Raw genomic sequence first — 55,445 nt, 5'->3', positions numbered from 1 at the left:
GCGGTCCGCCCCGGGAAGTGCCGCAGGTACGCGGCGAGCGTGCGCAGGTAGAGGTCCCAACCGACCTTCATCGCCTCGTACTCGGTCTCCCAGTTGTCGCCGAGCACGCCGCTCTGCACCATGCGCAGCACCGTGCTGCCATGGTCGCGGCCTTCGATGAGGTACTCGATCGCCATGAAGGATCCGTCGTCCGCAGTCGGGGTCCGGTCGGCGAAGCGCTTGCCCGGCTCCCAGCCGACGATGGTCGCCTCGTCGGTGTGCCCGGCGAGGGTGAGTCGCGTGGTGCCGCCCTCGCGTGGCTCGATCTCGCTGCGGCCCATGAACCAGGAGTCGAGTCCGGGGCCGGTGGCGATGGCGTCCCAGACCTGCTCCGGCGTTGCCGGCAGCTCGATCTCCTTGCGTACCTCGAACTCGTGTCCCATCGCGGGTCAGCCTTCCTGCGGTTCGTCGGTGCTGGTGCTGGTGCTGGGGTGCAGAGCGACGACCAGCCGGTGCGGCCGGCCGCCGGGGGTCGTCTCATCGTGGTATCTGCCGACGAGCGCGGTGACCGTGTTGGCCAACTCCTCGGCGAACGCGGCCCGGTCGGCAGCCGAGGCGAAGCGGATCTCGCCGTCGATCGCGAAGGTGGCGACCCGCTTGTCCACCCGGTCCGCGCCGGTGATCAGGGATCCGACGTCGCGGACCAGGCGGGCGGCGACGGCGAGCAGCCAGCGGGCGGAGAGCCGGTCCGGTGCGCGGGCCGGATCCGGTGCGACGGTGGCGAGGGCGGCCGGTGAGATCACGTACGAACCGGCGGTGGCCTGCATGACCCGCTCGGTGACGTTGCCCTTGCGCCGCTGCTCGACGAGCTCGATGAGGCCGTGCTGCTCCAACGCCTTCAGGTGGTAGTTGACCTTCTGCCGGGCCAGCCCGACCCGGCCGGCGAGCATGGTCGCCGAGGCGGGTTCGGCCAGCTCGGCGAGGAGCCGTGCCCGGATCGGGTCGAGTGAGGCCTCGGCGGCGGCCGGGTCTTCGATCACCGCTACGTCCAACATGCCGATCAACATCTCACCGACGATTATTTTTGTCAAGACAGATCTTATGTTCGGGTGGCTGCCGGACGACCTGGCAGCGTTGGGCCCTTCCAGTCCGGCAGGTTGCCGATCCCACCCGGACCGTCGCCGCTGCCGTTGGTCTGCGCCACCGGCCGGCGGCGCTCGCGCTCGTTGAGGTAGCGGTTGATTAGCGCTTCGGCGTGTCCGGCCGGGCCGGCGTCAGGGCCGAGGGCGTGCGCCACAGCGGCCCGCGCCGGTTCGGACAGGTCAGCCCGATCGAGTACGGCGAACAGGTCCCGGTTTCGCTGGGTCGGATCGAGGGTCGGGTCGGTCCAGCGTGCTGAACGGTTGTCGGTCACGGACACCTCCAGGGCAGTGGCGACGTCGTCATCCTGCCCTCAGCATGCGTCCACGTACACAAAAATACAACGTCGCAATGAACTTCCGTTCGAGAGATCTGTAGTACATACTTCGATCGAACTCACGTCGCCCCGCTGCCAGACCCGGATGCACCCGGAGGTGTTCTCGTGGCACAGGTTCCGAGCCCGACGATCCGCGCTCGCCGGTTACGCCGGGAGCTACGTCGGCTCCGCGACTCGGCCGGTCTGACCGCCGAGGAGGTCGCCCGCCGCTTGGGCTGGCACCGCACCAAGGTCATCCGGCTCGAACACGGCCACTCACGGATAACGCTCAAGGACACCGAGCAAATGCTGGGCCTTTACGAGGCGTCCGACGAGGACCGCGAGTCGTTGACCGCGCTCGCCAAGCAGGCCCGGCAGAAGGGCTGGTGGAGCGCGTACGGCGACGTACTGCCCGACGACTACGTCGGCTTCGAGGCGGAGGCCACCGCGATCAGCAGCTTCCAGAGCCTGTACGTGCCGGGACTGTTGCAGACCGAGGAGTACGCCCGCGCCATCATCCACGCCGGCCGCAGCACCGCCGACGCGGACGAGATCGACCGGCGGGTCGCCGCCCGGCTCGCCCGCAAGTCGCTGCTGTCGCGGGACGTGCCGCCGAGACTCTGGATCGTCCTCGACGAGGCGGCGATCCGCCGGGTCGTCGGTGGCCCGAAGGTGATGCGCACTCAGCTCACCCGGCTCATTGATGCCTGCGCCCAGCCGTCGATCGAGCTGCAGATCGTGCCGTTCGGGGCAGGCGCGCACGCCGCCATGGCCGGTCCGTTCACCATCCTCGGCTACGCCGACCCGATCCTCGACCCGCCCATCGTCTACATCGAGAACGATGCGAACACCCTGCTGCTGGAGGAGGACACCCACGTGGCGCGATATAAACTCATGTTCGATCATCTGTGCGCCAAGGCCATGGACCCGGACGAGTCCGGCAGGTTCCTGGCTCGGGCGGCAGAGGAGCTTCCCGACTGACCCCGACCGGCCAGAGGAGACGCGGGATGACCGCACCAGAACTGTCCCACGCTCACTGGCGCAAAAGCAGCCGCAGCAGCGCCAGCGGGTCAGACTGCGTCGAGGTGGCCACGCTGGCCGGCGGCACGATCGGCGTACGCGACTCCAAGGACCCACACGGCCCGGCGCTGCTCTTCCCGGCCGACGCATGGACGGCGTTCCTCACCACGGTGTCCAGCCGCTGACTCGGCCGGTCCGCCTTCCGCTACGACGCCCGTGCCCGCCGACCGCTCGTACGTCTTCCTCGACGTCGACGGAGTGCTGATTCCCTTCGCCGCCCGTGCCACGCACCACCCAGGCAAGGCCCTGTTGCACCGCGTCGACCCGCATCTCGGCCTCACCGACGCCGACTTCTCCACCGTCGGCCAGTGGCTCGCAGTCGACGGCGGCAAAGCCGCGTCGATGTGAGGCTGAGATACCTTACGACCGCGTCGTAAGGTATCTGAGCCTCACATCGCTGGGCAGCGGAACAAGGATGCCGGGAACGTCTCCGTCGGCGCGATCGTGGATCAACACGATCACCGGGTAGGCACGGCTGCAGGCGCTGGCGCTGGCGCTGACCACCCGAACACGAACTCGTCGGCTACTTAGGGTGTAGTCGACAACATCGCCGCGTGCAGGCGATCCTGCTGCAGCTACCGCGTGGCGTTGAACTCGGCGTACGCCGCAGCGTCCTCGCCGGCGAGGGTGGCGTGCCAGGCAGCAGCAGCATCGACGGCGCGCCGATCCAGGTACTCACGGATCGCCCATGCGATCGGAGCGAACCGGTTGCCCCCGGCAACAGCAGCGACCGGTCTCTCGCCGAGGTCATCGTCGGGCGTGATCGGAATGCTCACGGTCATGCCGCCGCCGCTATCAACGACCAAGGCCCGAGCACGGCCACACCGGCTACCGTAGGCGGATGAGCACTCGCCATCTGCCTGCCCAGATCGGTGACCTGCCGCCAATCGGACGACCCGCCAACAGTGCCCTGCTCGCGGCCGGCGTCACCACCCTCGCCCAGGTCGCCACCTACCGCCGCGACGACCTGCTGGCCATGCACGGCATCGGCCCGAAGGCCGTCGGCATCCTGGCCACCGCACTGGCCGAACGCGGCCTCACCTTCGCCGACTGACCAGAGGAGACACCGGATGACCTCGCCTGACGGTGTCGACCTTCCCCACCGCCAGCCCGCACCGGCCCACGTACGCAAGGCGACTCTCGCCGATGTCGATCAGCTGACCGAGGTGCACACGCTGGCCCGCACCGCCTACTACACGGCGGCAGGTGGGCTGGACCCGGCCGACCCGTCGCTGTCGTCGCCCGAGGCGTACGCCGAACGCCGTGCCGCCTGGGCGAACGCGGTCACCTCGCCGCAGCGGTTCACCGTCGCCGCTGTCCTCGATGGCCGGATCGTCGGCTGCGCCGCGATGGGACCCGCCGCCACCGGTCACGTCAACCCGGCCCACATTGGCCAACTGCACCAGATCCACGTGCTCCCCGACTGCTGGAGCCGAGGAATCGGCGGGCTGCTGCACGACGCCTTCGTCACGTACCTGCGGCGGACCGGTCGGTCCGGCGGGGTGCTGGAGGCGTGGGAACGTAACGATCGTGGCCAGCGCTTCTACGCCGCTCGGGGCTGGCAGGCCGACGGCCACAGCCGCCCCGGCCCGGGCGACACCCGATACCGCTATTTTCAGCTCACGCTGTGACGGTTGACGATGAACTCGGCCCAGTACTCCGGCGTCTCGTGGTAGACGATGTCGGAGCCGACGATCCACACCCGTGGTGAACGCTCCCCGGGTTCGGCCTCGGACCACTGCCGGTTGACCACTGCCACCGCCGCGTCCCGCGTCGACCCGTACCGGGAAACCATCAGGTTCGCGATCTCCTCGCAGAAGGCAAGAGCCTCCGCGTCACCGGCGCACGGGAACTCGCCATGCGGACGCAACACCGAATCGTGCACCAGATACTCGTCGTCGAATGTCTCGCCGTCGATCCAGGACCGCACCGGACGAGTACGGAGCCGATCGCCCAGGCCTGCCTCAGTCAGCCCGTACTCGCGCAGGAAACGGTCGAGATCCGGCCGAGGGCCGACCGCCGCCCAAGACGAATCCACCACCGCCCCATCCTCGCCCGGTCGAGCAACCCGGGTCCGCCGGGACATCACACGGCCAGGAGTAACGTGCCCGGCGTGAACGAGCTCGTCGAGCGGCACACCGTCCTCGCCGTCGTCGTCGGCTCCCGGGCGTACGGGCTGCACGAACCGGACTCCGACTACGACCGGCGCGGCGTGTACGTGGCCCCGACCCGAGCGTTCTGGCGGCTGGACAAGCCGCCCACCCACCTCGACGGGCCGGCGCCGGAGCAGTTCTCCTGGGAGTTCGAACGCTTCTGCGCCCTGGCGCTGCAGGGCAATCCGACCGTCCTGGAGGTGCTCTGGTCCCCGCTGGTCGAGACGCTGCGCGAAGACGGCGAGCAGTTGCTGGCCGCCCGGCAGGCGTTCCTGTCGACCCGGCTGGCCCAGACCTACGGCGGCTACGCCCGGGACCAGCTCGACCGGGTGGCGGCCCGCCGGGAACGTACCGGTGAGACCAACCACAAGCAGGCGATGCACATGATCCGGCTGCTGACCGCCGGTACGCATGTGCTGCGTACCGGGGAGATCCTGGTCGACGTGGGGCAGCTGCGGGGCCGGCTGCTCGCCCTCCGGCGCGGCGAGCTGCCGTGGGCGGTGGTCACCGCCTGGGCGGCGGACCTGCTGGCCGAGCTCGACGACGCGGCGGCCGGCACCGTACTGCCGGATCAACCTGACCGGGCCGCCGTGGACCGGCTGCTCGTCGCCGTCCGGAAAAGGAACCTGCGGTGACCGGCGCGCGGAGTCGTTGAAGTTTCGTGGAGAAACCTCGCGCCGGCATGTCGAGAACCCGGGAGCGGCTCCGTCCCAGGTGCGAACACGACCACAATGGGGCCGTACCTCACCAAGGAGACATGATGGCCAAGTACCTGCTGCTCAAGCACTACCGGGGCGCGCCGGCGGCGGTCAACGACGTACCGATGGACAAGTGGGAGCCGGCGGAGGTCACGGCCCACATCCAGTACATGAATGACTTCGCCGCCCGGCTGGAGGGCACCGGCGAGTTCGTCGATGGTCAGGCGCTCTCCCCGGAGGGCACCTTCGTCCGCTACGACGGCGAGGGCAGGCCACCGGTCACCGACGGCCCGTTCGCCGAGACCAAGGACCTGATCGCCGGCTGGATGGTGATTGACGTGGAGAACTACGAGCGCGCGATCGAGCTCGCCGGTGAACTGTCCGCGGCTCCCGGCTCGGGTGGCAAGCCGATCCACGAGTGGATCGAGGTGCGGCCGTTCTACGGCGAGCAGCCCACGGCCGCCGAGTGAACGAGTCCCTGCTGCGGGAGCTGGTGCCCGCGGTGACCGGCTTCCTCGTCCGTCGCGGAGCTGACTTCGCGGCGGCCGAGGACGCCGTGCAGGACGCCCTGGTCGAGGCGGTACGTGCGTGGCCGGACGACCCACCGCGCGATCCCAAGGGCTGGCTGGTGACGGTGGCCTGGCGCAGGTTCCTCGACGCCGTGCGCGCCGACACCTCCCGGCGGCGGCGGGAGGAACTGGCCGAAGCCGAACCCGTACCCGAGCAGGGCGCGACGGCAGCAGACGACACGTTGGCGCTGTACTTCCTGTGCGCGCATCCGGCCCTGCCCCCCGCCTCGGCGGTCGCGCTCACGCTACGCGCGGTCGGCGGCCTGACCACGCGGCAGATCGCGCAGGCATACCTGGTGCCGGAGGCGACCATGGCCCAGCGGATCAGCAGGGCCAAACGGACCGTCGCCGGCGTCCGGTTCGACCAGCCCGGTGACGTCGCCACCGTGCTTCGCGTGCTCTACCTGGTCTTCAACGAGGGCTACTCCGGCGACGTCGACCTCGCCGCCGAGGCGATCCGGCTCACCCGCCAGCTGGTGACCATGATCGACCACGAGGAGGTCGCCGGCCTGCTGGCGCTCATGCTGCTGCACCACGCCCGGCGTCCGGCACGGACCGGCCCCGACGGCCGGCTCGTGCCGCTCGCCGAGCAGGACCGCAGCCGGTGGGACAGCGGACTCATCGCTGAGGGCATCGACGTGCTCCAGACCGCCCTCACCCGCGACCGGCTGGGCGAGTTCCAGGCCCAGGCCGCCATCGCCGCGCTGCACGCCGACGCCCGGACCGTCGAGGAGACCGACTGGGTGCAGATCGTCGGGTGGTACGACGAACTGGTGCGCCGCACCGGCAGCCCGGTGGCCCGGCTCAACCGCGCCGTCGCGCTCGGCGAGGCCGACGGTGCGCGAGCTGGTCTGGCCGCCCTGGCGGACCTCGACCCGGCCCTGCCCCGGTACGCCGCCGTCGCGGCGCACCTGCACGAGCGCGACGGTGACCCGGTGACCGCAGCGCGGCTCTACGCCCAGGCTGCCCGGTCAGCGCCCAACCTGCCCGAGCGCGACCATCTCATGCGGCAGGCCGCCCGACTCAACACGCAGCTGCGAAGTTGACGATGATCCACGGTGGCTCCGACCTTCCGAACCGCCGCCGCAACTGGCAGAGTCTGCCCCGACATGACGATGCTCGACCTCTGCTACGACAGTCTTGACGGGCTTTCCGTCGGTGATGCCCTCGGCGCCCAGTTCTTCGTCCCCGGCACCAGCCTTGCCGCGTTGCTCGACGGGGATCCGCCGGCCGGGCCGTGGCCGTGGACCGACGACACCGAGATGGCCTGCTCGATCGTCGCCGAGCTGCGCGAGCGCGACGGCGTCGATCAGGACTGCCTGGCGGCCCGGTTCGCCGGGCACTTCGAGGCGTACCGTGGCTACGGTGCCGGCGCGGTGGTCCTGCTACGCCAGATCCGGCAGGGCGTTCCCTGGCGGAACGCGGCCGGTGCGGCGTTCGACGGCCAGGGTCGATGGGCAACGGCGCCGCGATGCGGGTCGCCCCGCTCGGCGCGTTCCACGCTGGCGATAACCGTACCGCCGCGCTACAGGCCTGGCGCTCGGCGGAGGTCACCCACGCCCACCCGGAAGCCATCCTGGGCGCGGTCGCCGTCGCCGTCGCGGCGGCGGAAGCCGGCTGGTCCCGGCTGACCCGGTCCCGGCCCGAGCCTGCCGAGCTGCTCGACGTGGTGCTGGCCCACCTGATCGACGGCCGACTACACGCGGGGATCGTCCGGTCCAGACGGTTGCTGGCAGTCGGCGTCGCCGAGGCGGCGTACGAGCTGGGCAACGGCTCACAGGTGCTGGCCTTCGACACCGTCCCGTTCGCACTGTGGGTCGCCGCGACCCGGCTCGACGACTACCCGGCGGCCATCCACGCCTGTGTCGAGGCCGGCGGCGACGTCGACACGACCGCGGCGATCGTCGGCGGCATCGTGGCCGCGTACACCGGATCCGGACCGGGCGGGATCCCGGCGCGGTGGCTGGCCCGCCGCGAACCGCTCCCCGACCGCGTACGCCGGTGACGGGCCTGCCTGCCACACGGCGAGCAGCGGATCCGGCCGCCACGGCGGTCAACGATCTCGTCCTCGTCACCGGCGAGGAGGGTGCCGGCAGATCGACGCGGCCAGGGGCCGGGTCCGTTGCCGCCGTCGCGTACAGGTTCGGGCCGTCGGCGTAGCGCTGTGGTGTACGGTCCCGTCGGGTCGAACGGGCTGATCCGGGCGGCCATGCGCACCGCAGTCGCTGGGAGGGCGTGTGTCGGGCCGGTTCGTGTACTGGATGAACGTGTCCCTGGATATGAAGATCGAGCACGCCCCGGGTGAGAACGGCGGCGGCGACTGGATGCGTATCGGGGAGTCGCTGCACCGGGAGTTCAACGCGCGGGCGCGGGCGCTGTCCCAGATGGTGCAGGGGCGGAAGGTCTACGAGATCATGGAGGCGTTCTGGCCGGGCGCGCGCGACGACGCGTCGCTGCCGGGTTTCCTGCGCGAGTACGGCGAAATCTGGACGTCGACCCCGAAGGTGCTGGTGTCGCGTACCCGCGTCGACGCCGGACACGACACCCGTGTCGTCGGCCGCGACGGTGACGCCGTGGCGGCGCTCGCCGAGCTACGGGCGCGGGCCGACGGTGACATCGGCGTCGGTGGGGCCACCGTCGCCACCCAGTTGCTGCGGGCCGGCCTGCTCGACGAGGTGATGATGTTCGTCCACCCGGTGGTCCTCGGCACCGGCCGGGCTCTGTTCGACGACCAGGATGCCCCGGTCGAACTCGACCTGCTGGAGAACCGTGCCTTCGAGCAGGGCGTCACCCTGCACCGGTACGCCGTTCGAGGCGCCCGCCAACTGGCATGACCTGCAGATTTACTGTGACAGCAGGTCGGCGACACCTCCGTGCCGAAACTTGAATGATTCCAGAAAACGGCCTATCGTGGCCCGGTGACATCCGACCTCGAGGCGCAGTTGAGGGCGGCCTCGTTGCGGGTGACCCGGCCGAGGCTGGCGGTCCTCGCGGCGCTACACGACCGCCCGCACGTCGACACCGACACGGTGCTCGACCTGGTGCGCGCCGACCACCCGACCGTGTCCCATCAGGCGGTCTACGATGTGCTGCGGGTCCTCACCGACGCCGGGCTGGTGCGGCGCATCCAGCCGGCCGGCGCGACCGCCCGCTACGAGCGGCGGGTCGGGGACAACCACCACCATGTCGTCTGCCGCTCCTGCGGTGTGATCGCCGACGTCGACTGCGCCACCGGATCCGCCCCCTGTCTCACCGCCTCCGATGACCACGGGTTCATGGTCGACGAGGCGGAGGTCGTCTACTGGGGCACCTGCCCCGGCTGCACGACCGACAACGCCACTACGTTATCGACCAATCCGGAAGGGAACAGATGAGCGACATGCAGGACAACGCTCCCACCAGCGCCCAGGGTGTGGAAAAGATGTCGGCGGCCGGCTGCCCGGTCGCCCACGACTCGGTCACCTCGCACGGCAGCGAGAGCGAGAACCCGGCGATCGACTCACCGACTCCCAAAACGGGCGGTCGACCGCGTACCAACCGGGACTGGTGGCCCAACCAACTCGACCTGTCGGTGCTGCACGCCCACTCGCCCAAGGGCAACCCGCTGGGCGCGGACTTCAGCTACGCCAAGGAGTTCGCCAAGCTCGACGTCGAGGCCCTCAAGCAGGACATCGTCCAGGTGCTCACCACCTCGCAGGACTGGTGGCCGGCCGACTTCGGCCACTACGGCGGGCTGATGATCCGACTGAGCTGGCACGCCGCCGGCACGTACCGGATCGAGGACGGCCGGGGCGGCGCCGGCGACGGCGGGCAGCGCTTCGCCCCGCTGAACAGCTGGCCGGACAACGCCAACCTGGACAAGGCCCGGCGGTTGCTGTGGCCGGTCAAGGCCAAGTACGGCCAGAAGGTCTCCTGGGCCGATTTGCTGGTGCTGGCCGGCAACGTCGCCCTGGAGTCGATGGGCTTCAAGACCTTCGGCTTCGCCTTCGGCCGGGAGGACGTCTGGGAGCCGGAGGAGATCTTCTGGGGCCCGGAGGACACCTGGCTGGGTGACGCCCGCTACCTCTCCGAGAAGGAGATGTCGGCTGGAGTCGGCGCGACCGAGATGGGCCTGATCTACGTCAACCCGGAGGGCCCGCGCGGCAACGCGGACCCCCTCGCGGCGGCCCACTTCATCCGGGAGACGTTCGCCCGGATGGCGATGAACGACGAGGAGACCGTCGCCCTCATCGCCGGTGGCCACACCTTCGGCAAGACCCACGGGGCCGGTGACGCAGACGCTCACGTCGGCCCGGAACCGGAGGGCGCGCCGATTGAGGCGCAGGGCCTGGGCTGGCTGAGCACGCACGGCAGCGGCAAGGGCGGCGACACCATCACCAGCGGCTTGGAGGTCACCTGGACCGACAAGCCGACGCAGTGGAGCAACCGCTTCTTCGAGATCCTGTTCGGGTACGAGTGGGAGCTGACCACTAGCCCTGGTGGGGCCAAGCAGTGGGTGGCCAAGGACGCCGAGGCGATCATCCCGGACGCGCACGACCCGGCGAAGAAGCACAAGCCGACGATGCTCACCACCGACCTGTCGCTGCGCTTCGACCCGACGTACGAGCAGATCTCCCGCCGGTTCCTGGCCAACCCGGACGAGTTCGCACTGGCCTTCGCCAAGGCCTGGTACAAGCTGCTGCACCGCGACATGGGCCCGGTCAGCCGGTTCCTCGGTCCGTGGGTGCCCGAGGCCCAGCTGTGGCAGGACCCGGTGCCGGCCGTCGACCACGAACTGGTCAGCGACGCAGACGTGGCCGCGCTCAAGGCGAAGGTCCTCGATTCCGGGCTGAGCACCGCGCAGCTGGTCAGCACCGCCTGGGCGTCGGCGGCGAGCTTCCGCTCCACCGACAAGCGTGGCGGCGCCAACGGGGCCCGGATCCGGCTCGAGCCGCAGCGCAGCTGGGAGGTCAACCAGCCGGAGCAGCTGGCGACCGTGCTGAGCACCCTGGAGGGCATCCAACAGGAGTTCAACGCGGCCGGCGGCGCGCAGATCTCGCTCGCAGACCTGATCGTGCTGGCCGGCTCGGCCGCCGTCGAGAAGGCAGCGCACGACGCCGGGGTCAAGGTGACCGTGCCGTTCCACCCGGGCCGCACCGACGCCAGCCAGGAGCAGACCGACGTCGAGTCGTTCGCGGTGATGGAGCCGCGCGCCGACGGGTTCCGTAACTACCTGCGGCCGGGCGAGAAGACCCAACCGGAGGTCCTGCTGGTCGACCGGGCGTACATGCTCGACCTGTCCGCCCCGGAGATGACCGTGCTCATCGGTGGTCTGCGGGCGCTCGGGGCGAACGTCGGCGGCGCGCAGCACGGCGTGCTCACCGACCGGCCCGGCGTACTCACCAACGACTTCTTCACCAACCTGCTCTCCCCGGGCACCCGGTGGAAGGCGGCGGAGTCAGGCGAGCACATCTACGAGATCCGCGACCTTGCCACCGACGAGGTGAAGTGGACCGCGACCGCGGTCGACCTGATCTTCGGCTCGAACTCGCAGCTGCGCGCCCTCTCCGAGGTGTACGCCAGCAGCGACGCCGGCGAGAAGTTCGTCGCCGACTTCGTCGCCGCCTGGGTCAAGGTCATGGAGCTGGACCGGTTCGACCTGTCCTGAGCCGGCATGTTCGACAGACGTGGCCCCGCTGGCCGGTACCGGCCAGCGGGGCCACGTCGGGTTCCGGTCCCAGGTCAGCGGGGACACCACTGGTTGGCGTAGCCGTCGACGGCGCCGCAGGACCCGATGCCCTGCGGGTAGGTGAAGAAGTCGGTCGGGTCGTACTTGCGCTTGACCTCGACCAGCCGCGGGTAGTTCCCGCCGTAGTAGGCGTGTCGCCAGTCGGCCAGGTGGGGATCCGGGAAGTTCTGGTACGCCCCCGCCGGAGGGTAGCCGGCGAACACCTCGTCGAAAAATTCGGTCAGCCAGAGTTCGTTGGCGACGGCGACCTCCGGCGGATCGTCGTCTGCCCAGGTCGCCTCGGCGGCCATGATGAAGGTGACGTCGCGGTGCACGAACGCGGTGGCGTCCGGCTGTACCTCGTTCACCTGCCCACCCAGGCAGAACAACGCGATCCCGGCCCCGTCCGGGTTGCGGCTGCCCGGCCACCGGTGCAGGCCGTCGAGCACTGCCTGCAGTTGCCGCCGGTTCAACGACTCGGGCAGCGCCGCCGACTTGACCGCGAACTGCTGCGCCGGGGTGTTCGCCGACAGCAACACGCTCGCCTCGGCCGGCGACACCGCCCGGACGCCGTCCCGGTTGGCTTCACGTTCGGCCGGCGTCCCGACGCGCAGCACCGGCTCGAGGATCTCGGTCAGCTCGTCGACGGTGCCGTAGAACTGGCCGAGCGCGTCGGCGTACACCTGCTGCTCGCCGGCGGCCAGCGTGGTGCCGGCACCGATGCGGCAGTCCAGACGCCGATCGCCGCGGTAGGCGGTCGCGACGTCCTGCAAGGCCAGCATGGCCGGGGTGACGCTGGCCGCCGACCAGCGGAACCGAAAGAACGACACCAGACCCTGCAGCTGTACGTAGCGGAAGGTAAACGAGGTGTTGACGCCGAAGTTGTTGCCGGCGCCGCCCCGGCAGGCCCAGAACAGGTCCGGGTCGTTGGTCTCGTCGCAGGCCGTCACCGTGCCGTCGGCCAGCACCACCTCGGTCGATACCAGCCGGTCACAGGTCAGGCCGAACATCTTGTCGCTGAAGCCGATCCCGCCACCGAGCACCAGCCCGGCCACACCGACCGTCGGGCACCGTCCGGCGGGGACGAAGACACCCTGGTCACGCAGGAGCGGCAGCAGGTCGGCGTTGACCACGCCGGCCTGCACGGTGATGGTGCCGGCATCGTCGGTGACCTCGACCGACCCGTACCGCCGCGGCGGTGCCGGCCAACGGTTCGGCGTGACCTTGATCCCCCGCAGCCGGCTCATCACCATCAGCAGGCCGGTCGTGGTGGAGTAGCCGGCGTAGTTGTGGCCGAGGCTGGACCGGGGCACCAGCGGCATCCCGACATCATGTGCCCAGCTGACCGCCACCGCGACGTCGTCGGGTGTGCCGGGTGTCAGGATCGCGGCTGGTTGCACGTTGGCGTACCGGTGGTTGTACGGGATGCTGAGTGCCTCGTAGCTCGCCCCGCCGGGGCGGTACAGGGTGGCATCCGCCGACAGCTGCCCCTGCAGCTCCACCCACTGCCGGTCCGGCAGATCCCGCCACGGACGATCGTCCCGGCCAGCACCGGGCCCGATGTCCGGGTCCTGGGGCCTGACCTGCGTCGGTTGTTCGGCCGGGGTCCGGGTCGGCTCGTCGGCCGGCGTCGGTACGGCCGTGGCTGGTCGCCCGATCAGTCCGACCGCTGGGACCAGCCCGGCGACCGCGCCTGCCCGCAACGCCGTACGTCTGCTCACCATCGTCCGTGCTCCCCCGCTGGCACCGTCCGGATCAGCCGGTCGGTTCCGCCCCGGCCACCGCACCGACCTTGCCACTGGTCAGGCGCCGCTCAGGTCCCTCAGGCACACGTCACCCGTCCGGCGTACACCGGTTCTGGATCATCGTGTCGGCGCGGCGGGCTGAGGGTGGTGCACCCTAGCTGGCGCGATAGGGTGCACCACCTTCGACCCGCCGCGTGACACGACGTCTCCGACGGACGACCACGCGGCGTCAGGCGTCCTCGCGGAGCACGAGTACGCCGTACCGGTCCAGGCGCAGCGGCGCACCGGCGGTGACCCGTTCCCCGGTCAGCAGGTCGACCCCGGCGGCGCAGGCCGGCAGCTCGACCGGCTCCTCACCGTGGTTGAGCAGGAACCGGATCCGGGTGCCGTCCGGCGCGACCCGTACCGCCGACTCCAGGTCCGGCACGTGCGCGTACGGGCCGAGCAGTCCGTGCCGGTCCAGGATCCGGCGTACCACCCAGGTCACACCCGCCTGGTCGAGCCCGGCGGCGACGTACCACCCTTCACCGGCGCCGAACCGGTTGCGGGTGACCGCCGGGGTCCCGGCGTAGAAGTCTGCCTGGTATGTGCCGATCACCTCGGCGCCCTGTGGGATGACCAGCTCGAACAGCAGCGTGGCGGCGGAAACGACCGACCGGGCACCGTCGAGGGTCATGGTGACCGGGTTGACCACGTCGGCGTCCCGGGCGTCCCACTCGTCGATCCGGATCCCCATCAGTGGGGCCAGCGGCCCCGGCACATCGGCCAGGAACGCCTGATCGTTGTCGTCGACCCGCCCGGACAGGTACGTTGCCAGCACGGTGCCGCCCCGCTGGGCGACCCCCTCCAAACGGGCCGCGAGGTCGTCCTTGACCATGTGCAGTGCCGGCGCGAGCACCACGTCGTAGCCGGTCAGGTCGGCGGTGACCGGGACGACGTCGACGTCGATCCCGGCGTCCCACAGTGCCCGGTGATAGGCGAGCACCACCTGCTGGTAACGGACCAGCCGGGACGGGCCGTCGGAGATCTCCAGCGCCCACCAGCTCTCCCAGTCGAACAGCACCGCCACCCGGGCCGGGGTGCGGGCGCCGAGCGTTACGCCGCCGAGCCGCGCCAGCTCCGCACCCAGCTCGGCGACCTCGGTGAAGACCCGAGTGTCGGATCGGCCCGCGTGGCCGATGACCGCCCCGTGGTACTTCTCGCTGGCTCCCCGACCGGCGCGCATCTGGAAGAACAGCACCGCGTCGGCGCCGTGCGCCACCGCCTGCCAGCTCCACAGCCGCAGGACGCCGGGCCGTTTCAGCGGGTTGACATCGCGGCAGGCGGTGACGCTCGGGGTCTGCTCCATCAGCCAGAACGGGTGGCCGCCTTTCAACCCGCGGATCAGGTCGTGGGTGAGCGCCATCCGGGCCGCCGACCGGTCGTCGGGTGGGTAGTTGTCCCAGGAGGCGAAGTCAAGATGCTCGGCCCAGCGGTGGTAGTCAATCGGCCGGTACATGCCCATGAAGTTGGTGGTCACCGGAGTGTCCGGGCTGGACTCGCGGATCGCCGCCTTCTCGTCGACGAAGTTGGCCAGCATCGCGTCCGACATGAACCGCAGGTAGTCGAGGGTGATGCCCTGAAACGCGGTGTGGTCGGGCCCGCGCCAGTGTTCGGTCAAAGCCGACGGCGGCTCGATCTGCCCCCACTCGGTGAAGGTGTGCGACCAGAAGGTGGTGTACCAGGCGGCGTTGAGCGCGTCGAGGCTGCCGTACCGCTCGCGCAGCCAGAGCCGGAAGTTGGCGGCACACAGCTCGCAGTAGCAGGCGCCGCCGTACTCGTTGTTGACATGCCAGGCGACCAGGCCAGGGGTACGCGCGTAACGTTGCGCGACGCGCCGGGCCAGCTCCGTGGCGAGTCGGCGGTACGTCGACGAGTTGGGGCAGGAGTTGTGCCGTTGGCCGAACCGGTGCCGGCGGCCGGAGAAGTCGACGCGGGTCACGTCGGGGTGGGCGCGGGCCATCCAGGCCGGATGCGCGCCGGTACCGGTGGCCAGGCAGATCTGCCGGCCCTCGACGACCGCCCGCTCGACGATGCGGTCCAGGGTGGAGAAGTCGTAGACGCCGGGACCGGGCTGGGTCAGGCCCCAGGTGAAGACGCCGACGGTGACGGTGTCGATCCGCGCCGCGTCGAACAGCCGGTAGTCGTCCTTCCAGACGTCCTCGGACCACTGCTCCGGGTTGTAGTCCCCGCCGTACGGAATCTTCGCGACGTCGGGCAGCGTCACCTGGTGAACTCCTTCTCGATCGCCGTGATCATCGGTCGGCTGGTGCGCAGCAGCAGCAACGCCAGCACCGAGCCGGTCAGCGCCAGCACTGCCTCCGAGGTGTACGCGGTGATCCCGGCCGCCACGACCCCGAGCGCCAGCACACCGAGGGAGGTGCCGGGCGTACGGGTCAGGAAGTGCGCGGCGAGCCGGGCCACGTCGCGGGCGCGGAACGCGAACAGCGAGGTGATCACCAACGCGGTGCCGCCCCAGACAGTCGCCGCGACCGCGACGAGGACCAGCAACGCTGCCCACCAGCGCGGCACCCCGGCCGCGTCGAAGTAGGCCAGGTTGACCGCGACAAGGGTCAGCCCGGCCAGCAGCGGCAGCCAGATCCGCAGCACCCCGCCGAGGTTGGCCCGGTAGCCGCGCCGGAAGTCGACGGCCGGGGTCAGGTCGGTGATGTCGGGGCGGTGCCAGGCGACGGCGTACAAAGCGGCGGACAGCGCCGGGCCGACCGGGACGGCGCAGGCGGCGTAGAGCGGGATGTTGCTGGCGTCGCGGGCCAGCAGCAGCGCCGGCACCAGACCGGGCAGTACGCCGGCGAGCAGCAGCAGCTCGACGACGGTCAGCCGGTAGACGATCGCCGCGACCCGCGACAGCGGCCCGGTGCCGAACTGCCGTTGCGCGGCGGCGAGGTCGTTCACGATAAACCGTTTCCGCCGAGCAGTCGCCGGTCGTCGCACCACGGCGGGGTCTCGTCGACCACCTGGGTGATCTCAACCAGAGTGACCTCGTGCCGCGCCAGGGTCAGGTCGATGTCTACCCGGCCATCGACGACCGGCAGCGCGCGGTGACTGCGGGCCGGTTCGGCGGCGATACGCAGCGCGTCGAGTTGCGCCGGCCGGGGTGATCGAGGGCGGCCGAGCTCGCACCAGGCCCGCCAGGCGTTGCCGGCTTCGTCGCTGACCGACGAGCGCAGCAGGAACGCCGAGCCGGCCGGTGCGGTGACCGGGACCGACAGCGAGACGACGTGCCGGTCCGGGGAGGCCGCGACGTCGGTGACGTCGACCGGCGCCCAGGCCAGCACGGTGACCCGGCCGGTGTCGTCGTCGCGGGTGACCAGGTGGTCGGTGCCCCGGGCGAGCACCTGACGGCCCATCCGGGCCATGAACGCGTACAGATGGTAGGTGGGTTTCCTGATCTGCCGGTGGGTGAGCAGACCGAAGCCGCCGTGGAAGATCGCGGTCGGAATCCCGACCTCCTCGAAGACGTCGCTGAACGTCCAGTAGGAGAACGAGTCGACCAGGTCGCCACCGGCCGCGACGACCGGGGCCAGGTACGCGGCGTGGAACGCGGTGTCGTGGATCGGGTTGTCCGGCCGGTAGGAGGAGTTGAACTCGGTGATGTGCACCGGCAGGTCGGCCAACGCGGTGCCGGCCAGGTTCCTGCGCGGGCTGGCGAACTGTTCCAGCAGGTGGTCCGCTGGCCGCAGGGTCTGGTGGGTACCGAACGGCACGTGCTGGGCTGGCCCCGAGGTGTACGCGTGCCGGCTGACGAAGTCGACCGGCACGTCGCGGTCGGTGACGAATTCGGCGAACGGTGCCAGCCACTCGTCGGCGCCGGGGGAGATCGCCGGTCCGCCGACCTGCAGGCTGGCGTCGACGTCCTTGACCGCGTGGGCGGCCAGTTCGTACAGCCGGTGGTAGGCGGCCCGGTCGGCGCCACGCCAGAAGGAGGTCAGGTTGGGTTCGTTCCACACCTCGATCGGCCAGTTCCGCACCTGCTCCAGGCCGTACCGGTCGACCAGGTTACGCACGGTGGCGCGGACCAAGTCGGCCCAACCGGATTCGGAGCGGGGCGGGGTGACGTTGCCCCGCCACCAAAAGACGGTCTGGTCACCAGAGGCCAGCTCGGTGGGCATGAAGCCAAGTTCGACGAAGGGCGCCAGGCCGAGTTCCAGGTACGCATCGACGACCTGGTCGGCGTACGTGAACGAGTACCGTACCTCCTCTCGGCCGGCATGGGTGTACGGTCGGTAGATGCCCGTGCCGTCGCTCAGCAGCCCGTGCCCACGGATGTACCGGAAGCCGATGTCCCGCTGAAGCAGGGAAAGCGAGTCCTGATAGTCACGGTGCAGTGCGAGGTCGAACCGCCCGGTACCGATACACGCACGCCAGGCCTCCGAGAGCGCTCTGGTGGGCTGGTCGGGTACGATGATCCGGCTCATACCGTCTCCTTTGTCGAGCGTCGGCGCAGGTGGCGCCGGTCGACGCCGGCCAGGGCAAGGTGGATTTCGGGCCGGCGCCGGCCGTTGCCAGCCGCGTTCCTGCCACGAACGCGACCGTACCCGGTAGGTCAGCCGTACTTCTCCTGGTAACGTTCGTACGCTCCATTGACCATGTCGATGTACTGCTGGGCGTTCTTAGCGTTCAGCTCCTCGACGTAGGTGTCCCACTCGGCGAGATCGCGCTGGCCGAGGATGAACTGCAGGGTCTGCTGCTGGACGTAGTCCTTCAGCGGGGTCTCCCACAGGGTGGCCTGTTCCCGTTCCTCCTCGCTGAACGGCCGCGGCGGGGACACCGGCAAGGTTTCCTTTTGCCCCTGTGCCTGCTGGAACTCCAGCTCCTCAGCGGAGAACGTCGACTGCAGCAGTTCGGTCTTGCCGCCGTACGCGAAGACCCCGTTACTGAAGCCGAAGTCCTTCTGCAGGTGCTTGCTGGCATCCGGGTTGATGCCGACGAAGTCGATGTCGGGGTCGAGCACCCACCCACCGTCGGCGTCCTTGGTGTAGGTGACCCCTTCGACGCCCCACTTGGCGAACTCCTGGCCCTCGTCGGAGTACCAGAGCCAGTCGATGAACTGCATCATCGCGACGAAGTTCTCACTCTGCCGTGCCTCAGTGGAGATCATGATGCCGTTCTCCAGCCGGGTGCCGGCCTTGACCGAACCGGCCGGACCGGACGGTACCGGGATCTTGGCGATCGTCGCGCTCGGGTTGCTCTTTGCCAACGCCGGCCGGTAGTCGTTGACCAGTGTTTGCGCGTTGGTGCTGATGACGAACGACTTGCCGTTGGCGAGCTTCTGGATCGCCCTGTCGTCGTCCTGGGTCGGGCTCTCCGGGTCGAGCAGGCCGTCCTCGACCAAGGAGTGCAAGTACTCCAGCATGGCCCGGTACCCTGGCATGCTTCCGGTAAAGACGAACTCCTCAGCGTCGCGGTCCCAGGTCGCGTTCTGGTAGCCCCAGCCAGCCGCGGTCTCGTAGGCTTGGGCGAGAATGCTAAGCAGCGAGCCGAGTGGCGTGGGGATGTTGAACCGGTCCGACAGCGGGTAGCTGTCCGGGTATGCCTGCTTCATCGCGGCCAGCATGTCGCGCACCTCGTCCCAGGTGGACGGGGTCTCCAGGCCGAGTTCGGCGAGGATGTCGGTGCGTATCGCGATGGTGTAGTCGGTCCACACGTCCTCGTGCAGGCCCGGCAGGACGTAGAAGTTGCCGTCCTCCTGCCGCAGCGAGTCGATGTCACCCTGCAGATTCCACTTGGCGACCTTGTCCTGGAAGTGCGGCATCAGGTCGAGATAGTCGCTGACCGGTAGGATGGCACCGCTGGAGACGAATGCTGACTCCTGACCGGGGTACGTCTTCGGGATGATCATAGGGGCATCACCGGCGCCGATCAGCAGACTGCGTTTTTGCTCGTAGTCACTGAGCGGCACCTCGACGGCGTCGATGGTCACCCCGGTGCGTTCGGTCAGCTCATCCCAGAACAACCAGTCCTTGTCGATCGGGTAGTTGGGGTGATTGTTGTAGAGCATCGAGAACGTCAGGGGCTCGGTTGCCTTGAACTGGTCACCGACGTCGTAGCTCTCCATCGCGCCGACCCTGTTGCCATCCAGGTTCTCTGGATCGGTGTCGTCGTCGCTGCCACAGGCGACGACACCGAACGAAAGCGCGAGAACACCGGCGGCGACCGCCGCAAAGCGGTGCCGGGATCGATGAATCATCGGGTTTCCTCTCGTGTGCGGAAGGCATTCACTTGAATGGGGCGGACCTGACCGCAGCGCTACCCCTTGACCGCACCGAGCATGATGCCGGTCACAAAGTAGCGCTGAATGAACGGGTAAACCATAACGATCGGCAGTACGGTGAGGATGATGGTCACGGCCTGAATGTTCGCGGCCGCCTGGGCGAGGTTGTCGCTGCTACTCCCGGCCGAGGTCGCGGTAGTTGCGCCAGCAATCAGGTTGCGCAGGTAGACGGTCACCGGGAAAAGCTCGGAGCGGTCCATGTAGAGAAACGCGGAAAACCAGGAATTCCAGAACGAGACCGAGTAAAATAGCACCATCGTCGCCATGATCGCCTTGGACAGTGGAATCACGATGCGCCAGAGGATGCCGTACGTGCTGAGACCGTCGACGGCGGCGGCCTCCTCCAGGTCGGTTGGCAGACTCTCAAAGAAGGCCTTCATCACCAGCAGATTGAACACACTGATGGCATTTGGCAGCACGATCGCCCAAATGCTGTTCTTGAGCCCAAGGCTGGTGATCAACACATAGTTTGGAATCAAACCACCGGAAAAGAACATGGTGAAGACCGCGATGCCGACCAGCATGCCGCGACCCTTGAGATCCTTCTTCGACAGCACATAGGCGTAGCAGGTGGTGAGCACGATCGAAATGACCGTGGCGGTGACCGTGTAGACGACGGTGTTACGGTAGTTGATCCAGAACATCGAGTCGGATATGACCAGCCGGTAGGTGTCCAAGTTGAACCCACGCGGGATGATGTTGACCTGGCCGGACCGGATGTAACCCTCGTCGCTGAGCGAACGGGCGATGATGTTGACGAACGGGTAGAGCGTAACGATCACGACGCCGGTGAGGATGATCCCGTTGGCCGCTTGGAAGATCCGGTAGCCCCGGGTGTCGTCGGGTCGGCGGGGCCGACGGCGGATCGAGTGCAACAGCTTGCGGGGGGAGTCGATGGTCACCACAGGCTCGTTCCTACTGCGCGACGGGCGATCAGGTTCGCCGACAGCACCAGGGTCAGCCCAATCAACGCCTCGAACAGGCCGATAGCGGCGGCGTAGCTGAAGTTGCTGGAGACGACACCCATCCGGTAGAGATACGTCGATATGACGTCGGCGGTCGGGTAGGTCAGCGGATTGTACAGCAACAGGATCTTCTCGAAGCCGACCGCCATGAAGGTACCGATGTTGAGGATCAACAAGGTGATCATGGTGGGTCGGATGCCGGGCAGCGTCACGTGCCAGGTCTGTCGCCACCGGTTCGCTCCGTCGATCCGGGCGGCCTCGTAGAGGTCCTCGTCGATCGTGGTGAGGGCGGCAAGGTAGAGGATCGTCCCCCAGCCGACCGTCTGCCACACCTCGGAGGAGACGTAGATGGTGCGGAACCAGCCCGGCTGCTGCAGGAACGGGATCGCGTCACCGCCGAACGCCCGGATCATCGAGTTGACCGTGCCGTCAACCGAAAGGATCTGCATCACCATCGCCGCGACGATCACGATCGACAGAAAGTGCGGCAGGTAGGACACCGACTGGACGAACCGCTTCATCCGGCGGGCGCGGACCTCGTTGAGCAGCAGGGCGAGCACGATCGGCAGCGGAAACACCACCACCAGAGTGAGCGTGCCGAGGATCAGGGTGTTGGTAAAGACCTGCCAGAACGTCGGATCGTCGAGAAACATCCGGACGTAGCGCAGGCCGACCCAATACTCACCGAAGATGCTGCCACCGGGCTGGAACCGGCGAAACGCGATGACGTTTCCCAGCATCGGCAGGTAGCGGAAGATCAAGAAGAACAACAGCGGCAGGACGACCAGCGAGTAGAGCTGCCAGTCGCGGCGCAGCGCCCGCCGCCAGGTACGTGACCGGGGCCGGCGTCGGCCGCGCCGCGGCAGGCCGTCGACCGGCGGCAAGGGCACCTGCGCCTGCGGCGACGCATCGACCGTGCTGGGGGTACTCATCCCAGTTGCCGCCCCTCACGTCCGGCCCGCCACCGGCCCCCTGCCGGCAGCAGGGAACGCCTCGCGGGACACAGCCCTCGAAACTTTCGGAAATATGTGCGTTACCTTGCGGGAAACCTAAACTCCCCGGCAAGGTGTGTCAAGGGTCACCGAACCAGGACTCCCAACTGCATAGCGCGCACTTGAAGCCGCACCGCCGCCGCCGCCGACCCGCGCACCACCACCCCTGCCACACGCTGACCCTGGCCTACTAGCAGGTTCAGCACCGAAAGTTCCGGTAACTGAACGTGAGATGTGGATGACAGAGATACCGTCGCCGCCCCAGCCGGGCCCCGTCGCTCCATCGACTCCCACAACCACCCCGGCCGCCGATCCGCCAGCCCCGACAACCATCGCCAGCATCGCCGACGACGTCGGCGTGTCGATCACCACTGTATCCAAGGTTCTCAATGGTAGAACGGACGTGGCGCCACAGACCCGGGCCCGGGTGGAGGCCAGCCTGGCCCGGCACCAGTACCGCCGCCGGGCCCGGCGCCCGCCGATCCGCAACGACCAGATCGAGCTGGTCTTCCACGAGTTCGACTCGCTCTGGGCTATGGAGATCATCCAAGGAGTGGAGACCATCGCCAGCGCCGCCGGCATCGGCCTCAACCTGACTCAGCTGGGCGGCCGGCACAGCCCACCGGCGGAGTGGCTGGACAGCACGGTGGCCCGTCGTCCCCTCGGCGTTCTCTTCGTCCTGTGCCACCTCACCGAACGTCAACAGGAACTGCTCGCCCGCCAGCTCATCCCCTTCGTGGTGATCGACACCGACAGCGCCACGTCGGCGTCGGTGCCGACTGTCGGGTCCAACAACTGGAACGGCGGGCTCATCGCCACCCGGCACCTGCTGCAGCTCGGACACCGGCGGATCGCCATCATCTCCGGACCACGGGACGTGCTGTGCGCTCAGGCCCGTACCGCCGGATTCCGATCGGCACACGACGAAGCCGGCCTGCCAGTCGCGGCCGACCTCGTCCGGCACGGCGACTTCTATGTCGATGCCGGCTTCGCGCACGGGATGGCGCTGCTGGACCGCCCGGACCGGCCGTCCGCGATCTTCGCCGGATCGGACATGCAGGCGCTGGGCGTGCTGCGGGCCGCCCGCCAACTCGGCCTGGACGTCCCGCACGACCTGTCGGTGATCGGGTACGACAACGTGCCGGTCGCCGCCTGGACGGTACCCGCGCTGACCACCGTCAATCAGCCGCTGCGCGACATGGCCGGCACCGCCACGCAGATGCTGCTGGATCTAACCCGCGGTGCCGAGTTGTCGACCAGCCGCATCGACCTGGTCACCGAGTTGGTGATCCGGGAGAGCACCGCCCCGCCCTCGCCCGTCTGAACAACTGTCCACCGATTTTTGTCCACCTAGGAGATCTGATGCCCTCGGTTGATCTGCCGTTGCCGCAACTTCGGACGTACACCCCAGCTGTCGCCAAACCGGCCGACTTCGCGACGTTCTGGAAATCGACCCTGGACGACGCCGCCAGCCGCGAAGTGCTGATCAATGTCCGTCCGGAGCCGACCGACCTGCGTCTGCTGGACACCTGGCAGGTGACGCTGCGCGGTTTCGGCGGGGATCCGGTCAACGCCTGGTACACCCGCCCAGCCGGGGTACACACCCCACTGCCGGCGGTCGTCGAGTATCTCGGCTACGGGCGCGGCCGGGGCCTGCCGCACGAGCGGCTGACCTGGCCGGTCGCCGGTTACGCGCATCTGCTGATGGATGCCCGTGGTCAGGGCGACCAGTACGGCAACGGCGGGGACACGCCGGATCCGCACCCCGCCGCCGCCGGTGGCCCAGGGCCGGTGACCCGCGGGATACTCGAGCCCGACGGCTACTACTACCGGCGACTGATCACCGACGCGGTCCGCGCGGTGACCGCAGTGCGCGCGCTACCCGGCGTCGACCCGGCCCGGGTGATCGCGGCCGGCAACAGCCAGGGCGGCGGGCTCGCCCTGGCCGTCGCCGGCCTGGTCGACGACCTGGCCGCGCTGATCTGCAGCGCGCCGTTCGGCTGTCACTGGCAGCGGGCGATCGAGATCACTGACAACGAGCCGTACGGTGATGTGGCCCGGTATCTCGCCGTGCACCGCGACGCCGAGCCGGCGGTACGCCGGACTCTGTCCTACTTCGATGGAGTGTCATTCGCCCGGACCGCTGTGGCTCCAGCGCATTTCGGCATCGGGCTGCGCGACACCACCTGCCCACCGAGCACGGTGTTCGCCGCGTACAACCAGTACGGAGCCGAAAATGGACGCCCGCAGCCGCCAAGTCGGGAGATTCATCCGTATCCGTTCAACGGCCATGAAGGCGGCGAGGCGGAGCAGGTCCGCCGACAGTTGCGCTGGCTGCGCGAACTGTTCCACTCGGCTACCTGATCAGCTTACCCGGACGCGGCAGGTGCCACGACCGTACGACGGCCGTGGCACCTGCCGGTCGTCCCGTAAAGATGGGACCGCTACGGGTGGCTCAACTCGCGGTGCAGGACGGGGTCATCCCGGAGCCGCTGCCGGTGCCCTGGAAGCCGAACTCGGTCGACTGCCCGGCACCGACCCGGCCGTTGTAACTGACGTTGCGGAACTGAACCGCACCGCTGTTGCCACTGCGGTCGGTGTTCCATGCGTTGGTGATCGTGGCACCGCCGGGCAGGGTCATCCCGACGGTCCAGCCGGTGAGTCCGGCCGAGCCGGCGGTGACCCGGACGGTCGCCACGAAACCGCCGTTCCACTGGTTCAGCGAGACAGTGGCGGTGCAGCCACCAACCGGTGGCGGAGTGGTCGCCGGGGGCGGGGTGGTCGGCGGGGGCGGGGTGGTCGGCGGGGGCGGGGTGGTCGGCGGCGGCGGGGTGGTCGCCGGGGGCGGAGTGGTCGGGCTCGGGCTCGGTCCGATGCCGGGGTTCAGGCTTCCAGGTACGGAGAGCAGTGCCTCGTACCATTTGGTAGCCATCTTGCTGTAACCGGTGGCGTTCGGATGCACGCCGTCGGCCAGATCGGCCGTGGTGAGCGCTGGATACATGTCGACGAGGTGCACTCGACGGCCAGCGTTCGCCCGACTCTGCACGATCTGCGGAATCGCCGCGTTGTATGCGCTGACCTGGGCGGCTTTGAAGCTGACCGGTACGATGGTGGCCACGAACAGGTGGGCGTCCGGTGCGGTACTGGTGATCTTGTCGATCAGCGCGGCGAGCCGGTTCGGCGCGTTTGGCAGGTCCCGGTTCTGCAGGACGTCGTTGGTGCCGATGTGCAGCAGGATCGTCTGCGGGTCGGAGGCGTTCAACCAGTTGACGATGTTGGCGTCGATCTGGTCGATCCGCCAGCCCGAGTGGCCCTGGTGGTTCCGGTCCGGCAGGCTGGCCGGCCCGTTGGACTTGGATCCGACGAAGTCCACGGTGTACCCGCCGCTCTGGAACTTCTGCCACAGGTCGATGCGGTAGCCGCCGGGGATGTTGTAGCCGTCGGTGATCGAGTCCCCGAGCGGCATGATCCGCACCGCGGCCGACGGCTGGGCGTTGGCGCCGTTGCCGACCGCAAGCACGACGGCGACCAGCAATGCCGCCGCCAGCGCCGCCGTACATCGACGGATGGTCGAGGTCATGAACGAACTCCCTCCGAAAGACATTTACGTACATCAATCTATACGCCGGTCGGAGGACCAGGCCGGGACCCGCCGGAGCCCCGGCGGCGAACGGACAGCGGCCTGCGCCGAGCGGTACGGTGGCGCAGGCCGTGCAGTCAGTCGCTCAGGGCTTCGTCGAGGCTGGTCTCGGGTGGGCCGGGCAGCGCCGGATCCCGGCCCACCAGCACGTCGTACGCGGCCTTGACCGCGGCGAACCGCTCCCGGAACGCGCCCCAGCGCCAGGCGCGCTCGAAGCGGCGCACCGAATCGTCGCCGACGCCGACCGCGTCTACCCCGACCCGCCGGCAGACCGTGACCGCCCGCTCGATGTGGAAGCTCTGCGTCACCACGATTGCCCGCTCCACGCCGAAGACACGGTGCGCCCGCAGACACGAGTCGTAGGTGTCCAGTCCGGCATGGTCCTGCACGATCCGATCCGCCGGCACGCCCCGGTCGATCAGCCAACGCCGCATCGCGCCCGGCTCGTCGTAGTCCCACTCCCGGTGGTCGCCGGAGACCAGCACCGCCCGGACCAGGTCGGCTTCGACCAGCCGCCGGGCCACCTCCAGCCGACCGGCCAGGAACTCCGACGGCGTACCGTCCGGCCGGACCTGCGCCCCGAGGACCAAGGCGACCGGCGCGGCCGGCACGCTGGCCAGCTCGTAGACGTGCTCGGCCGCCGACGCCCGGACCCAGTATCCGCTGCCGGTGACCAGCAGCGCGACCGCGACCGCCGCAACGACGCAGAGGGTCAGTTTGCGGCGCAGCCACCGGGTTCGACGGGACGGATGAGCCAGGGCGTCGTCCATGCCGTAATTATGGTCGACGGGCACATCGCGCCCGGCTACTGGACACCGGCCGCGACAGGAAAGAGTGTGGAGAGCATGGTCATCGAGCTGGGCCTGGCCCGCCACCCCGAATCACCACCGTCGCCGCCGGCCGGCCGGCGGTGGTGGCGGTCGCCGCAGCGGACACGGCTGGCCGCCGGCCGGGCGCGTCCGCTCGCCGCCGTCGTCGGCCTGGCGCTGCTGGCCGGCCTGGCCGGCGCGGCCCCGCCGAGCGGCCCACTGCTCGTCCAGGTCGCCAGTCATCAGGTAAAGGCCCGCGACATCGTGCTCGCCGGGGACCGGCTGCTGGTCACCTCGGCCGCCGCGCAGGGCTCGGCGACCACCTGGCAGCTGTCCGCGTACGGCGTACCGGACGGCGCGCTGCAGTGGACGGTGCCGTTCGACGCGGCGAGTTGGCGGCTACGCCAGGTACGGCGGATCGGTGACGTGGTGCTGGTCGACCCGAGGTCCGGCCCTGGCACCGGGTCCACGGTGGTCCTGGACGCGCAGACCGGGCAGACCCGGTGGGTGGCACCGGACGGGCTGGTGCTGACCGACGACGGGCGTACCGCGTTGATTGACGAGCCGGACGACGCCGGCGCCACCTCGTCGACGCTGCGGGCGGTCGACGTGGCGACCGGCGACGAGCTGTGGCGGGCCGACCTGGCCGTGCCGACCGAGGTGCTGGCCGGGTCCGCCGGGCAGGCGCTGCTGGTCGGCACCGACGGCTGGGCGCAGGTACGCGACGGGCGCGACGGCACGGTGCTGCGTACCGCCGATCTGGGTGAGGTGTCCCGGCCGGACAGCATGGCCGGCGCGCTGCTGCTGCGCCAGTGGCGCGGCGGTGAGCTGGGGGTCACCGGCTTCGACCCGACGACGTTGCGGCAGCTGTGGCACCGGCCGGTGCGTTACGGACCGGGCCGGATCACCGGTTGCGGCGAGCTGATCTGCTTCCCGGACGACACCCGGATCGAGGCGGTCGACCCGCGGACCGGCCGCACGGTCTGGCGGGTGCCGGCCGACCTGGTGGTCGACTTCGGCAGCTACCTGGTGGCGTACAGCGTGTCGGCCGACGGCGGGTCCGGCGCCGCAGCAGACGGCGATGGTCGTGGATATCCCGCGGCGGCGGCGGCGGACGCCAGCGCCGACGCGGGTTCGGGCAGCGGGCGGATCATCGACCCGGGGACCGGGCGGACCCTGCTGCCGTTGAGCGCCTGGGAGACCGAGTTGGAGGGGCGCGGCGACGCCACGTTCGTCGGCTACCGGCAGCCGACCGAGACCGGACCGGCCTGGCTCGCGGTGCTGTCGCCGGCCGGCCCGGAGACGGTGCGCATGATCGGTAGCGTTCCCGGACCGGTCGGCGGCTGTGTCGGCGACCGCGGCACGATCGTCTGCCGGCTGGGTGCCGACGCAATCAGCATCTGGCACTACGAGTTCTGACCCGACCCGGCTCGGTCGGGCCGGGCCGGGCCGGATGGTCGTTCAGGAAGCGGCGTCGACCTTGTCGGCGGCTTCGGCGAGTGCGGCGACGTACTCGTCGAGGCCCCAGGTGACCGACAACGCGGTGGGCGGCGACACCGAGGCGATGAACTCGGCACCGACCAGCGAGGCGACCGCCCCGGACTGGATCTGCGGCATGGTCTGCGCGGCCTGCGAGGACAGGAACGCGTCCTGTTCCTCCTGGCTGGTGGCGAATGACACCAGCACATCCGAGGTGAGCTGGTCGAGCTGCTCGTAGCTCATGGTGAAGTAGAATGTCGACTCGTCGGTGCCGAGGTCGTTGACGCTGGGCGCGCCGGTCATCCCAAGGTCGAGGGCGAACTCGACCCGCGGGTCGGCCTCCTTGTAGACGTAGAAGGTGCCGGCGGAGTCCCAGACCATGGCGACGCTCTTGCCGGCCAACTGCGGGTTCTCCGCAGCTTTGGCGGCGATCTGCGCGTCGATGTCGTCCAGCAGCGTCTGCGCCTCGTCGCTCTTGCCGAGCGCGGTGCCCACGGTGGTGATCAGGTCACGCCACGGGGTGGCCCACGCCTCACCCGGGTAGGCGACCGTCGGCGCGATCTGGCTGAGCAGGTCGTACTGTTCCTGATCGATACCGGAGTAGACGGCGAGGATCAGGTCCGGGTCGGCGGCGGCGATCTCGTCGAAGGGCGGCTCCTGGGCGTCCGGCAGTACGGCGGGCACCTCGGCGCCGGTCTCGTCGAGCTTCTCGGCGATCCACGGCAGTACGCCGTTGGCGTCACCGCCGTAGCTCTGGAACGGGATGGCCACCGGCACCACGTCGAGCGCGATAGCGGCGTCGGCGCTGCCCCAGCCCCAGGCGACCACCCGGGTCGGGGTGTCTTCGATGGTGGTCTCGCCGAGGGCGTGCTCGATGGTCACCGGGAAGCCGGCCGAGCTGCCACCACCGGTCGCTGCGTCGTCGGTGCTGGAATCGTCACCGGAACCGCACGCGGCAAGGCCGATGGTGAGGGCGAGTGGGGTGGCGAAAAGGACGCGGCTGAGTCTTTTGCTGATCACTGTCTCTCCTACGAGCGCGGGTCGTCCGCGAAGGTCAGCACATGCAACCACGGTTTAGTTAGGTTTGGCTAGCCTATGTAATTCTGGTTACCGAGCCGTGATTCCGGCCAGCGGTGGCGAGCAACCACAGCAGGTACGGCCCGCCGATCACCGCGGTGACGATGCCGACCGGGGTCTTGATGTTGCCGGGCAGCAGGTGCTGGGCGACCAGGTCCGCCCCGGTCACCACGAGTACGCCGATCAGGGCCGCCGGTAGCAGCACCGGGGCCCCGGAGCGCATCATCCGCCGGGCGATCGGCATGGCGACGAACGCCACGAACGCGATCGGCCCGGTCACTGCGGTCGCCACCGCGGCGAGGGCCACCGCGATCGCCAGCAGACTGATCCGGCTGCGTTCCAGCCGCACCCCCAGGCCGGTCGCGGTGTCGTCGCCGAACTGCAGCAGCCCGAGTGCCGGACGCAACGCCAGCAGCACCGGGGTCAACACGCCGAGCAGCGTCGCCAGGACGGCGATCTCCGGCCAGCGGGCGCTGCCCAGGCTGCCGACCATCCACGACAACGCCGTCTGCGCCTCGCGTACCTCTCCCCGGGTCAGCAGGTAGCCGAGGACACCGTGCGCCATGAACGCGGCGGCGATGCCGACCAGCACGAAGCGGTACCCGGTCAGCCCGTCTCGCCAGGAGAGCAGGTACACGGCGGTCGCCGTTCCGGCCGCGCCGACGAACGCGGCGACCGACACGCCGAGGCTGCCGGCACCGAGCGTGACTAGTGCGAACACCGCGGCGGCGCTGGCCCCGCCGGTGACGCCGATGATGTCCGGGCTGGCCAGCGGGTTGCGCAACAGGGTCTGGAAGATGCCGCCGGCCAGGCCGAACGCGGCGCCGGCCAAAATCCCGGCGACCAGTCGGGGCAGCCGCAGACTGAGGATGATGAAGTCGTCGCGGCCGCTGCCCTGCCCGATCAAGGTGCGGAGCACCCCGTCCAACGAGATCTGGTAGGCGCCGAGACTGAGGCTGAGCAGGGCAAAGATCGCGACGACCCCGGCCAACCCGGCCAGCACGACGGTGGCCCGGCGGCGGCGACGCCGCAACCGGCTCAGCGCGGGAAGCCCGAGATCGGCGGTACGGTCGGCGGCGTACCGGTCGGCGTTGCTCCGGTCGGGATCGCGGGTATCGGTGCCGGTCATACGCTGGCCAATCGAGAGCGGCGGACCAGGGCGATCAGCACCGGTGCGCCGAGGAACGCCACGACCAGGCCGGCCTCGACCTCGCCGGGCGGCGCGATCAGCCGACCGAGCACGTCGGACGCGACCAGCAGGGCGGCACCGAGCACCGCGCTGTAGGCGAGAATCCACCGGTAGTCCGGCCCGGTCACCCAACGGGCGGCGTGCGGCACGACCAGCCCGACGAAGACGATCGGTCCGGTGAGCGCCGTCGCCGAGCCGCAGAGCAGCACGGTCGCGGTCATGATGACCGCCCGGTCCCGAACCACGTGCTGGCCGAGCCCGTGGGCGACGTCGTCGCCGAGGCTGAGCGCGTTGAGCACCCGGCCGGAGACCAGCGCCAGCAGGGTGCCGACTGCGATGAACAGCAGCACCGTACGGGCGGTGTCGAGGTCCCGCCCGACCAGCGAGCCGACCTGCCAGAACCGGTAGCGTTCCAGGGTCTGCAGGTTGGTCAGCAGCACCAGGGTGATCAGCGAGGTGAGCACGGCGGTGAGCGCCGAGCCGGCGATGGCGAGTTTCACCGGGGTCGCGCCGTCGCCGCCCATCGACCCGATGCCGTAGACGAGCAGCGCGGCGAGGGTCGCCCCGCCAAACGCAAACCAGATGTAGCCGGCGGTGGTGCCGATGCCGAGCCAGGTGATCGCGACGACGACGGCAAGTGACGCGCCAGCATTGATGCCGAGCAGGCCGGGGTCGGCGATCGGGTTTCGGGTCAATCCCTGCATGAGCCCGCCGGACAAGCCGAGCGCGAGACCGGCGAGCAGCCCGATCACGGTCCGGGGCAGCCGCAGGTCCCAGATGACGACGTGGTCGTTGACCGCCGGGTCGCGGTCGACCAGCGCCTCGACCACCACCGGCAGCGCGATGTCACGGGATCCGAGGGCGAGGCTGGCGAAGACGGTCAGGGCCAGCAGCAGTACGGCGACGAGCAGCCCACCAAGCCGCCGACCTATCGTGAACGTCCGACCACCCTGGGTCACATTCCGTCCGGCACGCTCACCCCGACCGGCCCGGAGTGAGGTAAGCATCGCCTAAGTATGCAGGGAAAGCTCCACCGGCTCATCGGCGGGCAGGTCCACCACCCTCGCACCGTACGGGCTGCGGACCGTCACCTGTTGGCTGACCGCCGAGCGGAGCCGGACCCCTAGCGTCGTGGCGTCCCAGGTCAGCTCCTCGACAGTGACCCGGCCCCGGCAGGTCACCCCGCGCAGCGTGCCGCCGGGCAGCTCGCCCGGCCACGCCGGCAGCAGGTGCAGCGACCCCGGGCACGAATCGACCAGCATCTCGATCAGGACGCCGGGCAACGTGTGCACGGCGTCGGCGTTGTAGGTCTGCAGACCCGGGTTGTGGGCGCTCATCAACGACCGGAAGAACATGTCCGCGCAGAGAATTTTCCGCAGGTTGGCGACGGCCAGGTCGGCGTCGCGCAACCGGGCGGCGACCAACGCCCGGTGCAGGCTGCCGTGGGCGGACAGGTTCTCGTCGCCGCGCACCGCCAAGGCCCGGCGGGCCGCGCGGGCCAGTTCCGGGGTGCGGTCCAGGGTGATCTCGCGCAGCGGCCAGACCGGGTAGAGGTGGCTGATATGCCGGTGGTCGTCATCGGCGCGGTAACCGGGCCAGGCCCACTCGGCCAGCGCGCCCCGCTCGTCCACCAGATACCCGGGCAACCGCGCAATCAGGTCGGCCCACCGGGACGTACCGGTCAAGCCGCCCGCGACCCGCATCGCATGGCGGGCGACGGCGATGTCCATGGTGGCGTTCACCGCCAGGTAGACCGGCTCGCCCTGCTCGTCCAGCGGACCGGTCTCGGCGGAGAACGACGGCACGATGACGTACCGGCCGTCGTCGCCTACCCGGGTCAGAAAATCCTCGAAGAACTCGGCCGCCTCAACCAGCCAGCCGGCCACCTCCCCCAACGGCTCCCCGGTGACCAGGTGGTGCTCCCAGAGCGGGTACAGCAGCCAGTGCGCGCCGGGCAGCCAGGCCGGCCAGGGCCACTCGTCACAGAAGTGGAACAGATGCCCGTGCTCGCCGTCGGTACGCCCCGGCGCGAGCAGGCCACGGCCGCCGTACACCGATCGCGCGTTGCGTCGCCAGTGGTCGACCTGGCCGGCGACCAACCGTCGGTGCGCTGCGGTCACCTCCGGCAACGCGCCGATGTTCGCCCCGGCCAACTGCAGGTTCAGGTTGGCGTCGGTGGTGAAGTCGCCAGCCCAGGCCGCGTCCCAGGAACCTAGCCAGAGCCCGGTCAGCCGGGGTGGCAGCACCCCGCTGGAGCTGATCAGCAGGTATCGGCCGGCGTGGAACAACCGTTCCAGCAGCGTGGGGAGCAGCCGCTCGTCGGCGACGCGCTGGGCGTCGAGCAGCTCACCGATCGGACGATGCCGGTCGGCCTCGTCGATCCGCAACCGCAGCTCGACCCGCTGGTACATCGGCCGGTGCAGGGCGACGTGCCGGGCCAGCAGCCGCTGGTAGTCGGCGTCCGGCTGCTGACCGGCCAGCCCGGCGAGTCGCGCGTGCAGCGCCTCGGTGCCCCAGCCGGGCGCGTCGTAGCGGTCGAGCGCGGTCAGCACCAGCGCGTCCCCGCCAATCAGGATCCGGTCGCCGGCGATCTCGGTATCGCCGGTCACCAGGGCCAGTCCTTCGAAGCCGTACGCCCCGAGGCCGGCCGGATAGCTGCCCCGGACCCGCAGGAACGCGTGCCCGTCGCGCCGGTAGGCGGTGATGTCGTAGGTGACGTCGGCCGGCCGGCCGGGCAGGTCGCCGGTCGCGCCGAGCAGGCATGGGCCGGCATCCAGCCGGACCACGGCGACCCGGTCCGCGCGGGAGACGAAGGCTTGCCGGGTGCGGTCGCCGGCCCACCGCACGGTGATCTCGCCGGTGGTGAAGTCCGTGGTACGCAGGTAGTCGGCGGGCAGCGGCGCCGGTTCGCCGACCCGACCAACCGGCGCGTCGACGGTCAGCGCGTAGCCGGGGTGGAACGACTGGGTCCACTCCAGCTGCCGGCCGTCGGCGAGCAGCCGGCCGGCCTCGGCCCGTCGGCCGGCCAGGACAAGGTCCCGGATCTGCTCGATGGCCCCGGCCAGCTCCGGTGGCCGCAGGTCGCGGGTGCCGTTGGGTAGCACGAACCGGTGATGGTCGACCACGATCCGCTCGGCGGTTGGATCGCCGTGCACCATCAGCCCGTACTCGCCGTTGCCGGTGAGGAAGGCGTCTTCCCAGCGCGCCGCGGGCGCCGTGTCGTCGATCCGGTGCATTTGATCGACCTTAGTCAAGGTCTTCAGCCGTACGCGAGGGTCAGCTTCGCGTACAGGTCCTCCAGCACGAACCGGGAGTCTATGCGGTGATAGACCCGGATTGTCCGCGAGTGATCCTGCCGTTGCTGATAGCTCAGATCGGGCAGGACGATCGGCGCCGGAACCTGACGGTGATCCATCCAGTGCTCGTCCAGCAGCACCCCGACGGCGGGGGAGTCGCCGAGGACCCACGACTCCCCCGCCGGCCAGTTCGCATTGTCACCCATCGCGTCGTTGAGTTCGACGAGTTGCCGGAACAGGTACGCACCGACCGGCCCACGCGGCGCCACCCGGACCGCGAGTTCGCTGAGACCGACCCGCATCATGCCGTACGCCGCGTTGGGGATCTGCCACAGCTCCACCTCGGAGTCGAACACCTCGTTGGCGGCGTCGACGTCGTTGCCCAGGTTGAACTCGGCACCACCGTCCGGGTACGGGCCACCGCCGATCCAGACGGCGGTCAACCGCCCGGCGATCCTCGGCTCGACCCGCAGCGCGGCGGCGAGATCGGTCAGCGGCCCGAGAAAGGCCACGAACAGCGGCAGTGGATCGTCGCGCATGGCTTCGGCGACGATCAGGTCGACCCCGGGTGCTCCGCCGACCGCGTCCCGCAGCGGACGGCTGACCCCAGCGGCCACCGGCGGCGGAGCCGGCAGTCGCATCAGCTCCAGCAGGTGGTGGATCTCGGCGACGCTGGCGGCAGCGGTGTCCAGGCCGTTTCGGACGCCGAAGTGCGCGCCGACCAGCCCGCGCACGTCGAACCGGGGGGTGAGCAGTGCGTGCACGATCGCGTACTGATCGTCGGCCTCATTGCGCGCGTCGCTGTCGACCACCAGCCGGATCCGCTTGGACCGCGGCACGGTGAGTGGATGTCGCCGAGAGTCCATCTGGACATAGTGTCAGCCGGCGGCCCAGACCGTAACCCGGTCGGGGCAGCCGTTGTGGACGGAACGGGGCAGAGGAGATCAGGTGCGTTCGAGGCGAAGTCAGCCGCTACGAGGCTTGGGGCTGGGGGCGGCGCTGACGACGGCACCGACCGGCTGTGCGGTCAGGTCGGACTGACCACGGCCGTACCAGACCAGCGTGATCAACCACGAGATCGGCCACTTCCTGGGCTTCGATCACATGGGCTGTGCCGGCCCGGGGCAGTTGGCTCCGGTGATGGGCCTGCAGACCACTGATCTGGACGGTTGCCGGCCCAACCCGTACCCGTTCGACGAGGAGGGCCGGTTCGTCAGCAGCCCATGGCAGCCGTCCTGACCGTCACATGTCCCGGCCGTCACCGGCCGCCGACCCGCAGCGGCTCGGCCCGGTCGGTTGGCCGGTGCGGCTCACGCAGCTCGGTACGGGCCAGCGCGGGCAGGCCGTGCCGGCGGCGGGCAGCCATCCAGCCGAGTGACCCGGCGACAACGACGGCGGCGAGGGCAATCAGCAGCGGAATGTCCGGCACGCCGAGCAATTTCATCGCACTGGCCAGCAGGACCAGGGTCAACGCCCGACGGACCAGGCCGCCGGGTGCCCGCGACGACAGCTGTGCGCCGAGCCACGCTCCGGGTACCGCCCCGAGCAGCAGCGAGGTGGTCAGGTCGAGGCGGAAGTCGCCGAACAGCAGGTGCCCGACGGCGGCCGCGATCACCAGCGGCACCGCCTGCACCAGGTCGGTGCCGACCAGGAAGGCGGGCCGCAGCAGCGGGTAGAGCATCAGCAACGCGATGATGATCAGCGAACCGGAGCCGACGCTGGTCATCCCGACGATCAGACCGCCGACGGCACCGATCAGCACGGTCGGCAGCGGCCGGGCCCGCAGCGGCGGCTCGGCCGGCGCGGTGTCGCTGCCGGGCAGGCCGGCGGTGCCGGTCCGGCGGCGGGCGGCGTGCTCGGCCATCCGGGTGTAGGTGCGGAAGACCAGGCCGGCGGCGGCCAGCACCAGCGCCACCCCGAGCGCCACCTTGATGCCCTGCTGCAGTCGCTCGCCGTCGCCGAGTGAGCGCAGCAGCAGGACGCCGGCGAACGCGCTCGGCACGCTGCCCAGGCAGAGCCAGCCGACCAGCGACCAGTGCACGGTCCGCCGCCGGATGTGCACCAGCCCGCCGACCGGTTTCATCACCGCGCTGACCACCAGGTCGCTGGAGACGGCGGCGAGCGGCGGTACGCCGAAGAAGATCACCAGCATCGGGGTCATCAGCGCCCCGCCGCCCATGCCGGTCAGCCCGACGATGATTCCGATGCCGCAACCGGCCAGCACCAATACCCAGTCCACCCTGTCGAGGGTGCCGGACCGGACCGGCAATGTCTAGCATGTCGATCGGATTTACCAGGTCGATAGGTGAACCGGATCCGGGCAGTTCGCGGTCAGCGGCCGGCCGGCAGCGCGTTCGCGGCCACCACCCGCCGGTACCAGTGCGCGCTCTCCTTCCAGGTGCGCCGCATTGTCTGCCGGTCGACGTGCACGATGCCGAACGTCTTGCCGTACCCGTGCGCCCACTCGAAGTTGTCCATCAGCGACCACACGAAGTACCCGCGCACGTCGGCGCCGCCGTCGATCGCCTCGGCCACCGCGGTCAGGTGCCGGTGCAGGTAGTCGACCCGGCGCGGGTCACGGACCCGGCCGTCGTCGTCGAGCACGTCGTCGAACGCCGCCCCGTTCTCGGTGATCATCATCGGCAGCCCCGGGTAGTCGCGGTGCAGCCGCAGCAGCAGCTCGGTCAGCCCGGTCTCGTCGATGTTCCAGCCCATCTGGGTGTACGGGCCGGGCTGGGTGACGAACTCGACATCGGTGACGCCGATCCACGGCGAGGCCGCCCCGTCGGCGTGCCCGTCGGCGGTCGACCGCGGCGACACCCCGTCCCACTGGCGGACCAGCACCGGGTTGTAGTAGTTCACCCCGAGCAGGTCCAGCGGGGCGTGCGCGGCCGCCTCGTCGCCGTCGCGCACGAACGACCAGTCGGTCACCGCGGCGGTGTCGTCGATCAGGTCCCGTGGGTACGCCCCGCCCAGCATCGGCCCGAGGAAAGCCCGGTTGGCCAGCGCGTCGATCCGGCGGACCGCCTCGGCGTCGCCGGGCGACTCACCCCGCACGTGGTGCAGGTTCAACGTCACGCTCACCCGGGCCGCCGGGTCGATACTCGCCCGCAGCGCGCGTACCGCCAGACCGTGCCCGAGGTTGAGGTGGTGCACGGCGGCGAGCGCGGCGGCCGGCTCGGTACGCGCCGGGGCGTGCACCCCGGAGCCGTAGCCCAGGTACGCCGAGCACCACGGCTCGTTGAGGGTGATCCAGGTGTGCACCCGGTCGCCGAACACCTCCCCCATCCGGCCGGCGTAGTCGGCGAACCGCTCGGCGGTGTCCCGGTGCGGCCAGCCGCCGGCGTCCTCCAGCTCCTGCGGCAGGTCCCAGTGGTAGAGGGTGGCGACCGGTGCGATCCCCCGGGCCCGCAGCCCGTCGACCAGCGCCGAGTAGAAGCCCACGCCCCGCTGGTTGAGCTGGCTGCCGCCGCCCGGCAGCACCCGGGACCAGGAGATCGAGAACCGGTAGGCGCCGACGCCGAGCTCGGCGAGGATGTCGAGGTCCTCCTCCAGTCGGTGGTAGTGGTCGCAGGCCACGTCACCGGTGTCGCCGTTGGTGACCAAACCGGGGGTGTGCGCGAAGGTGTCCCAGATGGAGGGCGTCCGGCCGTCTACCGCAGCGGCCCCCTCGACCTGGTACGACGCGGTCGCCGTACCCCAGAGGAAGTTGCCGGGGAAGACCGGGCCGGACGGTGATGATACGGGCATGTCGGGATTCTCCTTACGCGCTGAGCACGATCTCGATCTGGCTGGTGCCCGGGTCGGCGGTGACCCGGACGCCCGCCTCGGTGGCCTCCGGGGCAGGGCCCGTACCGGACGCCCACGTCGGCTACGCCGCACGATCAACAGGCTCCAGCATGCCTGCTGGTCGCCGATTCGATGCGGCCGGACCCGGCGATGGACCCGGCCGGCCGGTGAGCGCCGCAGCTAGTGGCCACCGGTAGCCTGGGCTGACCCGACACCTTTGCTTATATAAGTCATCACGGATAGGTTCGACCGGTGCACGCGTTCGACGTCCTCGGCGACCCGGTCCGCCGCCGGATCCTGGAGCTGCTCGCCGACGGCGAGCGCTCCGCCGGTGACCTCGGCGCGGTCGTCCAGGCCGAGTTCGGCATCTCCCAGCCGGCGGTGTCGCAGCATCTGCGGGTGCTGCGGGACAACGGATTCACCACCGTACGCGCCGTCGGCACCCGACGGCTGTATGCCGTGGATGTCGCACCGCTGCGGGAGATCGACGAATGGATCGGCCGCTACCGGCACTTTTGGGCCCAGCGGCTCGACGCCCTCGCCACCGAGCTGGTCCGGGGGCGCCGGGATCAGCGCCGAGAACCACAGCAGAACGGCACCGACGCCGACCATCGGCGGTAAATCACCCCGAACTTGGGTACGCCTTGCGCCGTGACCTTCGGAGCCTGGCTGGCGCACGTGCGAGGCGGTCGGCTGCTGCACCCGCGCGGCTGCTCGTTCACCGGCGCGGTCCAGCTCTGGGGACCACTCGCCGAATGGTTCCTGCCGGCGGGGCGCTGGCCGGCCGTCATCCGCTTCTCCCGGGGCACCCCGACCCCGCCCGGCTGGCCGGACATTCTCGGCCTTGCGGTCCGCGTCCACGCCCCGGACCGCCCGGTCGACCTGCTGGTGTCCAGTGCCGGCCGAGCACCGGTACTGCGTCACCTGCCACTACTCCGGCGCGATTTCGCCACCACGTACGGCAGCATCCTGTCATTGCGGCACGGTCGGCACCGGATCTACCTGGCCGTGTCTCCGGCCACCCCGGGCCGCCTCGGCGGCGCGGTCGAGCAGCTAGCCGATGCCGCCGCCCGTCGCCCGATCGTGCTGCGGCTGGCGGCGGCCACCGGCACCGGCCACTGGCGGACGTTCGGTCGGATCGACGTCGGCGAGCCACTGCCGTCCGCTGTCGACGCCGCGCTCGCCTTCGATCCGACCGGTCACCCTCCGCTGCGGCTGCGTACCGGCGGGCTGATCCAACGGCTCCGTACGGTCACCTATGCCGCCTCCCGGCGCGCCCGGGGCGCCCGCACCGACGACAATCCGATTGCCGCCACCGGTCAGCGGCCTTTAGCGTGAACGGCACCGTGACGACCGAGGAGCCACCGATGCGAGCGCTGGCGAGATTCGCCACCACCCGACGCGGCTGAGCCGCGCCCACCAGCAGTCCCGCTGACCCTCGCCGATCCTTCTGACGATCCACGCTGGTCTTCCCCGGTACCGCAGCCGGCACCGGGTCACCGTCACGCTCCCCGTACCGAACCCAGGAGTTTCCATGAGTCATACGCTGCTGCCCGGCACCCGGGCCCCGGTCAAGGTCTGGACCGATCCGGCAACCATCGAGCCGCAGGCCAGCCAGCAGCTGCGCAACATCGGCACGCTGCCGTGGGTGCACGGCGTCGCGGTGATGCCCGACGTGCACTACGGCAAGGGCGCCACCGTCGGCTCGGTGATCGCGATGCGCCAGGCGCTGGCCCCAGCCGCCGTCGGCGTCGACATCGGCTGCGGCATGTCCGCGGTGCGGACCAGCCTGACCGACGCGCAGCTGCCGGACGACCTGGGCGCGCTGCGTACCGCGATCGAGGCCGCGGTCCCGGTCGGCTTCCAGGCCCGCGACACCCCGGTCGACCCGCGCCGGGTGCACGGCCTGCCCACCGCCGGCTGGGACCGGTTCTGGTCCGGCTTTGCCGACCTGCATCCCGGGGTCGCCGCGCTGGAGTCCCGGGCGCAGCGTCAGCTCGGCACACTCGGCGGTGGCAACCACTTCATCGAGGTCTGCGTCGAGCAGGGCGGTCCGGACGCCGGCCGGGTCTGGCTAATGCTGCACTCCGGCTCCCGCAACATCGGCAAGGAGCTGGCCGAGCGACACATCGCGGCGGCCCGGAAGCTGCCGCACAACGCCGGCCTGCCCGACCGCGACCTGGCGGTCTTCCTCGCCGACACGGCGGAGATGGCGGCGTACCGGCGGGACCTGGCCTGGGCGCAGGAGTACGCGGCCCGCAACCGGGCGGTCATGCTGGCGCTGCTCTGCCGGGTGCTGCGCACGGCGGTGCCGGCGGTCCGCTTCGACGAGCCGATCTCCTGCCACCACAACTACGTGGCCGAGGAGGTCTACGACGGGGTGCCGCTGCTGGTGACCCGCAAGGGGGCGATCCGGGCCGGGCGGGGCGAGCTGGGCATCATCCCCGGGTCGATGGGGACCGGCTCCTACATCGTGCGGGGTCGGGGCAGCGAGGCGGCGTACTGCTCGGCGTCGCACGGCGCGGGTCGACGGATGTCGCGGTCGAAGGCGAAGAAGACCTACACGGTCGACGACCTGGCCGAGCAGACCGCCGGGGTGGAGTGCCGCAAGGACGCTGGTGTGGTCGACGAGATCCCGGCGGCGTACAAGAACCTGGACCAGGTGCTCGCCGAGCAGGCCGACCTGGTCGAGGTGGTGGCACACCTGCGGCAGGTGGTCTGCGTCAAGGGCTGACCCCCACCCCGCCCGCCACCCTCGACGATCTTGCACATATCGAGAGGATATGTCCGCATTGTCCGTCGATAGGTACACGATCGTCGAGTGGGCCGACCCCCAGCAGGTCGACCCACTCATGCAGGATGGTCCCGTTGCTCAGTTGGTCGGGCTCATGTTCGACAGGTGACCGTCGGCCAGGTCCAGTTTCCGTTCGCCATGATCGTCACGCCGAAAGTGTTACCGCTGCCGTTCGGCCTGGCGGTGACGGTACCGCTCGTACCGCTGACCGAGGCGTTCCAGCTGTTCTGGATCCACTGGCTGCCGTTCAGGGTGAGGGTGACGGTCCAATTGCTGACATGCTGCACTGAGACGTTGAGGTTGAACCGGTCGCCGAACTGCTGGCCGGCCGACAACACCGCAGTGCAGTTGCCCTGGCCCGGGTTGCCGGGGCTGCTGGTCGGGGAAGGTCCGGGGTTGCCGCCGCCCTCCCAGACGTTGATGTCGGAGCTGCCGCTGCTTCGGTAGCCCTCGGTCGCCATCACCTGGTAACTGTGGTTGGAGCCGAGCTGCATACCGGCCCGAGCCCAGGCGTCGAAGTGGTTCGCCGTGGTGATGGTGCCACCGGTGCGCTTCTGCTGCCGGACGCTCCAGTACTGATAAAAGGTTCGAGTGCCGTCGATCGAAGGCGCGTTGACCCGCTGACTGCGGTAGATGTCGTAGACGCTGCCGTCGGTGGTGACGGAACCCATCCGGGTGGCACCGCTGCTCGGGTTGTAGGTGCCGAAGTTCTCCACCACGTAGTACTCGATAAGCTGGTTGCGCGTCCATCCGTACAGCGCGAGGTAGCTGTTTCCGTTCGGCTGGTAACTGCCCGAGTAGCTGACCGTTCGCCGGGTGCCGGTGGCCCAGCCCTTGCCGCCGACCCAGTTGTTGGTGCTGCCGTCCCACCGGCTGGAGTACCGGCCGTTCTCGCGCAGCGTCATGCTGGCGTTGCCGCTGTCCTTCCAGAACGAGTAGTAGTACCCGTTGTGGGTGCCGGTGCCGTTCTGGCTGAGGGTCCGGTCAGCCTCGGCGTGCGCGCTGGGGGCGACCATCATGCCGCTGACGACCAGCGCGGCGGCGCACGCGGTGCCGATCAGCAGCCGCATACGGCCGCGACTCCTCGGCTTGACGAGAGTGTCCTTCATGTAGGTGCTTCCTCCTCTTGGTGGCTGGCGGGAGCCAGCGGTGCGGTACGACCCGACAGCCAGTCGTGGACGGCGACCGCCGTCGAGGATCGGCGTCGTACCGCGTGGTGGCGGGGATCGACAACCATAGAGACATGTCGATGGAATGACGGTAGGAGGCAGTTGGTCGGCTGTCAACAAATTTCGGAAACATTGCGGAAACACAGTGCCAGCCCACGCATTCGCGGCATGGTGGACGTTCAAGCTGGCCAGCAGCACTGCCTGGGAGATCGCAAGATCGGCGCGATCGGTGCACACTCCCACCGCATGGCGCATCGGGTGCATGGGCCGCCCAGGCGGCAACCTGAACTTCCGGAAGTATTTCGGGGTACGGCCGGAGCAGCCGAGGACTGCCGGCGGCCGAGGCAGCGGCCGACGCACCGGACGCGGACGTCGTGCTCGACCACGCGCTCGGACTCGCCCGGGTCTACGGCCGGGAGCCGGCGCTGGTCACCGACGACACCCGGATGACCCTCGCGGTCGGCTGGGCGCTGCACGACGCCCCGGCTACCACCCCGGACGGGCTGGAACCGCCGCTCCGGGCCCGATCCCTGGTCTGGGTGGCCAGCCCGGACAACAACCGGGCATCCGGCATGACCTGTCTGCGGGCCTGCGGCCGGCTGTCCGACGTACCGTGGCAGCAGGCCACCGTCGGCGGGCCGAAGGGCTGCGGGGCGAACATGCGGGGCGCCCCGGTCGGTCTGGTCGACGCCTACGACGACGACACATCGGCCGGCGTCGCGCAGCTGCATGCCGGGCTGACCACGGCCACCCGACCGCGCTGGCCGCGAGCCCGCAGCGTGCGCCACGGCACACTCCGTGTTCAATCAGATATTGGATAGTTACCGACCTTCGGAGGTCAGCGCTGACCGTACGGATGAGCCCGGGGCCCCGCCGTCACCCTGTGGCATCCCGGTCGGCGGCCCAGCGGATCGCGCCGAGCAGGTGGGTGCGGAACGCCAATTCGGCGTACGCCTCAACGGTATGGCCGCCGCCGGTGTAGAAGGTGCGGCCACCGGCATACGTACGGCACCAGGCGTGCGGGTGCGGGCGCCCCATTTGCCCACCGGTGTAGCTGGTCCCGTCGAGCTCGGCGAGGATCCGGGCGTCGGTCGGTCGGGTCCGGTAGTCGTACCACTCGTCGGTGCGCTCCCAGCGGGCCGGCAGGTGGGCGGTGGCCGGGTGGGTCCGGTCGACGACCTCCACGGTGGCCGGCTGCACCGGCGGATGCTGGGCGAAGTACGCGCCGACCAGATCACCGTAAAACGGCCAGTTGTGCTCGGTGTCGGCGGCCGCGTGCACACCGACGAATCCGCCGCCGCCGTTGATGTAGTCCTCGAACGCCGCCCGGCCGGCATCGTCGAGCACCTCGCCGGTGGTGTTAAGAAAGACAACGGTGGCGTACCGACTCAGGTTGTCCGGGGTGAAGGCGGTCGGCTCCTCGGTGGCATCGACGGCGAAGCCGTGTTCCGCGCCGAGTTCGCGGACGGCCTCGACCCCGGCCGGAATGGAGTCGTGCCGGTACCCGGTGGTGCGGCTGTACACCAGCACCCGGTACCGGTTCTTCTCGCTGCTCGACTCGGTGCAGCCGGTGGTCACCAGCGCCACGATACCGCCGAGCAGGCCGGTGCCGACCGTCCGTCGGGTGAACTCGGAACCGGGCCGGACCGGCACGCCGATCATCGGGCCGGCTGCGGAGCAGCGGCGGACGGCAGGACGGCGAGTGCATCAGGCACATCTCATGATCGAGGCCCACGGGCGGCTGGTCAACCGGCGGCGGGCAGGTGGACGAGGAACCGGCAGCCTGGGCCGGCGTTGGTCACCTCGACGCGACCGCCGTGCGCCTCGACCAGGCCGCGCACGATCGCCAGGCCGAGTCCACCGCCGGCCGGTGGTGGCTCGGGACGGCCCGGAACGGCCCAACCGGATAGGGACGCCGCCCCGACCTGCGACGCCGCTCGGGGCGGGCCGGCGGGAGCGGGGCTGCGCGCCGTTTCGCCCCGGAACGCCACGTCGAACACCCTCGGCAGGTCCGCCTCGGGAATGCCGCCGCAGGTGTCGTGCACCGCCAGCCAGGCGGCGCCGCCGTCGCGGCCCGCACTGACCTGCACCACCCCGTCGTACGGGGTGAACCGGATCGCGTTGCGAAGCAGGTTGCCGATGATCCGGGCCAGTTCCGGCTCGCTGGCGGTGACCGACGGCCAGCCGCGTTCGGCGGCGACCAGCCGGATGCCCCGCGCCCGGGCCAGCGGCTCGGCCGACGCCAGGGCGTCGGAGACCACCTCGGCGAGGGGCACCCGGCGCAGCGACAGCCGCAGCGCGCCGGCGTTGATCCGGGACAGTTCGAACAGGTCGTCGACGAGTTGGGTCATCCGGTCGGTCTCGGCCCGGATCCGCCGGTGGTAGTCGGCGACGGTGGCCCGGTCGGCGACGACGCCGTCCTCCAGCGCCTCGGCCATGGCCCGCAGCCCCGCCAACGGCGTCCGCAGGTCGTGCGACACCCAGGCGACCAGTTCCCGCCGGTTCGCCTCGGCCTGGCGTTCCCGCTGGCGCAGCTGGTCGGCCCAGACCGCCTGCCGGGCCAGCCGGGCGCCCAGCCACCAGCCGACAGCCAGGCTGACCGCTCCGGACGCGGCGAGCACCAGCAGCACCACGTCCCGGTCGTGGACGGACAGGAACATCGCCTGGGCCGCGCCGACGACGCCGGCGAGGACCGCCAGTACGGTGACGGTGAGCAGGACGGTCAGGTGCACGACGATGCTGTGCCGGCGTAGCAGCCGCAGCGCGACCGCGCCCGGCACGCCGATCAGCAGCGACGCGCCCAGCCCGATGGCGAGCACGGCGAGGACGTCGCCGGTGGGCAAATCAGGCATTGCCGGCCGCCGGTTCGTAGCGGTAGCCGACGCCCCAGACGGTGACGATCCGTCGGGGTCGGGCCGGATCCCGTTCGACCTTCTCCCGCAGCCGTCGCACGTGGACGGTGACGGTGGACTGGTCACCGAAGTTCCAGCCCCACACCTGGGCGAGCAGTTCCTCCCGGCGGAACGCCTTCGCCGGGTGGCGGACCAGGTGCAGCAGCAGGTCGAACTCACGGGTGGTCAGCGCGAGTTCGGTGTCGCCGAGCCGGGCCGACCGCCGGCCGGTGTCCAGCGCGAGCTCGCCGTCGCGGACCACCGGCGGTTCACCGCCGACCGGGCCGGGGGGCGGCCCGGAGCGGCGGAGCACCGACTGCACCCGCAGCACCAGCTCCCGGGGCGAGAACGGCTTGGTGACGTAGTCGTCGGCACCGAGCTGCAGGCCGATCACCCGGTCGGCCTCCTCCCCGAGTGCGGTCAGCATGATCACGGGTACGCCGCTGGCCTGCCGCTGCAGCCGCCGGCACACCTCCAGACCGTCCAACCCGGGCAGCATCAGGTCCAGCACCACCAGGTCGGGCCGGCACTGGTCGACCGCGGCCAGCGCGGCGACCCCGTCGGCGGCGCGGGTGACCTGGTAGCCGGCTCGTTCCAGGTACCGGCGGACCACATCGGACACGGTGGGATCGTCGTCGACGACGAGCACCCGGAGGGACGGTCGGCCGGTGGTGGGCACGGCCATGGCTGTCAGGCGGCCAACTCGGCTGCCCCGAACGACACCGAGAAGCGTTTGCACCAGATGGAGACGCTGGTCAGGCTGGTCAAATCGAGGTCGGCAGGGATCTCGTACACCTGGTCACCCCGGTTGCCCTTGAGCCGGTCCAGCTCGGCCCACTGCCCGTCGTCGAAGACGAACCAGCCGTCACGGCCGTCCAGCACCGGCTGGTCGGAGAGCCAGACCCGCAGGTCCGGGCCGTTGGAGGTGGCGAAGTCGCGGAACACGAGTTGACGGCGGCCGTCGGCCAACTGGACGACCTCGGCGGTGCCGGTGGTCTCGTGCTCGTGGGTGACGAACTCGCCGGAGGCCAGCAGTTGGTTACCGGCCGGGGACGGGCTGGCCGGTGCGGCGCCGGGCGAGGCGGTCCCGGACGGGGTGGACCCGGGTGAGTCGGTCCCGGGCGCGGCGGGGTCCGGTGCCGGGGTGCCGGTCGCCGCGATCTGCACCTGCGGCAGCGCCTCGTCGACCACGTCGTCGGTGAACAGTTTCCACGGCTGGAACCAGTAACCGCCGAACGCGAGTCCGGCGGCTACGACGACGGCGAGCAGCCAGCTCAACGGGTTGGCAAGGAGTCGTTTCCACACGCGGATCAGCCTACGGCGGCGGCGCCCGGCCGGCCGTAGTTGATCTCTTGCGAAAGTCTTACGGTCGGCGTAGTGGCAGGTCAGCTGGTTGCGACGGCGTACGCGAGCAGCAGCAGCGCGACGGTGAGCTGCCCCGCGCCGAGCACGGTCAGGGTGTTGCCGACCGACCACTGTCCGGGGCGGCCGATCCCGGCGTGCAGGAAGAAGCCGCCGGACTGACTGATCGTGCCGGCGGCCAGCAGCGCGCCAACCACCCAGGTGTACGGGTCGGACAGTCCGGCGCGGGCGGCGATGCTCAGTGCGGTCAGGGTCAATACCAGCAGCACGCCGGCGTGGGCGTGGCCGGCCCGGAACAGCGACAGCTGGAAGTCGGTCAGTTTTCGGGCGGCGGCCAGCCGCATCAACGAGTAGCCGCCGAACATCACCGTCGGGACGCTGACCAGCGCGATCACGGTCAGCCATCGGTCCGCCGTACTCATCAGGGCTTCTCCTCGGGGTCGGCGCCGTACGCGCCCGGCTATCTTGTCACCGACAAGATAGCCGCTCCGGGTAGCATCTTGTCAACGGCAAGATGAGGGGAGGCATGATGCGGCAACAGCCGTACCACCACGGCGACCTGCGGCGGGCCCTGCTGACCGCCGCCACCGAGGCGATCGCCGAATCCGGGGCGGCGGCACTGAGCCTGCGCGACCTGGCCCGACGGGTGGGGGTCTCGCACGCCGCCCCGACACACCACTTCGGCGACAAGACCGGCCTGCTCACCGCGATCGCCGCCGAGGGCCTCGACCTGCTGGCGACCCAGTTGGCGGCGGCCGGCGGCGACATCCTCGCCGCCGGCCAGGCGTACGTGCGGTTCGCCTCGTCCCACCGGGCGCACTTCGAGGTGATGTTCCAACCGAGCCTGCTGAACTTCGACGCGCCGGAGCTGGTCACCGCGCGCCAACGGGCCGGCCGCGCGCTACGGGCCAGCCTGGACGACGCTCGGGTGCCGGCCGGCGACCGGGACAACGCCCGCCTGGCGGCCTGGTCGATCGTGCACGGCTTCGCGACCCTGTGGCTGTCCGGGGCGCTGCCGCACGACACGGACGACGACCCGGCGGTGCTCGCCGGCCCGGTGATCCGACTGCTCTTCGAGCTAACGCCGGACCAGCACACTTGACAGGTTGAGTGCATCACGTAAAGTTTGTCGCGGCTGTCAAGTAGGCAACGAAGAAGCGAGGCGTCAGCGTGGCTGCATGGTCATTCGATGACATTCCCGACCAGACCGGCCGGGTCGCGGTGGTGACCGGGGCGAACACCGGCATCGGCTTCGAGACCGCCCGGATGCTCGCCGCCAAAGGCGCACATGTGGTGCTGACGTACCGGGACGAGGGCAAGGGCGAAGCGGCGCTGGACCGGATTCGGGCCGGTCAGCCGGCCGGCGCGGTGACCGGGGCCGAGCTGGATCTGGCCGACCTCGACTCGGTCACCGCGTTCGCCGACGCCTACCGCGCCGACCACGACCGGCTCGACCTGCTGATCAACAACGCCGGCGTGATGGCACCGCCGCTGGGACGCACCCGGCAGGGCTTCGAGCTGCAATTCGGCACCAACCATCTCGGCCACTTCGCGCTCACCGGCGAACTGCTGCCGCTGCTCGACGCGGCACCGGCGGCCCGGGTGGTGACCGTCTCCAGCCTGGCCCACTGGACCGGCAGCGTCGACGTCGACGACCTCAACTGGCGGCAACGCCGCTACCGGCCGTGGGCCGCGTACGGACAGAGCAAACTCGCCAACCTGCTGTTCACCCTGGAACTGCAGCGCCGGCTGACCGAGGCCGGGTCGACCGTGCGGGCCGTAGCCGCCCACCCCGGCCTGACCTCGACCGAGATCGGCCGTCACCAGGGCCGGTCCACCGGCGAGAGCCGGTCGCGGATCGATCGGATGATCCGGATGCAACCAGCGGCCGGGGCGCTGCCCAGCCTGCGCGCCGCCACGGACCCGCAGGCGCCCGCCGGCAGCTACTGGGGGCCGGCCCGCCGGCTCGGCACCTCCGGGCCACCCGCACCGGCCCGCAGCTCCGCCCGGTCCAAGGACACCGTCATGGCCAGCCGGCTGTGGACCGAAAGCGAGCAGCTGAGCGGAGTGGCGTACCCCTTCGGGGCGCTCGGGCACACGGAGCGCCCAGCGTGACACCGAGCGCCACCCGGCGGAACGCCATCGCCGACACCGCGATCGACGTGTTCATCCGGTACGGGTTCCGGAAGACCTCGATGGACGACCTGGCCCGTGCGGCCGACATCTCCCGGCAAGGGCTCTACCTGCACTTCAAGACCAAGGACGAGCTGTTCGTCGCCGCCGTGGACCGGATGGTGACCGGCGTGTGCGCGGCGACCGGGGCCGCCTTCGCCCGCGACGACCTCGACCCGCCGGGGCGGATCCTCGCCGCGTTCGAAGCGTGCCAGGGCCCGTCGGTCGGGGCCGCGGTGCACGGCAACTTCGAGGAGCTGCTGAACACCGCGGCCACGCTGCGCTGCTCGCTGGCCGAGCGGATCGAGCGCGGGCTGGTCGACGGGGTTGAGCAGGTCCTCGCCGACAGCGGGGTCGCCGACCGGTGGCGGGCAGCCGGCCTGTCCGCCCGGGACCTGGCCGAGCACCTGCACGCCACCTCGTTCGGCTTGAAACACAAGCTCTCGTCGGTCGACGAGTACCGAACCGGAATGCAGACCGCAGTGACGATCGTGTTCGCCGGCGGCGAGGCCCTGACCCGGGAGTGACGATGACACCGTGGACCTTCGACGACCTGCCGGACCAGAGCGGCCGGACCGCCGTCGTCACCGGCGCGAACTCCGGCATCGGCTTCGAGACCGCCCGGATGCTCGCCGCCAGAGGCGCCCACGTGGTGCTCGCCTGCCGGGATGCCGGACGGGCCGGCACGGCGGCCGACCGGATCCGCGCCGAGCGGCCGACTGGCACGGTAAGCTGCGCCCGGCTCGACCTGGCCGACCTCGACTCGGTGGCCGGGTTCGCCGAGGTGTTGCACGCCGACCACGACCGGCTTGACCTGCTGATCAACAACGCGGGGGTGATGCTGACCCCGTTGCGGCGCACCCGGCAGGGTTTCGAGCTGCAGTTCGGCACCAACCATCTCGGCCACTTCGCGCTCACCGGCCGGCTGCTGCCACTGCTGCTGCAAGCCGGCGCCAACGCCCGGGTGGTCACCGTCGCCAGCAACGCCCACCGCGCCGGCCGGATCGACTTCGCCGACCTGAACTGGCAGCGGCGTCGCTACCGGCGGTGGGCCGCGTACGGGCAGAGCAAACTCGCCAACCTGTTGTTCACCCTGGAGCTGCAACGCCGGCTGGCCGGAGCCGGGTCGCCCGTACTGGCGACCGCCGCCCATCCTGGGTGGACCGCCACCGACCTGGCCCGGCACACCGGTGGCTTCGTCACCACCGTCAGCCGGTTGATCGCGATGACGCCGCGCGACGGAGCGTTACCGACGCTGCGCGCCGCCACCGACCCGGCGGTCGACGGTGGCAGCTACTGGGGGCCGGGCCGACTGTTCGACATGGTCGGCCCGCCGGTCGCCGCGCGTCGCAGCCCGGCGGCCGACAACGCCGCCACCGCTGGCCGGCTGTGGACGGAGAGCGAGAAGCTGACCGGTGTCGAGTTCCCGGTCGCCGAATAGCCGCAGCTGCTTGCGGCCGGGCCGCCAGGTCGGGCACATTGCCGCCGGCCAGTGCGGCGGTGAGCGCCTGGGCCGTCTCGCTGGTGTCGCCCACCTCGGTGAGCCTGACGTCGATGTCCGGTCGGTCTCTGGTGTACGCCTCGACGGATGCCTTCTGGTTGATTCCGGTGAACGACCAGAACTCGAAGGTATTCGGGTCGGATGATCCGGAACCGCCTGACCCTGGCGTACAGCCGGCGGTCAGGATCATGGCCGCCGCAGCGACGGCGGTGGCTGTGGTGATGATGAAGCGCTTGAAGCGGCCCTCCATCCGAATCCGGTGAGGGCATTGCTCACACTACTCGACCAGCTTCCCTCAGCGCGCACCGGCGACACCAAGGTCAAACTGAGCACCAAGCCACCCACAGCAACAGTTACGGCCTTCGCGAGTCTCTTCACTGTTCCCCGCTTACTTCGGAAGGACAACGAGAGCTGGCCAGCGGTTAGATTATTCGGCGCGGTGTCCACACATGGCAACACCCTCCGATCACCGTTGATCACTGGCCATCAGCGACGATCTCAAGCACTCGAGGCCTGGCCTCAGAGAACACAGGAAGACCGCCACAGAGGAGCACACACGGTAAAGCCAAGGTGACAACAATCATATGTTGCAACCGTCCAATGGCTTGATGTTGCTTGCCGCCGCCGCGCCGATCATCACGATCCTGTGCGATGCCGGAAAGAACAGCCCGAGCAGTACGTATGCCAGGTCAACGATCGGTCGTACCGTTATCCCATGGTCCACGCAGGATGTTACTTCCACATGAGCAATGCTCTCGGAGCGCCAAGGCACCAGGACATCGGGGCGCGGGCCACCGCAGGTCGTCAGGTGGCGGGTGGGCGCAGGCGCAGGGCGGTGACGGCGGCTGGCAGGTCGGCGGCGGTGGCGACCCGACGGGTGGTCTCGGGACCTTCGCGTACGTGCACCTCACAGTGGGACGCGGCGAGCGAGACGATCACCGTCTCGCCGGCGTAGTACCCCGCGAGCAACGACAGCGACGGCACCAGGTCATCGTGGTCACCGTCGGCCGCCGGCGTCGGCACGTTCTGCGGTACGGATTGCGGTACGGCGATCGGCGTACCCGGGTCGACCGGGGTCGCCGAGCGGGTGGCGCCGCACACGTACTCGACGGCCTGAGCGAGCGCGTGCCCGAGGGTGGGCCGGTGCGGGTAGGCCCGCAGGCCGATCGCGGCACCGGGCGCGGCGAAGTACGCACCCCACGACACCCCCTGCATGCGGTACGGCGTACCGGCCTCGTTGCGATGGTCGGCGACGGTGACGATCAGCGCGAGCCCCAGCCCGTACGCCAACGCGAGCACCCGCGCCAGCGGTGGCGCGTCGGGCTCGGTGGCGTGCAGCAGCACCCGGCCGCCGGGGTGCCCGTCGGCGACGTTCGCCAGGTACGCGGTCAACGGGTCCTGCCCAGGGTGGTCGAGGGTGACGTAGCCGTACCACAGCTCCTGCACCAGCAAAATCTCGTGATCGTCGAGCGGCGCGAGCTGGTCCGGGCCGATCGGCTGGCCGCGTACCGCCAGGTCGCCGAGGTGCGCCGGGAGCCGGAACTGCGGCGGCACCTGGTGGATGGGTTTGCCGCCCGGCTGGCTGCCGATCCGCGGCACCACGGCGGTGGCTTCGTCGGGCAGCGCCAGGTTGAGGTGGCGGGCCCAATGCTGCCCGTCGGTGACGGTGACGACGGCACCGCGCCGGATGCGCAGCGTGTCGCCGCAGCTGAAGCAGCGGCTGAGGCCGGCGGCGTACCGGCCGCTGCGCCCGGCACCGCCGCAGTAGCGGCATTCCGGGTCGGCGGCGGGCGCGCCGACGGTGCAGACGCAGCGGCGCAACCCCTGCTCCGGCACGCAGTACGGGCAGGGTTCGGACGGGATCGCCGGCCCCTGCCAGCTGGGCGGCGGCGGCTGCCACGAGCGGGCGAGCTTGTCGACCGTACGCCGGGAGATCTGGCCGGTGGTGCGTTCGGTGAATTCCTCGACGACGGCGACCACCCGCAGGCCGGTGTGCCACCAACGGCCGTCGCGCCAGATGGCCTGCGCGCCGGGGGTGGCCTCACCGGTGCCGAGTGCGGTGCAGTCAGCGATCATGCGGCGTTCGAGCTGGTCCAGGTCGAGTTTCGGCGGCCCGATCGGCGGGCCGGGTCGGCCGGGGCGCAGGTAGTGGGCGGGTACGTCGACGCCACGGTCGCCGATCCCGGTGGCGAGGCGGGTCGCGTCGGCGGCGACGATCGCCGCGTCGAGGCTGTCGGTGCTGCCGACGCCGCTGGCGAACGCGTCGCCGACGCCGGTGTCGGGCAGTTCGAGGCGCAGCTGCCAGCCGTAGCGGTCGTCGCCGTACGGGTCGGGTCGGGTTTCGACGACCAGGTCGAGGCAGAGCAGTTCGGCGAGGGCGCAGAGTTGGCCGAGGTGGCGGGCCGGGTCGGGGCGGTCCGGCGGGGCGGTCCGGCCGAGCCAGACCTGCCACGGGTGGTACGTGTAGTTGGCGATCGCCGCCGCTTCCAGGGCGTGCCGCCGTGCCTGCGGCAGGTCGGGTCGCCAGTCGCGGGGCAGCACCAGCCCGCCGACGAGAAGTTCCCGCTCGGGTGCAGCCGGGTCGTAGAGGTGGTCGGCGCCGACCCGGTCGGCCAGTTCGGTGACGACGGCGTCGAGGTCGAGCCACCAGCGGCCGCCGCGGTGCACCGGGTCGAGCGCGCCGGGCACGATGTTGACGGAGGCGACGGCGGCGGTGTCGGCGTTGGCGACGGTGTAGACGAGTTGGGCGCGGCGGCGGCCGAGCCCGGCGCAGCGGTCGCAGGTCACGCAGTTCGTGCCGGTGCCGAGACAGACCTGACAGTCGCGGTACGCCGTACCGCCCGGGTTGCCGGCGGTCAACTGGTCGTCGTCGACGATGAGCTGGTCGCCGTACCAGGTGCAGCTGCACCGGTGGGAGGTGACGCCACCGCCGTCGCAGGTGGTGCAGTCGACGACGGTGACGCCGGGGTTGTCGGGCTCGGTCACCGGACGGCGGCCTGGTTGATCGCGGCTTGGTTCATGGCGGCCTGGGTGGACTGCCAGCGGCGCAGCGCGTCCTTGATCCGGTTGTTCTGCTCCCAGGTGCGGTCGAGTTCGGCGTAGAGGACACCGAGGTCGTAGGCGACGCGGTCGAGGAACGCGCCGACTTCGACCGGGTCGAGGCCGCGGGCCGTGACGCCGACCGGCCGGAACCGTTGATTCCGAACCTGCCAGGGCCGGATCGGCCGGTACGCCGCCGAGCGCATGTTGGTGCCGGGCACCCGGTGGACGCCGGGGTCGCCAGCCGGCCAGCGGCTGGGCGGGGTGGACGCCATCCGCCGGCGTCCCCAGCGGACCCGCATCCGTTGCCACATCCTTCGCATCATCAGTGCTCCTCCCCTGTGTGGTGCGGTGATTGCTTTGGTGGTGTGTCTGGTGGATGGGGGTGGCCCTGCCCCTTGCCGACTCGGGCGGGGCCACCCCCGCCCCGATCACCGCAGCCCTCCTTGGCGGTACGGCGACCGGGGCAGACCTTGGTTCCGCCGCGTGAGCTGCGGAAATCCGGATCAGGCGCAGTCGCCGAGGTCGGGGTGCGCGCTACCCGGCCCGGTTGCGCTCCGGGCAGCGGTGCGGGGCCGGACGTCGGCGTCACCGCGCCGGGCGTCGGGCATGAGCACCGGCGGCGGTACGTCGACCGGCACCGGCCGGGGGCCGGTTCCCGGGTCATCCCAGTCCGACCCACACGACCGCCACCGGTCGTCATCCATCTGCGTCACGGTCGACTCCCCTCCTCTGAAGATGTGCGCGACTGAGAATCACCCATCCCCCTTACGGGTGTCAAGTGCATCAAGTTGACGGGGGTGCTGGTCGTAACCTCCGTACGTTCGTTGACATGCGGTTGGCCGGGATGTCCGAGATCCAGCAGATGCTCGGTGGTGTCTCCCGTCAGCGGGCATCCGAGATCGTCAACCGCCCGTCGTTCCCCGCACCGCTGGACGTCCTCGCCACGGGCCGCATCTGGTCCCGCGACGCGGTTGCCGAGTGGATCCACAAGAACCGACCAACCCAACGCGAGGACTGACTTCCGGGTTCCGGCTTGCCGGCGTCACCAGTCAACCCGTCATCGCGGCGTCTCTGCAGACCACAGTGGTTAACATCTGGCTGTTAACTCCTGCCAAGCCCAGTCCGAGTAGGGCAGTCTGAGCATGACCCGGACGGAGGCGGGGCATGAACGCGCTGAAGGCAGCACGGGAGTCACGCGGATGGTCGCAGGCGAGACTCGTTCACGAAATCGCTCGACGACGTGCTGCCGCTGGCACGGCTACCGCCACTCGGGCAAGTCTCAAGGTCTACGTCTCCGAGTGGGAGAACGGTCGGCGGTCAGTAAACGGCGAGTACCGCGCTGTCCTGCGGGCGATTTTCGGACTGACCGACGCCGAGCTGTTCGGGGCAGCGACAACGGAAGGCGAGACACTCGACAGCGCGTACGCCGAGTTAGCCAAGCGCATCGAGGCGTCCAAGTCGGTCGACGTCGGGTTGGTCGACGTGCTGACGCAGCAGACCGAACTCTTCCGCTCCATCGACCGCCAGGCGGGCGCTCCCGCGCTCGGTGACCAGATGCGCGCCCACGTCGAGACGTTGGAGAACGCCCTCGCATACTCCGTACTCCCGTCCGCACGCCGGCCGGTCGCACGGGCGCTCGCCGGTGCCGCGACGCTCGCAGGCTGGCAAGCGCTCGACGTCGGCGCGGTCGACCGCGCCTGGCGCTGCTACGAGTTGGCGCGACGAGCAGCGGTCGAAGCGGCGAGTCCGGCTCTGGTCGCGCACGCGATGGGCGAACAGGCGTACGTGCTGGTCGATGCCGGCAAGCCGGAGCTTGCCCACGCGCTGATCCTGGAGGCGGTTTCGCTGGCCGAGCGGAAGGCCCCTGCCCGGTTGCTGGCGTGGCTGCACGCGGCTCACGCCGAGTTCGCCGCCACTCTGTCGGACGCGTCGGCAGCCCACGCCGCGCTGGACCAGGCCGCCGCGACGCTGCCGGCCGGATCGGAGATGCGAGACGAGGAGGTGGCCGGAATCTTCCTCAACGAAGCCCACCTGACGCGCTGGCGCGGCAACGCGCATGCCCTGCTGGGCGAGCGCTCGGCGGTCGATGAGCTACATGCCGCTCTGGCTGGAATGGACGGCACGTTCACCCGTGCCGAGGCTGGCCTGCGGATCGGCCTCGCACACGCGCACCTTGCCGGCGGCGACCTGCGCGAAGCCGAGCAGGAGGCACGACGTGCTCGGGCGCTGGCCAGCCGGACGGGATCGCTCAGGAATCAGCGACGCCTCAATCAGTTATTGGCCCGAATCGGGGCAAATATCTAGTCCACCGGCACGCCGAACGCCAGCACGTGCAGCAGTCCGACGATCGATCCGGAACCCAGGATCTCGTTCCGGTCGAGTAGCTGCCGAATGCTGGTGAGTGGCACCCACGCAACCTCACCGGCTTCGTCGGACACGGCGGGCCGGCCGACGAACGTCGCCTCCCTGGCGTAGTAGACGTCGTGCGGCGAGTCGACCATGCCAACCATTGGCTGGTACGAGACCAAAGGCCGCATTCCGTACGGTCGCCAGCCGGTTTCCTCTTCGACCTCGCGTGCCACGGCCGTCTCCGGGCTCTCGCCGTCGTCGACGATCCCGCCGGGAAGCTCCCACCCCCACTGGTCCGACACGAACCGGTGCCGCCACAGCATCAACACCTGGTCCTGATCGTTGACGACGACGCCGATGGCCGCGCGAAACAGCCGTACGACGTGATGCTCGAACCGCTCGCCACCGGGAGGCTGGACGTCGACCAGGTCGAGACTGACCCACGGCCGCCGCTCGTACACTGTCCGCTTCCCGAACACGTGCCAGCGGTGGGCGTCGGCTTGCTCAGGGCCAGGCCCGTCGTCGAGCCGGCCCCGCAGCCGTTCGTCTCCGCCCGTCGCGTCACCCATGCAGGCCAGACTATCGACGCAGCCGTTCGTACCAGCCCTGCACCCAATCCGCAGACAAGGGCCGCGAATCCCCGCCACCGAACTCCTCGGCCTCGCCGCCTGACGCAGGCCACGCTACGCCGGGTGGTCGAGGCGGTCGACGCGGCCGTGGTGGACCGCCTTGTCAGCGCATGGCTGGCCACCCGACTCGCTCCACCGGCCGACCAGTGCGGGCTGGCGGTGGACGGCAAGACCGTCCGCCACTCGGGCGGACCGGACGGGGTCGACGTGCAACTGTTCGCCGCGATGCGCCACGACACCGCGGTGGTCGTCGCCCAGGTGCGGGTCCCGGCCGGCACCACCGAGGTCACCCGGATCCGGGCGCTGCTCGACCACGTCGAGATCGCCGGCACGGTGATCACCGCCGACGCCGCGCACCCCAGCGGCGACACCGCCACCTACCTGCGGAACCGAGACGCGGACTACGTGTTCACCGTGAAGGGCGACAGACCCGCGCTGCTGGCCGCGATCACCGACCGGCTACCCGCCGCCACGCCCGCGACCAGCGCACACACCGACACCGAACGCCGCAGCGGCTACCAGGTCACCCGCACCATCTCCGATGGCACCCGCCACCGGCGTCGACTTCCCCGGCGCGGCCAC

At 70.2% G+C, this 55,445-nt stretch carries 57 protein-coding genes and 2 pseudogenes (1 of these 59 running past the window's edge); 28 read left to right on the top strand and 31 right to left on the bottom strand.

Going from position 1 to position 55,445, the window contains the following annotated elements:
* The 3 genes in view from ACFHWU_RS18840 to ACFHWU_RS18830 are tightly spaced (at most 32 nt apart) and all read right to left on the bottom strand, a layout consistent with a single transcriptional unit that may run on beyond the window.
* Positions 1-422, bottom strand: partial view of an SRPBCC family protein gene (locus tag ACFHWU_RS18840; protein WP_416568217.1) — the 5' portion only. 337 nt of this gene lie to the left of the window's left edge; only the first 422 of its 759 coding nucleotides appear in the window; it begins with the start codon at positions 420-422; its stop codon lies beyond the left edge, outside the window.
* A gap of 6 nt (positions 423-428) precedes the next feature.
* The gene (locus tag ACFHWU_RS18835; protein WP_416568216.1) at positions 429-1,046 is read right to left on the bottom strand and encodes an ArsR/SmtB family transcription factor; all 618 of its coding nucleotides are present in this window, start codon (positions 1,044-1,046) and stop codon (positions 429-431) included.
* A gap of 32 nt (positions 1,047-1,078) precedes the next feature.
* Positions 1,079-1,393: a hypothetical protein gene (locus tag ACFHWU_RS18830; RefSeq protein ID WP_416591148.1), complete on the bottom strand. Its 315-nt coding sequence runs from the start codon at positions 1,391-1,393 to the stop codon at positions 1,079-1,081.
* Between the two features lie 168 nt (positions 1,394-1,561).
* Here ACFHWU_RS18830 and ACFHWU_RS18825 point away from each other — a divergent pair, with 168 nt between their 5' ends.
* Genes ACFHWU_RS18825 through ACFHWU_RS18815 form a run of 3 tightly spaced genes read left to right on the top strand, consistent with a single transcriptional unit; the run spans position 1,562 to position 2,863 of the window.
* Entirely contained in the window at positions 1,562-2,416 is an 855-nt protein-coding gene (locus ACFHWU_RS18825) for a helix-turn-helix domain-containing protein (RefSeq protein WP_416568214.1), read from the top strand.
* A 26-nt stretch (positions 2,417-2,442) separates the two neighbouring features.
* Positions 2,443-2,640, top strand: coding sequence for a DUF397 domain-containing protein (locus tag ACFHWU_RS18820; protein ID WP_416568213.1), 198 nt, complete (start codon positions 2,443-2,445; stop codon positions 2,638-2,640).
* A gap of 31 nt (positions 2,641-2,671) precedes the next feature.
* Entirely contained in the window at positions 2,672-2,863 is a 192-nt protein-coding gene (locus tag ACFHWU_RS18815) for a hypothetical protein (protein WP_416568212.1), read from the top strand.
* Positions 2,864-3,090: 227 nt separating this feature from the next.
* Here the strand turns inward: ACFHWU_RS18815 and ACFHWU_RS18810 are convergent, their stop codons facing one another.
* Positions 3,091-3,297 (bottom strand): hypothetical protein, encoded by a 207-nt coding sequence (locus tag ACFHWU_RS18810; protein ID WP_416555380.1) that lies wholly within the window; start codon positions 3,295-3,297, stop codon positions 3,091-3,093.
* Between the two features lie 59 nt (positions 3,298-3,356).
* Between ACFHWU_RS18810 and ACFHWU_RS18805 the strand changes: the two genes are divergently transcribed.
* Positions 3,357-3,569 (top strand): DNA-binding protein, encoded by a 213-nt coding sequence (locus tag ACFHWU_RS18805; protein WP_282233911.1) that lies wholly within the window; start codon positions 3,357-3,359, stop codon positions 3,567-3,569.
* 16 nt (positions 3,570-3,585) lie between these two features.
* Positions 3,586-4,146 (top strand): GNAT family N-acetyltransferase, encoded by a 561-nt coding sequence (locus ACFHWU_RS18800; protein ID WP_416555378.1) that lies wholly within the window; start codon positions 3,586-3,588, stop codon positions 4,144-4,146.
* On the opposite strand, the gene ACFHWU_RS18795 is transcribed toward ACFHWU_RS18800, so the two are convergent.
* Positions 4,131-4,556, bottom strand: a complete 426-nt coding sequence (locus ACFHWU_RS18795; RefSeq protein WP_416555376.1) for a hypothetical protein — start codon at positions 4,554-4,556, stop codon at positions 4,131-4,133. The genes ACFHWU_RS18800 and ACFHWU_RS18795 overlap by 16 nt on opposite strands.
* A gap of 72 nt (positions 4,557-4,628) precedes the next feature.
* Between ACFHWU_RS18795 and ACFHWU_RS18790 the strand changes: the two genes are divergently transcribed.
* The 7 genes and pseudogenes from ACFHWU_RS18790 (at position 4,629) to katG (ending at position 11,582) form a co-directional block, all read left to right on the top strand.
* On the top strand, positions 4,629-5,303 hold the full coding sequence (locus ACFHWU_RS18790) for a DNA polymerase beta superfamily protein (protein WP_416555374.1): 675 nt from the start codon (positions 4,629-4,631) through the stop codon (positions 5,301-5,303).
* Between the two features lie 125 nt (positions 5,304-5,428).
* Entirely contained in the window at positions 5,429-5,836 is a 408-nt protein-coding gene (locus ACFHWU_RS18785; protein ID WP_416555372.1) for a YciI family protein, read from the top strand.
* Complete coding sequence (locus ACFHWU_RS18780) at positions 5,833-6,981, top strand: RNA polymerase sigma factor (protein ID WP_416555371.1); 1,149 nt, start codon at positions 5,833-5,835, stop codon at positions 6,979-6,981. The genes ACFHWU_RS18785 and ACFHWU_RS18780 overlap by 4 nt, the downstream gene beginning before the upstream one ends.
* 63 nt (positions 6,982-7,044) lie before the next feature.
* Positions 7,045-7,940: pseudogene (locus ACFHWU_RS18775) on the top strand (ADP-ribosylglycohydrolase family protein).
* Between the two features lie 256 nt (positions 7,941-8,196).
* Positions 8,197-8,769: a dihydrofolate reductase family protein gene (locus tag ACFHWU_RS18770; protein ID WP_416591147.1), complete on the top strand. Its 573-nt coding sequence runs from the start codon at positions 8,197-8,199 to the stop codon at positions 8,767-8,769.
* An 84-nt stretch (positions 8,770-8,853) separates the two neighbouring features.
* Positions 8,854-9,309, top strand: a complete 456-nt coding sequence (locus ACFHWU_RS18765) for a Fur family transcriptional regulator (RefSeq protein ID WP_416555366.1) — start codon at positions 8,854-8,856, stop codon at positions 9,307-9,309.
* Positions 9,306-11,582, top strand: coding sequence for a catalase/peroxidase HPI (gene katG, locus ACFHWU_RS18760; protein WP_416555363.1), 2,277 nt, complete (start codon positions 9,306-9,308; stop codon positions 11,580-11,582). The genes ACFHWU_RS18765 and katG overlap by 4 nt, the downstream gene beginning before the upstream one ends.
* A gap of 74 nt (positions 11,583-11,656) precedes the next feature.
* Here katG and ACFHWU_RS18755 read toward each other — a convergent pair whose 3' ends face one another.
* From ACFHWU_RS18755 to ACFHWU_RS18725, 7 genes are all read right to left on the bottom strand, one after another.
* On the bottom strand, positions 11,657-13,366 hold the full coding sequence (locus ACFHWU_RS18755) for an FAD-binding oxidoreductase (protein ID WP_416568211.1): 1,710 nt from the start codon (positions 13,364-13,366) through the stop codon (positions 11,657-11,659).
* Between the two features lie 250 nt (positions 13,367-13,616).
* Positions 13,617-15,653, bottom strand: coding sequence for a beta-galactosidase (locus tag ACFHWU_RS18750; RefSeq protein ID WP_416591146.1), 2,037 nt, complete (start codon positions 15,651-15,653; stop codon positions 13,617-13,619).
* Complete coding sequence (locus tag ACFHWU_RS18745; RefSeq protein ID WP_416555357.1) at positions 15,650-16,339, bottom strand: hypothetical protein; 690 nt, start codon at positions 16,337-16,339, stop codon at positions 15,650-15,652. The genes ACFHWU_RS18750 and ACFHWU_RS18745 overlap by 4 nt, the downstream gene beginning before the upstream one ends.
* Positions 16,336-17,862 carry a GH39 family glycosyl hydrolase gene (locus ACFHWU_RS18740; protein ID WP_416591145.1) on the bottom strand — a complete coding sequence of 509 codons (1,527 nt, stop codon included), beginning with the start codon at positions 17,860-17,862 and terminating at the stop codon, positions 16,336-16,338. The genes ACFHWU_RS18745 and ACFHWU_RS18740 overlap by 4 nt, the downstream gene beginning before the upstream one ends.
* Before the next feature lie 128 nt (positions 17,863-17,990).
* Complete coding sequence (locus tag ACFHWU_RS18735; RefSeq protein ID WP_416568209.1) at positions 17,991-19,634, bottom strand: extracellular solute-binding protein; 1,644 nt, start codon at positions 19,632-19,634, stop codon at positions 17,991-17,993.
* A gap of 59 nt (positions 19,635-19,693) precedes the next feature.
* Complete coding sequence (locus tag ACFHWU_RS18730) at positions 19,694-20,620, bottom strand: carbohydrate ABC transporter permease (protein WP_416555351.1); 927 nt, start codon at positions 20,618-20,620, stop codon at positions 19,694-19,696.
* Positions 20,617-21,615 carry an ABC transporter permease gene (locus ACFHWU_RS18725; protein WP_416555349.1) on the bottom strand — a complete coding sequence of 333 codons (999 nt, stop codon included), beginning with the start codon at positions 21,613-21,615 and terminating at the stop codon, positions 20,617-20,619. The genes ACFHWU_RS18730 and ACFHWU_RS18725 overlap by 4 nt, the downstream gene beginning before the upstream one ends.
* Before the next feature lie 391 nt (positions 21,616-22,006).
* Here ACFHWU_RS18725 and ACFHWU_RS18720 point away from each other — a divergent pair, with 391 nt between their 5' ends.
* Positions 22,007-22,999 (top strand): LacI family DNA-binding transcriptional regulator, encoded by a 993-nt coding sequence (locus ACFHWU_RS18720; RefSeq protein ID WP_416555446.1) that lies wholly within the window; start codon positions 22,007-22,009, stop codon positions 22,997-22,999.
* A gap of 38 nt (positions 23,000-23,037) precedes the next feature.
* A complete protein-coding gene (locus ACFHWU_RS18715) occupies positions 23,038-24,039 on the top strand; it encodes an acetylxylan esterase (protein WP_416555347.1) in 1,002 nt (333 codons plus the stop codon).
* A gap of 91 nt (positions 24,040-24,130) precedes the next feature.
* Here the strand turns inward: ACFHWU_RS18715 and ACFHWU_RS18710 are convergent, their stop codons facing one another.
* Both ACFHWU_RS18710 and ACFHWU_RS18705 read right to left on the bottom strand, forming a co-directional pair.
* A complete protein-coding gene (locus ACFHWU_RS18710) occupies positions 24,131-25,255 on the bottom strand; it encodes a GDSL-type esterase/lipase family protein (protein ID WP_416591144.1) in 1,125 nt (374 codons plus the stop codon).
* Positions 25,256-25,392: 137 nt separating this feature from the next.
* Positions 25,393-26,085, bottom strand: a complete 693-nt coding sequence (locus ACFHWU_RS18705; RefSeq protein ID WP_416555343.1) for a SanA/YdcF family protein — start codon at positions 26,083-26,085, stop codon at positions 25,393-25,395.
* On the opposite strand from ACFHWU_RS18705, the gene ACFHWU_RS18700 reads away from it, so the two are divergent.
* Positions 26,065-27,543, top strand: a complete 1,479-nt coding sequence (locus ACFHWU_RS18700; protein ID WP_416591143.1) for a PQQ-binding-like beta-propeller repeat protein — start codon at positions 26,065-26,067, stop codon at positions 27,541-27,543. The two genes, ACFHWU_RS18705 and ACFHWU_RS18700, sit on opposite strands and share 21 nt — an antisense overlap.
* 42 nt (positions 27,544-27,585) lie before the next feature.
* Here ACFHWU_RS18700 and ACFHWU_RS18695 read toward each other — a convergent pair whose 3' ends face one another.
* The 5 genes from ACFHWU_RS18695 to ACFHWU_RS18675 all read right to left on the bottom strand — a co-directional run bounded on the left by ACFHWU_RS18695 (position 27,586) and on the right by ACFHWU_RS18675 (position 34,031).
* Entirely contained in the window at positions 27,586-28,623 is a 1,038-nt protein-coding gene (locus tag ACFHWU_RS18695) for an iron-siderophore ABC transporter substrate-binding protein (RefSeq protein WP_416568206.1), read from the bottom strand.
* A gap of 73 nt (positions 28,624-28,696) precedes the next feature.
* Positions 28,697-29,809 carry a FecCD family ABC transporter permease gene (locus ACFHWU_RS18690; RefSeq protein ID WP_416591142.1) on the bottom strand — a complete coding sequence of 371 codons (1,113 nt, stop codon included), beginning with the start codon at positions 29,807-29,809 and terminating at the stop codon, positions 28,697-28,699.
* On the bottom strand, positions 29,806-30,876 hold the full coding sequence (locus ACFHWU_RS18685) for a FecCD family ABC transporter permease (RefSeq protein WP_416555337.1): 1,071 nt from the start codon (positions 30,874-30,876) through the stop codon (positions 29,806-29,808). The genes ACFHWU_RS18690 and ACFHWU_RS18685 overlap by 4 nt, the downstream gene beginning before the upstream one ends.
* A gap of 3 nt (positions 30,877-30,879) precedes the next feature.
* Positions 30,880-33,105 carry a glycosyl hydrolase family 95 catalytic domain-containing protein gene (locus ACFHWU_RS18680; protein WP_416591141.1) on the bottom strand — a complete coding sequence of 742 codons (2,226 nt, stop codon included), beginning with the start codon at positions 33,103-33,105 and terminating at the stop codon, positions 30,880-30,882.
* A 23-nt stretch (positions 33,106-33,128) separates the two neighbouring features.
* Positions 33,129-34,031 (bottom strand): nucleoside hydrolase, encoded by a 903-nt coding sequence (locus ACFHWU_RS18675; protein WP_416591140.1) that lies wholly within the window; start codon positions 34,029-34,031, stop codon positions 33,129-33,131.
* Between the two features lie 196 nt (positions 34,032-34,227).
* On the opposite strand from ACFHWU_RS18675, the gene ACFHWU_RS18670 reads away from it, so the two are divergent.
* Positions 34,228-34,404, top strand: coding sequence for a DUF3152 domain-containing protein (locus tag ACFHWU_RS18670; RefSeq protein ID WP_416555331.1), 177 nt, complete (start codon positions 34,228-34,230; stop codon positions 34,402-34,404).
* 19 nt (positions 34,405-34,423) lie between these two features.
* Here ACFHWU_RS18670 and ACFHWU_RS18665 read toward each other — a convergent pair whose 3' ends face one another.
* Complete coding sequence (locus ACFHWU_RS18665; protein ID WP_416555329.1) at positions 34,424-35,404, bottom strand: sulfite exporter TauE/SafE family protein; 981 nt, start codon at positions 35,402-35,404, stop codon at positions 34,424-34,426.
* 92 nt (positions 35,405-35,496) lie between these two features.
* A complete protein-coding gene (locus tag ACFHWU_RS18660; protein ID WP_416591139.1) occupies positions 35,497-36,915 on the bottom strand; it encodes a GH1 family beta-glucosidase in 1,419 nt (472 codons plus the stop codon).
* Positions 36,916-37,206: 291 nt separating this feature from the next.
* Here ACFHWU_RS18660 and ACFHWU_RS18655 point away from each other — a divergent pair, with 291 nt between their 5' ends.
* The 3 genes from ACFHWU_RS18655 to ACFHWU_RS18645 all read left to right on the top strand — a co-directional run bounded on the left by ACFHWU_RS18655 (position 37,207) and on the right by ACFHWU_RS18645 (position 39,688).
* Positions 37,207-37,575 (top strand): ArsR/SmtB family transcription factor, encoded by a 369-nt coding sequence (locus ACFHWU_RS18655; protein WP_416555325.1) that lies wholly within the window; start codon positions 37,207-37,209, stop codon positions 37,573-37,575.
* 30 nt (positions 37,576-37,605) lie between these two features.
* A complete protein-coding gene (locus ACFHWU_RS18650) occupies positions 37,606-38,292 on the top strand; it encodes a phosphodiesterase (protein WP_416555323.1) in 687 nt (228 codons plus the stop codon).
* A 196-nt stretch (positions 38,293-38,488) separates the two neighbouring features.
* A complete protein-coding gene (locus ACFHWU_RS18645) occupies positions 38,489-39,688 on the top strand; it encodes an RtcB family protein (protein WP_416555321.1) in 1,200 nt (399 codons plus the stop codon).
* 152 nt (positions 39,689-39,840) lie between these two features.
* Here ACFHWU_RS18645 and ACFHWU_RS18640 read toward each other — a convergent pair whose 3' ends face one another.
* Positions 39,841-40,857: a glycoside hydrolase family 11 protein gene (locus ACFHWU_RS18640; protein WP_416555319.1), complete on the bottom strand. Its 1,017-nt coding sequence runs from the start codon at positions 40,855-40,857 to the stop codon at positions 39,841-39,843.
* A 434-nt stretch (positions 40,858-41,291) separates the two neighbouring features.
* Between ACFHWU_RS18640 and ACFHWU_RS18635 the strand changes: the two are divergent.
* Positions 41,292-41,689: pseudogene (locus ACFHWU_RS18635) on the top strand (ADP-ribosylglycohydrolase family protein); the annotation flags it as partial.
* Between the two features lie 104 nt (positions 41,690-41,793).
* Here the strand turns inward: ACFHWU_RS18635 and ACFHWU_RS18630 are convergent.
* From ACFHWU_RS18630 to ACFHWU_RS18610, 5 genes are all read right to left on the bottom strand, one after another.
* Complete coding sequence (locus ACFHWU_RS18630) at positions 41,794-42,579, bottom strand: ThuA domain-containing protein (RefSeq protein ID WP_416591138.1); 786 nt, start codon at positions 42,577-42,579, stop codon at positions 41,794-41,796.
* A gap of 83 nt (positions 42,580-42,662) precedes the next feature.
* Positions 42,663-43,769: a sensor histidine kinase gene (locus ACFHWU_RS18625; protein ID WP_416591137.1), complete on the bottom strand. Its 1,107-nt coding sequence runs from the start codon at positions 43,767-43,769 to the stop codon at positions 42,663-42,665.
* The gene (locus ACFHWU_RS18620; protein WP_416555313.1) at positions 43,762-44,493 is read right to left on the bottom strand and encodes a response regulator transcription factor; all 732 of its coding nucleotides are present in this window, start codon (positions 44,491-44,493) and stop codon (positions 43,762-43,764) included. Before ACFHWU_RS18620 ends, ACFHWU_RS18625 begins: the two co-directional genes overlap by 8 nt.
* A gap of 5 nt (positions 44,494-44,498) precedes the next feature.
* Positions 44,499-45,113, bottom strand: a complete 615-nt coding sequence (locus ACFHWU_RS18615) for a DM13 domain-containing protein (protein ID WP_416555311.1) — start codon at positions 45,111-45,113, stop codon at positions 44,499-44,501.
* Between the two features lie 80 nt (positions 45,114-45,193).
* Positions 45,194-45,592: a hypothetical protein gene (locus tag ACFHWU_RS18610; protein ID WP_123603506.1), complete on the bottom strand. Its 399-nt coding sequence runs from the start codon at positions 45,590-45,592 to the stop codon at positions 45,194-45,196.
* Between the two features lie 104 nt (positions 45,593-45,696).
* Here ACFHWU_RS18610 and ACFHWU_RS18605 point away from each other — a divergent pair, with 104 nt between their 5' ends.
* The 5 genes from ACFHWU_RS18605 to ACFHWU_RS18585 all read left to right on the top strand — a co-directional run bounded on the left by ACFHWU_RS18605 (position 45,697) and on the right by ACFHWU_RS18585 (position 49,106).
* Entirely contained in the window at positions 45,697-46,272 is a 576-nt protein-coding gene (locus tag ACFHWU_RS18605) for a TetR/AcrR family transcriptional regulator (RefSeq protein WP_416555309.1), read from the top strand.
* Positions 46,273-46,340: 68 nt separating this feature from the next.
* Positions 46,341-47,285: an oxidoreductase gene (locus tag ACFHWU_RS18600; RefSeq protein ID WP_416555307.1), complete on the top strand. Its 945-nt coding sequence runs from the start codon at positions 46,341-46,343 to the stop codon at positions 47,283-47,285.
* The gene (locus ACFHWU_RS18595) at positions 47,282-47,869 is read left to right on the top strand and encodes a TetR/AcrR family transcriptional regulator (protein WP_416555305.1); all 588 of its coding nucleotides are present in this window, start codon (positions 47,282-47,284) and stop codon (positions 47,867-47,869) included. Before ACFHWU_RS18600 ends, ACFHWU_RS18595 begins: the two co-directional genes overlap by 4 nt.
* A gap of 2 nt (positions 47,870-47,871) precedes the next feature.
* Positions 47,872-48,783, top strand: a complete 912-nt coding sequence (locus ACFHWU_RS18590; RefSeq protein ID WP_416555303.1) for an oxidoreductase — start codon at positions 47,872-47,874, stop codon at positions 48,781-48,783.
* Positions 48,784-48,842: 59 nt separating this feature from the next.
* Positions 48,843-49,106 carry a hypothetical protein gene (locus tag ACFHWU_RS18585; protein WP_416591136.1) on the top strand — a complete coding sequence of 88 codons (264 nt, stop codon included), beginning with the start codon at positions 48,843-48,845 and terminating at the stop codon, positions 49,104-49,106.
* Positions 49,107-49,647: 541 nt separating this feature from the next.
* On the opposite strand, the gene ACFHWU_RS18580 is transcribed toward ACFHWU_RS18585, so the two are convergent.
* From ACFHWU_RS18580 to ACFHWU_RS18570, 3 genes are all read right to left on the bottom strand, one after another.
* The gene (locus ACFHWU_RS18580; protein ID WP_416591135.1) at positions 49,648-51,828 is read right to left on the bottom strand and encodes a hypothetical protein; all 2,181 of its coding nucleotides are present in this window, start codon (positions 51,826-51,828) and stop codon (positions 49,648-49,650) included.
* Positions 51,825-52,088 (bottom strand): DivIVA domain-containing protein, encoded by a 264-nt coding sequence (locus tag ACFHWU_RS18575; RefSeq protein WP_278174808.1) that lies wholly within the window; start codon positions 52,086-52,088, stop codon positions 51,825-51,827. Before ACFHWU_RS18575 ends, ACFHWU_RS18580 begins: the two co-directional genes overlap by 4 nt.
* A gap of 300 nt (positions 52,089-52,388) precedes the next feature.
* Positions 52,389-52,598, bottom strand: coding sequence for a hypothetical protein (locus tag ACFHWU_RS18570; RefSeq protein ID WP_416555295.1), 210 nt, complete (start codon positions 52,596-52,598; stop codon positions 52,389-52,391).
* 116 nt (positions 52,599-52,714) lie between these two features.
* Here ACFHWU_RS18570 and ACFHWU_RS18565 point away from each other — a divergent pair, with 116 nt between their 5' ends.
* Together ACFHWU_RS18565 and ACFHWU_RS18560 are read left to right on the top strand one after the other, a co-directional pair.
* Positions 52,715-52,903, top strand: coding sequence for a hypothetical protein (locus ACFHWU_RS18565; RefSeq protein WP_416555293.1), 189 nt, complete (start codon positions 52,715-52,717; stop codon positions 52,901-52,903).
* Positions 52,904-53,049: 146 nt separating this feature from the next.
* Entirely contained in the window at positions 53,050-54,189 is a 1,140-nt protein-coding gene (locus tag ACFHWU_RS18560) for an XRE family transcriptional regulator (RefSeq protein WP_416555291.1), read from the top strand.
* Here the strand turns inward: ACFHWU_RS18560 and ACFHWU_RS18555 are convergent.
* A complete protein-coding gene (locus tag ACFHWU_RS18555; RefSeq protein ID WP_416591134.1) occupies positions 54,186-54,803 on the bottom strand; it encodes an NUDIX hydrolase in 618 nt (205 codons plus the stop codon). The genes ACFHWU_RS18560 and ACFHWU_RS18555 overlap by 4 nt on opposite strands.
* Here ACFHWU_RS18555 and ACFHWU_RS18550 point away from each other — a divergent pair.
* Positions 54,714-55,445: ISAs1 family transposase (locus tag ACFHWU_RS18550; protein ID WP_416591133.1), on the top strand; the 732-nt coding region annotated here is incomplete at its 3' end. The genes ACFHWU_RS18555 and ACFHWU_RS18550 overlap by 90 nt on opposite strands.

The sequence above is a fragment of the Micromonospora sp. LOL_015 genome (assembly GCF_048060275.1).
GTDB lineage: Bacteria > Actinomycetota > Actinomycetes > Mycobacteriales > Micromonosporaceae > Micromonospora_E.
The sequence above is the reverse complement of the archived record's forward strand: the minus strand, read 5'-3'. Positions and strand labels throughout refer to the sequence as shown.

Excerpts from the sequence above, each read along its gene's own strand:
- ACFHWU_RS18835 (WP_416568216.1), bottom strand. The coding sequence starts at position 1,046 with ATGTTGATCGGCATGTTGGACGTAGCGGTGATCGAAGACCCGGCCGCC.
- ACFHWU_RS18820 (WP_416568213.1), top strand. The coding sequence starts at position 2,443 with ATGACCGCACCAGAACTGTCCCACGCTCACTGGCGCAAAAGCAGCCGC.
- ACFHWU_RS18810 (WP_416555380.1), bottom strand. The coding sequence starts at position 3,297 with ATGACCGTGAGCATTCCGATCACGCCCGACGATGACCTCGGCGAGAGA.
- ACFHWU_RS18805 (WP_282233911.1), top strand. The coding sequence starts at position 3,357 with ATGAGCACTCGCCATCTGCCTGCCCAGATCGGTGACCTGCCGCCAATC.
- ACFHWU_RS18800 (WP_416555378.1), top strand. The coding sequence starts at position 3,586 with ATGACCTCGCCTGACGGTGTCGACCTTCCCCACCGCCAGCCCGCACCG.
- ACFHWU_RS18785 (WP_416555372.1), top strand. The coding sequence starts at position 5,429 with ATGGCCAAGTACCTGCTGCTCAAGCACTACCGGGGCGCGCCGGCGGCG.
- ACFHWU_RS18770 (WP_416591147.1), top strand. The coding sequence starts at position 8,197 with ATGAACGTGTCCCTGGATATGAAGATCGAGCACGCCCCGGGTGAGAAC.
- katG (WP_416555363.1), top strand. The coding sequence starts at position 9,306 with ATGAGCGACATGCAGGACAACGCTCCCACCAGCGCCCAGGGTGTGGAA.
- ACFHWU_RS18755 (WP_416568211.1), bottom strand. The coding sequence starts at position 13,366 with ATGGTGAGCAGACGTACGGCGTTGCGGGCAGGCGCGGTCGCCGGGCTG.
- ACFHWU_RS18740 (WP_416591145.1), bottom strand. The coding sequence starts at position 17,862 with ATGAGCCGGATCATCGTACCCGACCAGCCCACCAGAGCGCTCTCGGAG.
- ACFHWU_RS18735 (WP_416568209.1), bottom strand. The coding sequence starts at position 19,634 with ATGATTCATCGATCCCGGCACCGCTTTGCGGCGGTCGCCGCCGGTGTT.
- ACFHWU_RS18725 (WP_416555349.1), bottom strand. The coding sequence starts at position 21,615 with ATGAGTACCCCCAGCACGGTCGATGCGTCGCCGCAGGCGCAGGTGCCC.
- ACFHWU_RS18715 (WP_416555347.1), top strand. The coding sequence starts at position 23,038 with ATGCCCTCGGTTGATCTGCCGTTGCCGCAACTTCGGACGTACACCCCA.
- ACFHWU_RS18710 (WP_416591144.1), bottom strand. The coding sequence starts at position 25,255 with ATGACCTCGACCATCCGTCGATGTACGGCGGCGCTGGCGGCGGCATTG.
- ACFHWU_RS18700 (WP_416591143.1), top strand. The coding sequence starts at position 26,065 with ATGAGCCAGGGCGTCGTCCATGCCGTAATTATGGTCGACGGGCACATC.
- ACFHWU_RS18705 (WP_416555343.1), bottom strand. The coding sequence starts at position 26,085 with ATGGACGACGCCCTGGCTCATCCGTCCCGTCGAACCCGGTGGCTGCGC.
- ACFHWU_RS18690 (WP_416591142.1), bottom strand. The coding sequence starts at position 29,809 with ATGACCGGCACCGATACCCGCGATCCCGACCGGAGCAACGCCGACCGG.
- ACFHWU_RS18685 (WP_416555337.1), bottom strand. The coding sequence starts at position 30,876 with ATGCTTACCTCACTCCGGGCCGGTCGGGGTGAGCGTGCCGGACGGAAT.
- ACFHWU_RS18680 (WP_416591141.1), bottom strand. The coding sequence starts at position 33,105 with ATGCACCGGATCGACGACACGGCGCCCGCGGCGCGCTGGGAAGACGCC.
- ACFHWU_RS18675 (WP_416591140.1), bottom strand. The coding sequence starts at position 34,031 with ATGGACTCTCGGCGACATCCACTCACCGTGCCGCGGTCCAAGCGGATC.
- ACFHWU_RS18660 (WP_416591139.1), bottom strand. The coding sequence starts at position 36,915 with ATGCCCGTATCATCACCGTCCGGCCCGGTCTTCCCCGGCAACTTCCTC.
- ACFHWU_RS18645 (WP_416555321.1), top strand. The coding sequence starts at position 38,489 with ATGAGTCATACGCTGCTGCCCGGCACCCGGGCCCCGGTCAAGGTCTGG.
- ACFHWU_RS18640 (WP_416555319.1), bottom strand. The coding sequence starts at position 40,857 with ATGAAGGACACTCTCGTCAAGCCGAGGAGTCGCGGCCGTATGCGGCTG.
- ACFHWU_RS18630 (WP_416591138.1), bottom strand. The coding sequence starts at position 42,579 with ATGATCGGCGTGCCGGTCCGGCCCGGTTCCGAGTTCACCCGACGGACG.
- ACFHWU_RS18625 (WP_416591137.1), bottom strand. The coding sequence starts at position 43,769 with ATGCCTGATTTGCCCACCGGCGACGTCCTCGCCGTGCTCGCCATCGGG.
- ACFHWU_RS18620 (WP_416555313.1), bottom strand. The coding sequence starts at position 44,493 with ATGGCCGTGCCCACCACCGGCCGACCGTCCCTCCGGGTGCTCGTCGTC.
- ACFHWU_RS18610 (WP_123603506.1), bottom strand. The coding sequence starts at position 45,592 with ATGAGTACGGCGGACCGATGGCTGACCGTGATCGCGCTGGTCAGCGTC.
- ACFHWU_RS18605 (WP_416555309.1), top strand. The coding sequence starts at position 45,697 with ATGATGCGGCAACAGCCGTACCACCACGGCGACCTGCGGCGGGCCCTG.
- ACFHWU_RS18590 (WP_416555303.1), top strand. The coding sequence starts at position 47,872 with ATGACACCGTGGACCTTCGACGACCTGCCGGACCAGAGCGGCCGGACC.
- ACFHWU_RS18575 (WP_278174808.1), bottom strand. The coding sequence starts at position 52,088 with ATGCGCTCGGCGGCGTACCGGCCGATCCGGCCCTGGCAGGTTCGGAAT.
- ACFHWU_RS18565 (WP_416555293.1), top strand. The coding sequence starts at position 52,715 with ATGCGGTTGGCCGGGATGTCCGAGATCCAGCAGATGCTCGGTGGTGTC.
- ACFHWU_RS18560 (WP_416555291.1), top strand. The coding sequence starts at position 53,050 with ATGAACGCGCTGAAGGCAGCACGGGAGTCACGCGGATGGTCGCAGGCG.
- ACFHWU_RS18555 (WP_416591134.1), bottom strand. The coding sequence starts at position 54,803 with ATGGGTGACGCGACGGGCGGAGACGAACGGCTGCGGGGCCGGCTCGAC.